Origin of the sequence: Marinomonas rhizomae (assembly GCF_003315485.1) — a bacterium.
Taxonomy (GTDB): Bacteria; Pseudomonadota; Gammaproteobacteria; order Pseudomonadales; family Marinomonadaceae; genus Marinomonas; species Marinomonas rhizomae.
In genome coordinates, this window is sequence record NZ_QNSE01000003.1 from 56441 (window position 1) to 112593 (window position 56153).

The following is a 56153-nucleotide window of genomic DNA, read 5'->3' on the forward strand; positions in this document are numbered from 1 at the left end:
TGTCATTAAGCCCGTAGTATCTTGTGAGCCAACAATGTTTACTCTTACGCGAACATCAGAACCAGCGTGTAATGCTTTTTTCGATTTCACACCTACTGCGTTTTTGTTGAAAATTTTCTCAACGGCAGTTAAACCTTGGTCATCATTAGATATTTCTTGTGCCGGAGCATAGACATTTGGTGTTGGGATACCCAAGGTTTCTGCGGCAAAAGTTTGTAGTTTCTTGCCAAATACAACAGCATAGGAGCTGCCGGCTTTCATAAACTCAACTTGTTGAGGGGTAAAAGCGGAAGAAACATCAACCAACTCTTTGTCACCGTTGTAAAGTTTCTTTTCTTTGGTGTTGATGGTTAAAACGGTGCCGGTTTTAACGGAGTAAGCTTGCTCAAGAACCGTGTCGCCATTAGCATCAAGAACAGGTTTGCCATTGGCATCTACTTTCTTAACCCAGTTCTTAAGATCTAAACCAATACCACCAGTAACGCCGACAGTCGTCATGAAAATAGGCGAGATACCGTTTGTACCTGCAACAACAGGAGCAAAGTTTACGAATGGAATGTATGGGCTTGCTTGTTGACCAGCCCAAAGCGCTACGTTGTTCACGCCAGACATACGTGAAGAGCCAACGCCCATAGTGCCTTTTTCAGCAATTAGCATAACTTTTGCTGTTGGGTGTTTGATTTGTAATTCTTTGATTTCTTGTTGAGCTTCAGGAGAAATCATGCACTTACCGTGAAGTTCACGGTCAGAGCGCGAGTGAGCTTGGTTACCCGGAGATAGTAAATCTGTTGAGATATCGCCTTCAGCTGCAATGTAAGTAACGACTTCAATTTTTTCGCTGATGTCAGGAAGTTTAGTGAAGAACTCTGCTTTGGCATAGCTTTCTAGAATCTCTTTAGCAATGCTATTGCCTGCTTTATAAGCTGATTCTAAGCGCTCCATATCTGCTTCGTACAAGAATACTTGAGTCTTTAATACTTCCGCTGCAGAGGTTGCAATAGCGGAGTCATCAGACAATGCAAGGTCAATCAACACTTCAACAGAAGGACCGCCTTTCATATGAGAAAGTAACTCTAGAGCAAATTCAGGAGTAATTTCTTTTACACTGGTTTCGCCTAAGATGATTTCTTTCAAGAACTTGGCTTTGACAACCGCAGCACTTGTTGTACCTGGCAAAGTGTTATAAATGAAAAAGGAAAGAGATTCTTTGCGGTGCTCATGGCCTTCATCTTTGATTTGATCAATGATTTCAGTTAGTAAGTCAGCGCCATCAATGGGTTTAGGATGCAATCCTTGGCCTTTACGATTCTCTATTTCTTGTAAATACTCTAAATATAAGCTCATTTGCACCTCTGAATAATAATTGACGAAAATGTTATGCCTAACAATATGCTTCCTGCACATTAATTTTCCTTAGACTCCATTTCCGATTTTATCGATTGTAATGTTAAAAAATGCAGGCTTACTTTCAAATGAAAACAAGCTATACAAATTCTTCTCATTTTTTGATGCACTCATTTTATAGAAAAAAACGACTCAAAACTTACTATGCACCATAACAATTTCGAATAGGTGACATTTAGCGGAATTATTCTGATTTAGCCAAGTCATTAGATTGCTGAATAATCCTTACGACCCTAAAGCCCCAGTTGCTGGCTTTTAAGTCAGGTTGAGCTCTATACCGAGTCGAGCTTCTACCTACTCTTGGGATATCAAACCAAGAACCACCTCGCAGCACTCTGTTGTCACATTGATTGGCCAGCCAAACTTGGTTTTTGGTGGGGGCTCCTTCATAAGTGTCGTGATAGCAATCTTCAACCCATTCTGCGACGTTGCCATGCATATCAAATAAGCCTAGTGGATTACTTGCTTGGCTGCCAATCGGTGCTGAAGATATACCATCCCATTGACTACCACAGCTATCGCAAACGCTGTAGCCTTGTTTCACGTTATCACCGTACCAAAAAGCGGTATCTGAATCCGCTCTGGCGGAATATTCCCATTCAATTTCTGTTGGTAAGCGATACTCTGCATTCGTTTCACTGGATATCCACGCTGTATAGGCTTTCGCATCATACCAACTAATATTGATAGCAGGGCGTTGTCCTCGGCCCCAGCCATTATCAGGTGGGAGCTCTCGATTAGTTGCCTTGGCGAATTTGTCATATTGATCAAATGTGATCTCATATTTACTGATATAAAAACCATTAGGGATATCAACTTCATGAGCAGGTTTCTCATTATCGTCACCTATGTGGCTTTGATCGCCCATAATAAATGTTGCCGGAGGAATTTTTTCTACTTTTGGCGCAGTACCACCAGATTTGAGCGACTCTTCTAAAACTTGCGGTAAAGTTTCAAACGGTGTCTCTTCTTCCGTTTCAGGCTGAATGGTTTCAGGGGCGGCAACCACCTTTTTGGGTGGGGGCGTTTCTGGCCATAATGCAATGGCAGCGATAAGCCCCGTGACGATAAAAGTACTTGCACCAATAGTGATGGGGGACAAAGAGCGAACATAGCGCTTAACAGCTCGTTTTGTAGCGGAATTTTCACCCGCTTCTGGCTTGTACAAGTTAGCTCGAATAATTCGTATTACTTCAGCTAAGGATTTCGGTCTATGACGTTCACTGTCACGACTCCATTTTAGTAAACGCCCCCATGTTGCATCGCTTAAATTAGGGTGAGTATCAGGTAAGCCGGTGGCGAAATCTTTATCAAGAATAGATTCTCCCAATAACGCTGCCATTAAAAGCCGCATAAAAGCAAAACTGTCTGAAGCTGGGCTGCGCTGTTGATCTTTTTTGAGATACTCAGGTGGGAACAAGCGAAGGTCCATTTCACTGCCTTCAATTCGCTTCATCCAGTTGTGAGCACCAAACCCTGTCATTAACCCTAATCCATTAACAACATGAATAGAACTCAAGTCCAAATGGCCATGAAAAAGACCATTACGATGAACTTGATCTAATGCTTTGGCTATATTGTCGAATAAACTAATGACAACATTAAGAGGGGCTCCGTCTGGATATTTACCTAAAAAGCTATAGAGGTTCTCGCCACCACAAACTGCAGAGCATGAAAATACCCATAAATTAGAATAAAAAGGCGGATAGTTTGGCGTAATCGCGGGGTGTTTTACGCTGGCATATTTCCTCGCATTTTGTAAGAAATCTTCGACCTTACCTTTGTTAGATTGGAAGAAGCGTAAGACAAAAGGGCGCCCACCTTGATCCGCAACCCAAGTGGTCTTATGGTCATCCATAGGGTAATTTAAAACATACGGATCTAGCTCTACGCCAACATGTTGGCCAATTTTCAGTTTTGTAGGGTCATAAAAATCATTCATTACGAATTTGATATCCAAATCAAGACGTTGCTGCCTAAGTGTTTAATACAGGGTATAATCACGTTTTTTAACACAAAAAGGTAGAGTAATGTTATCAGCGTACCCAGAGCTTGTAGAATTTCTTCCCTGTGAATCACCTGAGTCATGGGTAAATTGGGCTCTTGAGAATCAAACTCTGCTATTAAATGATCACGCTCACTGTGAAAAAAAAGCGGCCTCAACAGCAATGAGTCTAATGTATCGCTATGTTGATCGCGATAACTTACTGCATAAAATGTCTCGTTTAGCCCGTGAAGAATTATTACATTTTGAGCAGGTTCATAAAATTATGCGAAAACGCGATGTGGCCTATGATCATTTATCAGCTTCACGCTATGCAGATGGTCTACGTAAACACATTCGTACTCACGAGCCTGCGCGTTTGGTTGATACCATGATTATTGGCGCTTTTGTAGAGGCTCGCTCTTGTGAACGTTTTGCGGCCTTAGCTCCACATTTAGATGAAGAGTTGTCGAAGTTCTATATTTCATTACTAAAATCAGAAGCAAGACACTTTGAAGATTATTTAGCATTAGCAAAAGAGTATTCAAATGAACCGATCGATGATCGCGTGGCGTTTTTCCGAGATTTAGAAGAGAAGCTCATTACCGAGCCTGATACAGAATTTCGTATGCACAGTGGCCCACCTGGATTGTTATAAGTTACAAAACGCCACAATCTACTTATAAATCTACATGGTGACTTCTGAGTAGGGTGCTACACTCATATTATTGTCAGAGTTTCTGGAGACTATAATGGGCATACAAAAGAGTGAAACCCTACCAGATGTTACTTATTGGCTTGCATTGGAGATTGCGAAAGTAGATCCTGTGGTTGACTTAGATGTCATGTATAAAGGTTCTTTGGAGTTGGATTTTTTATACCAATTGCTGACTTGTAAAGTACAGCAACATTGGTGGCAAGCTTATGGAGTTCAGCTAAGTCCAGTGATTGTAAATAACGCTTTTTTTCGAGCTGTTGCAATGTTACATGATCGAAATATTGAATTCGGTCGCTCTCGTAATTCAGAAGAGACGATTTGGGTTAGAGAGCTTTTAAATCGTTAAATGAATATTTAAAAAATGCCAGCTTATGCTGGCATTTTTGTATAGTGCTTTTGAAAATCAACGTGCGCAAGGTCTAATAAAGTATTTCTTTATGAATTACTTCTAGTCCTAGCAGCCCTCTTTGCAGGAATTCCTCTACAGATGCTTTGTATTGAGTGTAAGTATTATGCTCAACCGTGGCGAGCCAAATAGATTTGTCCCAATCACCTAGTACGCAACGTAGATACCCATCAGTCTTATGAACGTTAGGTCGATGAGTATGGCCGTGAATCACGCTTTTGCAGTTATGTTGAGACAAAGAGTCTTCGACAGCAGATGGTGTAATATCCATGATTGCCATGGATTTTTCTGTTGCCATAGACTTACTGTCGTTGCGGAGTTGCGCGGCGAGTGCGATTCGCTGCTCAAGTGGCATCGCTAATATGTGTTCTTGCCATGCTTTAGAGCGTACCTTTTTTCTGAATGCTTGATATTCCGTATCTTCTAAGCAGTATTCGTCACCATGTGTTAGTAGCAGGGTGCTGTTTTCAAGAGGTAACTCAGTTTGCTCCTGAATAAGAGTAGCACCCACACGATTAACCCAATCGCTGCCAATCAAGAAATCTCGATTGCCATGTAAAAAGTACAAGGAGATCCCCGATTTAGAAAGATCCGTTAAAGCATTTTCTATTTCGGTATTCCAGTCTGCCTGGAAATCATCTCCGATCCAGGCTTCATAGAAGTCACCTAAAATGTAGAGTTCAGCCTTTTCGTCACGCGCAATGAGTGCTTTGCTCATTTTGACAAACGCTCGGATTAAATCCGAGCGTTTGTCACTTAGGTGTAGATCTGAAATGAAATATCGGATCATTAGCCTTCGCTTTTTACTAGTTCAGCGCTTTCAATAATAACATCTTCAGCAGGAACGTCTTGGTGCCCTGATTTCATTGTGGTTTTCACTTCTTTGATTTTGTTAACTACGTCCATACCAGCAGTTACCTTACCAAATACAGCGTAACCCCAACCGTCTGGTGTTTTACTGCGGTGATTTAGGAAGCTGTTATCTGCAACGTTGATAAAAAATTGTGCAGAAGCGGAGTGTGGGTCCATAGTGCGAGCCATCGCTAATGTGCCAATTTCATTTTTAAGGCCATTGTCTGCTTCGTTTTCGATCGCAGTGCGAGATTCTTTTTGGGTCATACCGGGCTCAAAACCACCACCTTGAACCATGAAGCCGTTAATTACGCGGTGGAAAATAACACCATTGTAAAAACCTGAAGTTACGTAATCTTCGAAGTTTTTCGCCGATTTTGGTGCTTTTTCATAATCTAGTTCAACGTGAATGTCACCGTGGTTTGTGTGCAAAATGATCATTTAAGATTCCTTATAAAATTAACGTGGTAATGTGAAAGAATAGTCATACTCAATCAATGTTGAGCATTTTATGTGTTTGTAAGCTAAGACGCCACCTTGGATGTGATAAACAGTAGTGCAAAGTGGCTTGTTGGGTATCTATCAATGGAATTTGATCCACGGTTAAGTGACTTTGATCCATAGGTTGTAAGTAAAAATGCGAAAAATCCAATTTTTCAAATAAAGCTGGTGAAATATGTGACTGCGGATAAATCAGCTTAAGTTCATCTCCTTGGGTTACAGTCAAAGGCGATGCTGTTTTTGGGCTCACACATATCCAGTCAATTCCTTGAGGAAGTGCCATTGTACCATTCGTTTCAATCGCAATGGTGTAGCCATGCAGTTTCATTTCAATAATGAGTTTTTCGTCTAGCTGAAGAGCCGGCTCGCCACCGGTAAAAACAACGTATTTATATTCTTGGCCGTCCGGCCAAAGGGCATCGATATGGGATCGTAGCTGTTCGGCGGTTTTGAATTTTCCGCCATTCTGCCCATCAGTTCCAATAAAATCAGTATCACAAAATTGGCACTCGGAGTTGGCGCGCGTTTTTTCTAAACCAGACCACAAATTACAGCCAGTAAAGCGACAAAATAGAGCCGGGCGTCCAGCGTGGGCACCTTCACCTTGTAATGAATAAAAGGCTTCTTTAATAGAATACATTTGGTTACACCTATTACATCTCGAAAAACAGTCGAGGTAAGGGTTATAACTTTAGTTGATAATTTAATGGCTACATTGGTCATTTGTGGAACAAAAGCCAATAAGCGCTAAAACAAACACACTAAAATCAGGAAAATTTATTTGTCCGATTCGTTGATTAAATTTCGTAATCAAGCGGATCTATTTTACCTTGCTCTTCAAACGCTTCTAAACGTTCACAACAGGCGCCACATTTGCCACAGGATTTTTCACGGCCATTGTAACAAGTCCATGTATTAGCGTAGTTAAGATTCATCTCCAAACCCGTTTTTAAAATTTCACCTTTTGATGAATATAAAAAGGGGGTGACAATTTCAACAGACTGATAGTTGGCAATCTTAGACACAGCATTCATGGCATCAACAAATTCTGGGCGGCAATCTGGGTAAATATGGTGATCGCCAGAGTGAGCTCCGTAATAGACTTTGCCAGCTTCTAACGAAACAGCATAAGCAATGGCCATAGAAAGCAAGACCATATTGCGATTTGGTACTACGGTCGACTTCATATTGTCGTCTTCGTAATGGCCTTCAGGGATTTCTGTGTCGCCAGTGAGCGATGAGTTCGCCATTAGGCTATTAATTGCCGTGATATCGACAACTTTATGGGAAACACCTAATTCACGACAGACTCGTGCTGCGACTTCTAATTCTTTGCTGTGCTTTTGTCCGTAGTTAAAGGATAAAGCATACACATCCAGTCCGTTTTGAATAGCGGTATTCAGAACGGTAAATGAATCCATTCCTCCAGAATACACAACGACGGCTTTTTCAGACATCTTTTGGCTCCTCAAATTAAGCCTTTATCTTACTGCAAATATAACAGTAATTAGGCGAGGGTTGATAAAACGCGCAGTATAACAGATAGGCTTTCGATCCAACTAGAAATCTAAGAGAAAACAGGGCTTGTAACGGCTGTAACTTTACGATATTTTTATTTGCGTAACTGGTTACCTATTTTTGGTTGGCTTTTTTATTGATACATTGTGTATGTTGGAAATCAAATGGAACAGTTCGGAGTACTGACACTTGGCAGTCGACTAAAACGGTTAAGCGATCATTTGTTCATTCAAGTGCAAGAAATTTATTCCCTGTGCGATATACCTATTTCAGCAACCTATTTCCCTATTCTTAGGTTGTTGCAAAAAACGGGAAGTTTATCTGTGATGGAAATTGCGGATCGTTTGCATCTCAGCCACCCAGCGGTGAGTAAGCAAACCACTAAAATGATCAAGGAGGGAGTATTAGAGAAAACAATGGATGAGCATGATCAGCGAAGATCTTTGTTGCGTCTTTCTACGTTCGGTTTAAGTGCTATGCATCGTGTGGAGCCAGTTTTACAAGAAATGAAAGTTGTCCTTGAAAAAATGACCACTTTTTCGAGTGAAAACTTTATGGAGGCTTTGTCTATTTTGGAATCAGAGGTTTTAAGTGGCAGTTTGGCGGATAAAGTGCTGGATCGTTTAGAGCCTATTGATATTGTCTTGCTAGAAACTCAACACGAAAAAGCCTTTTATGACCTCAATATGGCGTGGCTAGAGCGATATTTTCCAGGTCAGATCGCCGATAAAGATCGAGTTATATTGAGTCGCCCGCAACAAGAAATCCTTCTGCAAGGAGGTAGAGTCTGGGTGGCGATTCGTAAAACGAAAGCACTGGATTCCGTTATTGGAACGATTGCTTTTGCGCCTTTGGGGGGCGGTTCTTCGAATCCTAAAAAGGGTGAAGTGTTTAAACTGTCCGTTGCTGAGCATGCTCAAGGTAAAGGCGTGGCTCAAAACCTGCTGTCTACTGCTATTGATTTTGCATATCAACAAGGATTTTCGATGTTGTCGCTAGAAACCGCTTCTTGTTTGGAGGCAGCAAGACACCTTTATGATAAAAATGGTTTTGTTGAGAAGGTGTTTCCCGCTCCCTCTTTGTATGCAAGAGCGGATGTTTATATGGAAAAGTCATTAGTCTTGAAATCGAATCGAGATTCTTTATGAGCACAATGCAAGATATGCGTCGAGGAGCTGTCGCCTCCATACCCATGATAATAGGTGGAATACCATTTGGTTTACTGTTTGGTTCGTTGGCATCGAGTTATGGATTGAGTCCTTGGTTTGCTGTGGCTATGTCGGCTTTTGTGTTTGCGGGCTCTGCGCAATTTGTAGCACTCGGATTAATCGGATTGCATGCGCCGATTTGGGTGATTGTGTCGACCACTTTTATTGTGAACCTTCGTCATCTTTTATACGCTGCGGATCTGGTGAAGTTTGTGAAGCATTTACCCATGTCCATGCGTGTTATTATGGGCTTTGGTTTAATAGATGAAACCTATGCTGCGGTTCGCCCCATGTATGAAGTTGGTTCAGCAGATAAAAAAAATGGACACAAAGTTTACCTAGGCTCGTTTCTCTCGTTTTATGTTATGTGGAATGTAACCACTATTTTAGGTGTTTTGTCTGGAGAGTTGATTCCCGGCATGAGCGAGTGGGGGTTGGAGTTTGCAATGGTGGCGACTTTTATTGGCATCATTACACCATATTTAAAGCACAAGGCGTTTTGGTTATGCTTATTAAGCGCTGGCGCATCTTCGATTATTTTGGCAGGTTTACCAAATAACTTGGGCCTACTTGCGTCTGCAGTAATAGGTGTTGCAATGGGGTTTATTAGTGATCCTTCCTATAAAGTGACTTCAAAATTAGATGATAGTATACAAGAGGTGAACAAATGACTTTGTGGCAAGGGGCTCTCATTATTTCGGGGATGTTTGCTGTCACCTTTGGTGTGCGGTTTGCTCTGTTTGCTAGGGCGGATAAAGTGGTTATGCCCGCCTTTATTGAGAAAGCACTTAAATTTGTTCCTGTTGCTGTTCTCACCGCTATTATCACTCCGATGGTCTTGATGCCAAATCAACATATCGACTTTTCACTATCTAACCCTTGGTTGCTTGGTGCGCTTGTAGCATTCGGTGTGGGTATTTGGCGTCAACAGCAATTGCTAACGATTCTGGTGGGTGTTTTGGTTTTCTTTATAGCGAAATACGGACTTTCTTTATAAAAAAACGGGAAAAAGATAGAAAAGATTTTCTGCCCAATATCCCATGGAAACCTAAATACTATATACTTGTCGGTCAAAGTAACAATATTGTTAGATCAACACTTATCGGGACTTACATCAAACATGTCAGAAACGTCTAAACCAGGTAATTTCATTACCCAAATCATTGATAAAGATAACGAATCAGGTAAGCATGGCGGTAAGGTACTTACTCGTTTCCCGCCTGAACCAAATGGCTACTTACACATTGGTCATGCTAAATCCATTTGCCTTAACTTTGGCTTAGCGCAGCGTTACAACGGTCAATGTAATCTACGTTTCGATGACACTAACCCAGAGAAGGAAAGTGTTGAATACATTGAATCAATCAAAAAAGACGTAGAGTGGCTAGGCTTTGAATGGAAAGATGAGCCTAAGTTCGCTTCTGACTATTTTGATCAGTTGTTTGATTTTGCTGTGCAGCTTATTCAAGCCGAAAAGGCGTATGTTTGTGAGCTAAATGCAGAGCAAATGCGCGAGTATCGAGGCACGTTAAAAGAGCCTGGTAAGAACAGCCCATTCCGCGATCGTACCGTTGAAGAAAACATGACTGTTTTTATGGACATGAAAAACGGTAAATATAAAGACGGTGAAGTTGTTTTGCGTGCCAAAATTGATATGGCGAGTCCAAACATTAATTTGCGAGATCCGATTATTTATCGTGTTCGCCATGTGCACCATCATCAAACAGGCGATAAGTGGTGTGTCTATCCAATGTATGACTTCACACATTGCTTGTCTGATGCATTGGAAAATATTACTCACTCTGTATGTACATTAGAATTTCAAGATCATCGACCATTATATGATTGGGTATTAGATACATTAAAGACAGCGCACCCGCAGCAAATTGAATTTGCTCGTTTGAATTTAAACTACACAGTTACAAGTAAGCGTAAGCTAAAACAGTTAGTGGATGAACAACACGTCCATGGCTGGGATGATCCTCGTATGCCAACGATTTCTGGCTTGCGTCGTCGTGGTTATACATCATTGTCTATCCGTAACTTTTGTGAGCGTATTGGTGTCACCAAGTCTGACAGTGTTGTAGATGTCGGCATGCTTGAACATGCGATTCGTGAAGATTTGGATGCGAGCGCAAATCGTGCCATGGTGGTGTTAAACCCGATTAAGGTGACGCTAACCAATTACCCTGAAGGTAAAGAAGAAATCTTTACTCTTGGTAATCATCCGAAAAACGAAGACGCTGGCACACGTGAAGTGCCGTTTAGCAAAGAACTATACATAGATGCTGCGGATTTTGCTGAAGTGCCGCCTCGCAAGTGGAAGCGTTTAACCCTTGAAGGCGCAGTTCGTCTTCGTGGTGGTTATGTCATTACCTGTGATGAAGTAATTAAAAATGACGCTGGTGAAGTGGTCGAGTTACTTTGCCGTTACGATGAAAACACGCTTGGTGTAAACCCAGAGGGGTATAAACCGAAAGGCGTTATTCATTGGGTAAGTGCGAAACACGCGGTAGACGCAACAGTGAATCTTTATGATCGTTTGTTCGTAAACGAAGCACCTGATGCAAACTATGAAGACAAAACTTTCTTGGACTTTATTAACCCAGAGTCTTTGACTGTCTTAACCAATGCCAAAGTTGAGCCTTCCTTGGTGAAATCTGACAAAGGTCAGGGCTTTCAGTTTGAGCGTGAAGGCTACTTCTGCCGCGACTTAAAAGAAGACGGTATGGTATTTAACCGTACTGTGACACTACGTGATTCTTGGGCGAAAATCGAAGCGAAAGGAAATTAAGCGCATGTTGAAGGTTTACAACACCCTTACTGGGAAGAAAGAAATTTTCAAACCAATCGAAGATGGCAAAGTGGGTATGTATGTATGTGGTAACACAGTATACGACTTCTGCCACATTGGTCATGCACGCGCGATGATTTCCTTTGATATCATTTCTCGTTTTATTCGGCACCTAGGTTACGAGCTCAATTACGTTCGTAACATTACCGATGTTGATGACAAGATCATTAAACGTGCTGAAGAAAATAATGAATCAACTCAGTCTTTGACTGAGCGCATGATCGCAGCGCAACGCGAAGATGAATTGCGCCTTGGTAATAAAATGCCAGACCGTGAACCAAAAGCCACTGAGTTCATGCAAGAAATTATCGATATGGTGCAAGTTCTTATTGATAAAGGTTTTGCTTATCAAGGTGCTTCTGGTGACGTTTATTACCGAGCCACTAAATTCAAAGATTACGGTAAATTAAACAACCGTAAGCTTGAAGATATGCTGGCTGGTGCGCGCATTGATGTTGAGGTAGCAAAAGAGCATCCAGCGGATTTCGTTTTATGGAAACAGGCAAAAGCTGGTGAGGTTTCATGGGCTTCGCCTTGGGGTAATGGCCGACCTGGTTGGCATATTGAGTGTTCTGCTATGTCGACAAATTGCCTTGGCAGTCATTTTGATATCCATGGCGGTGGCCCTGATCTTAAATTTCCGCATCATGAAAATGAAATTGCTCAGTCTGAAGCTGCAACCGGCAAAGAGTATGTGAATTATTGGATGCACTGTGGTGCAGTTCGTGTTAACAACGAAAAAATGTCTAAATCTTTGGGAAATTTTTTCACGGTGCGCGACGTCTTGGCCAAGTTTAACCCTGAAGTGGTTCGCTATTTGATGGTTTCAAGTCAATATCGCAGTGCGATTGATTATTCTGATCAAAGCTTGTTAGAGGCTAAGGTTGCTCTAGAGCGCCTGTATACTGCTTTGCGTCAGCAGCCTGTTGCTGGGGTGTATGAGTCAACAGTTTTCACTGAGCGCTTTGAAGAGGCGATGAAGGATGATTTCAACACAGCTGTTGCTGTTTCGGTTTTGTTTGAGCTTGTGCGTGAGCTTAATAAGGCTAAAACAGAGGATGCTGATAAAGCATCACTGTTGGCTGCCGAGTTGCGTTCGTTAGCAGAGCTGCTTGGTTTGCTGTACCAAGACCCGGAGTATTTTTTGCAAAATAGTACTGTGTCTGAAGGCTTGGATGAAGTAGCAATACAAGTTTTGATCGATGAAAGGACACAAGCTCGTAAAGACAAAAACTTTTCTCGTAGCGATGAAATTCGTGATGAGCTGGCTAGTCAAGGAATTGAGCTTCTCGATAGTCGAGAAGGGACTACTTGGACTAGAAGCTAAACTGTTAGATCGTATGTGTAAAAAAGGCGATGTACTACATCGCCTTTTTTCTTGAGTGTTTAATGCGAGTTAATCGTTGTCTTTAATAACTTTAACGGCCAGTACGTCACATGGTGCGCCATGTAGAACACCATTTGCTGTTGAGCCAAGTAGCAGTGCAAGGCCGTGACGCCCATGGCTACCTACAACAATAAGATCGACTTGTTTTTCCTCGGCAATACGGTGTATTTCGCTTTCTATCCCGCCTTGTGATATGCAGCTTTCTTGAACTGGAACGTCCAATTGGGCTTCTAGGATAGCAATGCGTTCTTTAGCTGTTTCTTGTAATTGCGCTTGAATGTCCGTGATGTCGATTGGAACATCACCACCGTAGGCGTAATTGAGTGATTCAATAACATGAAGTATGGTAAGTTCCGCACCCGTTGCTTTGCATAGTGCGACGGCTTTGTTAGCGACTTTGATACTTTCATCGGTTAAGTCAACTGCGAGTAGAATTCTGCTATACATCATAGAACACCTCCAAATTTGGCTCATTTACTTATTTTAGTTTAAAACTAGAGAGACATTAAAATATGACTGCTCTTATCGTTATCTTTATTACATTATCTTTAATGGGGTCGGCATTATGGATTATGCCGCCTAAAAAAGAGCGCCAGCGCATGGATTTACGTATGCATGCTCGAAAACTCGGCCTTACTGTTCAGCTTACATCAATTGACCTCCCTGACAAGTGGGATAAATCAATGAATCGTCAAAAAACGGTTGCTTACTCTTTTTATCGCCCAAAACCGGTCACTTCCTTGCCAGATTGTATTTGGCTGCTACCTTATGAGGTGTGGAAATATAATGCCTTGATTGAAGGTTGGTGGTCTAGTGAATTATTAATCTTGCCCGAGGAGGCCAAAAAAATATTGGAAAAGCATGGCTCTTTATTGGTTGGGGTGAAAATTATGCCGGAGAGTGTGTCATTGTATTGGGATGAATCTGGTGATCGAATGTTGCTAGATGAATTATCAACATTCATAAAATTATTGGTAGCGGTAAAAAGCGTCGCTGTCTAATGTGACGCTTTTGAGTCTATGAGCTTTTACAGATCAGAGCTGGGCGCTTTTGGTAATTCTAAATTGTGAATGAGCTCGTTTAATGCCTCTTCTGGGTTTTCGCTGTCTTTCATGGCGTCGATTGTTGGTGAGAGTATTTCTTTCATCCGAGCGGTTATAAAGTTTTTAAGGGTGTTTTTTTCTGGACGTTCTGTGGCATCAGATTTAAGGTGTGACAAAATTACGCCGTAAAGAGTTTGAGCAACTCGCATGTCGCCACTGGCAAAGTTTTTGTTTGCTTGAACCATCTGACGATTCAGTTGAATCCATAAGTTAAGCCAACGTAGATACTCGTAACAAGCTTGATAATGCGTGTTGCTAATGCGCCCCTTACGGCGTAAGTACAGCAGCATTTTAGCAAGTTTAGTAAGGCGCTCTTTGTAGTTGCTTTTTTCTTGAAAGCTAAAAGCGTCCGGTTCTGGGTTGAATAAAATAGGGTCGTTGTCTCTACTTTCTTCAGCTGTTGCGATGCGAACTTCAATTTTTTCTGGGTCATCGGAATATTGCAGAAGCTCTCGAAGTGTGTCTAGATAGAAATCATAAAGCACATCGGTAGCAATAGTATCGGTATTAATGTCTTTTAGACCACGAATATGCTGTTCAACTCGGTCTGCTCGATTAGATAATTGCAATTGTTTTACGCGTCGCTCAGTAATTTCTTTTTCTTTTTGGTGGGCACGTGATCCAATGACCACAGATAAAAGTACAATGATGATTAAAAATGCAATTGTTAATATTTGGAGAGTAGCCATGATTGTCCTTAAGCAACGAATTCAGTATGTTAAATAAGAAATACTAAGTTCAGCAAGATTTAATGTGTGAAACAATACAGGGATCGCTTGTCATATAAAAGGTGTTTGCTTAATATCAGCGCCCCTAGAGATTAAACTTCGTGCAACGTGGATTTGCAGACCTACTTTATTAAAAGGCTTACACAGTTCAATGGGAAAATCACTGGTTATCGTGGAATCGCCAGCAAAGGCGAAAACCATCAACAAATACCTAGGCAACGACTTTATTGTCAAATCGAGTGTGGGACACATTCGTGACTTGCCATCAGGTAAAACTGCCACCTCTACGCCTCAAGAGCGTGCAAAGCAAGCTGCTTTGACGCGAAAAATGAGTCCGGAAGAAAAACTTGAGTACAAAAGTAGTAAGGCGCGTAAGCAGTTAATTTTTAGAATGGGGGTCGATCCAGAGAGTAACTGGAAAGCTCACTATGAAATTTTGCCCGGCAAGGAAAAAGTTGTCGATGAATTAAAACGTTTGGCGAAAAATGCTGACACTATCTATCTCGCAACCGATTTGGATAGAGAAGGAGAGGCAATAGCCTGGCATTTGCGTGAAGCAATTGGCGGAGATGATACTCGCTACAAACGGGTAGTCTTTAACGAGATTACAAAGAAGGCCATCCAAGCTGCATTTGAAACGCCGTCAGAATTAGATTTGGATCGTGTTAATGCTCAACAAGCCCGTCGCTTCTTAGATCGAGTCGTTGGTTTTATGGTATCGCCTTTGCTTTGGTCAAAAGTGGCGAGAGGCTTATCTGCAGGGCGAGTACAATCTGTTGCGGTGCGTTTGATTGTTGAGCGAGAAAAAGAAATTCGTGCTTTTATTCCTGATGAATTTTGGGAATTAGACGCTTTACTTGCTACACCTTCGAAAGACGTTATTAAGTTTGAAGCTGCAAAATATCAAGATAAAGAATACCGTCCTGTTAACCAGAAACAATCAGATGAGCATGTTGCTCGTTTAAACGATGCTAAATACTTAGTTAGTAGTCGTGAAGACAAGCCAACAAGCAGTAAGCCTTCTGCGCCGTTTATTACTTCTACGTTGCAGCAAGCGGCAAGCACACGTTTAGGGTATGGTGTTAAAAAGACCATGATGCTTGCTCAGCGCTTGTATGAAGGTGGTTACATCACTTATATGCGTACTGACTCTACTAATTTGAGCGTCGATGCGGTAGAGGCGTTGAGAGGTTATATTCTTTCTAACTTTGGTGAGGCTTATCTCCCTGCAGATCCAATTCGTTACAGCAGTAAAGAAGGTGCTCAAGAAGCGCATGAGGCTATTCGGCCCTCTGATGTAAATGTGCGAGTTGACGACCTACTTGGTATGGAAAAAGATGCTCATCGTTTGTATGACTTGATTCGTAGTCAATTTATGGCGTGTCAAATGACACCTGCAGAATACACTTCTACAACGATCACGGTGACGACAGGCGAATACGAATTTAAAGCCAAAGGTCGAATTCTACGTTTTGATGGTTACACACGTGCCATGCAAACAGTGGTGAAAAAAGGTGAGGATAACATCTTGCCCGATATAGAGCAGGGTGAATATTTAACACTTAAAGAATTGTTGCCAGAACAACATTTCACTAAACCAGTGGCGCGTTTTAGCGAAGCAAGCTTGGTTAAAGAGCTAGAGAAGCGAGGCATCGGTCGCCCTTCTACGTATGCTTCTATCATTTCTACGATTCAAGATCGTGGTTATGTTCGAGTGGAAAATCGTCGTTTCTACGCTGAAAAAATGGGCGATATCGTTACTGAAAGATTGGTTGATAGTTTTAATTCACTTATGAATTTCAGTTTTACTGCGCAAATGGAAGAGCAGTTAGATGACATTGCTGAAGGCCATAAAGATTGGATTAAAACGCTGAATGCATTTTATAAAGATTTTAGTTCTGTGCTTGCTAAAGCCGAATCGCCAGATGGCGGTATGATGCCAAATGAGCCAACGCCTACTGATATTGAATGTCCGACTTGTGCGCGACCAATGCAGATTCGCACAGCCAGTACTGGCGTGTTCATGTCTTGTTCTGGTTATGCTTTACCTCCAAAAGAGCGTTGTAAAGCGACCATTAACTTGACTCGTGGTGACGAAGCAATTGCAGTAGATGACGAGGAAGGCGAGTCCAAAGCGCTTATCAACAAACATCGCTGTAAAATCTGCGGATCGGCGATGGATAGCTATTTAATGGATGAGCATCGTAAGCTTCATGTTTGCGGTAATAACCCTTCTTGTTCTGGGTATGAAGTAGAAACCGGTGTTTTCAAAATCAAAGGCTATGACGGTCCTACGCTTGAATGTGACAAGTGCGGATCAGAAATGCAGCTTAAAACGGGACGCTTTGGTAAGTACTTCGGTTGCACTAATGAAGAGTGTAAAAATACACGTAAGTTGCTGAAAAGTGGTGAAGCGGCTCCTCCAAAGATGGACCCAGTGCCAATGCCTGATCTTGCTTGTCAAAAAGTAGAAGATCATTATGTGCTTCGTGATGGTGCGACAGGTCTATTTTTAGCAGCCAGTCAATTTCCACGTAAGCGTGAAACTCGCGCGCCATTAGTCAAGGAGTTGCTGCCATATATGGATCAAATTGATCCGAAATATCATTTTTTTGCTAAAGCGCCAGTAAAGGATTCCGAAGGTCGTCCATCCATTATTCGTTATAGTCGCAAGACAAAAGAGCAATATGTCATGACGGAGAATGAAGAGGGTAAACCAACTGGTTGGAAGGCATTTTTTGTCGGCTCTAAATGGGTGATTGAGGAAGGTAAAAAGAAATGAGTGGCGTTACTTTAGCCAGCTTAACCAATCAAAAACTGGATGCAGCAAGGCGCTTTATTCAACAGAGTCAGGATACTGATGAAGTATGGTTGAAAGTTGGGCTTGAGAGCTCAGCTATTTTCCAATTAAGAAGTGCACTGAATGGATTGTTGAGAGAAGTGGCATCAGCATATTCTTTAGCTGGGACGCTGGATGTTGCTCAATTATTCGCTGAGTCGGAAGGTAAGCAAATTGTTGTGCCTGCTTTGGCTGAATTGGCGGATTTATTGTCTCGCCCAGACTCTTGGTGTTTTCAGTTGAATCAAGCCTATTTAGTGCAATTTGAATGTCGTATGTCTATGTCATCAGGGGTTAAAAGTGATAGTCTGATTGGTCGTGGAAGTGATGCTGGTGCATCTGTGAGTTTCTATTTGGCTAAGTTGGTCGAATTGGTGTTACGTTTTAGAGAAGAGTCATCAGAGTATTGAATATGAAAGAGTCCTACCTAGAGATTGTTGAGCTGGATAACGGTGATATAGTGTTGCGTCCAGCCAGTGAAGATGGTGAGGAAACCGTTCCGTTGGCAACGTTACAGATCTCAGATAATACTAAATCTTATTTAAAAGACCGTTATTTTGAATTAGCAAAATGTATGTTTCATGCAGGCATTGATTTTGTTTATTCGGATGATTCTTTTTTTGACGATGACTCGGAATATCTTGATGATGAGAATTTTCGTCCTAAGATTTTGCACTAAATTATCTGTGATGCATCGCGAAGCAGTACATTACAGAGCAAAATAAAAAAGCGAAGCATAAGCTTCGCTTTTTTATTCATTGAGCGCGGAGGTGACTGTTGCTTTTCAAAGTCCCTGGCGAATCACGCCGACAGACAAACCTTCAATGGCGAACTCTTCGCTTTCAAGGTCGACAATGATGTCGTTGAATTCTTGGTTTTCAGGAATCAGTCGAACAATGCTCCCTTTTTGCTCGAAGCGTTTTACTGTCACTTCGTCGCCAATACGGGCAACGACAATTTGGCCGTTGCGTACAGTGGCTGTTTTGTGGACGGCTAATAAGTCACCTTCCATGATTCCGATGTCTTTCATGCTCGTGCCTGAGACAGACAAGAAATAATCGGCTTGTGGGGAGAACATACTTGCCGGGATGTTTACGTGAGAAGCAATGTTTTCCTGAGCTAAAATAGGGTAACCTGCTGCGACTTTGCCGATGACAGGTAAGCCAAGGTCGTCCATAGGTTCGTCATTTGATGCGCGGTCGACTAAGCGTATTCCTCTTGATGCACCCGATAACATCTCAATCGCGCCTTTTTTGCATAGGGCTTTGAGGTGTTCTTCGGCGGCGTTTGGAGACTTAAACCCAAGTCGGCGCGCTATTTCTGCTCTGGTCGGTGGAAAACCTGTTTCACTAATAAATTCGCGAATGGTTTCTAGTACGTCAGATTGTCTTTTGGTTAATTTAATCATAGGTTATCTGGTTGTTTATACAGTTACTGTTATTATATACAGCATTCCTAACTATACTCAATGATATAAATGCTTTCAGACGAACTAAAAACACAGATTCAACTTGCATACCGAGCATCTTTGGATGCGAAGTCCCATAAACCAAGGGCTGGACAGCGCCAGATGATTGGTGCGATCGCTCGAACCTTGGGTAACATTAAGCAAGGCTCGGAAGGCGAGCGCCTCGAGGAAAAACATGTTGCCGTGATTGAAGCGGGAACAGGTACGGGTAAAACCTTATCTTATTGCCTTGCAGCGATTCCTATCGCAAAAGCGCGAGGCCTCAAGCTAATTATTTCTACCGCAACGGTCGCGCTTCAAGAGCAGATCTTACATAAAGAGTTGCCTGATTTGCTTGATCATACCGAGCTGAATTTTAAGTACACTCTTGCGAAAGGGCGAGGACGTTATTTGTGCTTGAATAATCTTGAGGGTTTTCTGAGCTCAGAAGAGCAGTCAATGGATGATATGTTTGCTGGGCTTTTTGAGCAGCATCTTCATTCAGATGATGTAAATACGATTCTTTATCAAGAAATGGACGCAGCTTTGCAAAAAGGTGATTGGGACGGTGACAAAGATAATTGGGCCGGTATTGTTAGAGATCAAGATTGGCGACGTTTAACCACAGATCATCAGCAATGCACCAATCGTAATTGCGCGAATTATTCTGCCTGCCCGTTTTTTAAAGCACGTGCTGAAATCGAAGTGGCTGATGTGATCGTCGCGAATCACGATTTGGTGCTAGCAGATCTGTCGTTGGGCGGTGGGGCGATTCTTACGCCTCCAAAAGAAACCATTTATGTTTTTGATGAAGGTCATCATCTTCCGGACAAGGCGATCGGGCACTTTCGTCATGAAGTTCGTTTGCAGCAAAGTATTACTTGGTTGCGTCAATTGGAAAAAAATTTGGTCAACCTGAAGCAAGAGTTAACTGACGATGTCAGCCTAACGGGACAACTATTGCTAAAAATCCCTCAGCAAATACAAAGTATTGTGAATTTTATTCAATATGCACAGCAAGGTTTAGCGCCTTACATTCAGGGTTTGGGCTTGGATCAGGAAAATAATCAGCATCGTTTTGAGTTTGGCCAGATCCCAGACGAGTTGCGCCAATTGGCTTACAGCTTACAAACATCGTATCAAAAATTGTTTAACAATATTGAGAGCATTCAAGACGAATGCAAGAAGACGAAACAAAATGAAGGCATGGGTGTCACACCTGAGACGGCAGAAACTTGGCAGCCTATTTTAGGTGTCATCCTTGGTCGTTTAGAGCAATCAATCGGTCTCTGGCGCTTGTATTCAGCGGTGGATGATCAAAATTTCCCACCGAATGCTCGTTGGCTAGTTTTGTCTGGTCAAGGTATGGAACAAGATATCGAGTTGGGCGGCTCTCCAATTCTGGCGGCGAATACATTGCGCCAGCAATTGTGGGATAAATGTTTTGGCGCGGTAGTGACATCTGCAACGTTAACCGCACTGAATCAGTTTCATCGTTTCAATATGCGATCTGGCGTACCACGCGAGAGCGAATATTTGCGTGTTATTAGTCCATTTCATTTCCAGGAGAATGGACTTTTAGTTGTTCCTGATATGGAGAATGAGCCCAATAAGGTTGAGCAGCATACTGCTGAGATTGTTGCTTATTTAGATGGGCATGTGAATACGGAAAAGGGGAGCTTGGTATTGTTTTCTTCTCGTCGTCAGATGGAAGAGGTCGCACAGTCTGTGTCTGCAGAATTGCAAGAAATACTCTTAATGCAAGGCGAGCAATCTAAACGAGTTATTTTGGATTCGCATAAATCTCGTATTGATGACGGGAAAGGAAGTTTATTGCTAGGTTTAGCAAGCTTTGCTGAAGGGGTGGATTTGCCAGGCGACTATTTAACTTGTGTGTACATTGCTAAAATTCCTTTTGCTGTTCCTGATGATCCAGTGGAGGCGACGCTAGCTGAATGGATCCAAAAGCGTGGCGGTAATCCTTTTATGGAAATCACCATACCAGATGCTTCGTTGCGGTTGGTGCAGGCTACTGGGCGTCTTTTAAGAAGCGAAAAGGACTCTGGTGAAATACATATTTTGGACAAGCGCTTACGTACAAAACGGTATGGGGCGCAATTAATTAATAGTTTGCCACCTTATAAGTATCAGTAGTTTCGCAAGCAAGGGGTGATAAAGCGTTACCAATTAGGTACACTCCTTGCACAGATTATTAACCTCAAAACACAATAGAAGCGTATAGATTCCAATATGGAAAACCAAATTCAAGAAGCACCATCAGAAACCAAAGCAAAACCAAAACGTACACGTCGCCCAAATAAGCGCCCAAGAAATAGTGAAAGTGTTAAAGCGGATACGCAAGTCAGTAGTGAGTCAAAAACCGCTGGTAATGCAAAGTCTAAAATTTGGTCTATAGAAGACTTTCAGGTTGCTGAAGCTGAAGGAAAGATGCGCTTCCATGATTTGAACCTCCCTGATCGAGTCATAAAGTCTATTGCAGAAATGGGGTTTGAATATTGCAGTGAAATCCAAGCAGAAACCTTACCAATGACTTTGTTAGGTTATGACATCATTGGTCAGGCTCAAACGGGTACAGGTAAAACGGCGGCCTTCTTGATTGCGATGATCAGTGACTTTCTTGATTATCCTCTTGAAGAAAAGCGCGCGAATAATTTTGCACGTGGTCTGATTATCGCCCCAACTCGTGAATTGGCGATACAAATTGCTGATGAAGCGGTAAAACTTACCTCGAATTGCCATTTGAACGTGGTGACTTTGGTAGGCGGTTTGAGCTACGAAAAGCAAAAAATCGCATTAGAAACTGAAAATGTTGATATTTTGGTTGCTACGCCTGGGCGCCTGTTAGATTTTGCTCGTAGTCGCAAGGTGCAATTGGGTAAAGTAGAGTGCTTGGTGTTAGATGAAGCTGACCGTATGCTGTCTATGGGCTTTATCCCTGATGTCAAAAGCATTATTCGCATGACTCCACATAAAGAAACAAGACAGACTATGCTGTTTAGTGCGACTTTCCCGAAAGACATTCAAGCTCTCGCACAGCAGTGGACTTATTTTCCAAAAGAAGTATCTGTTGTTCCAAAAGAGGCGACAAATAAAAATATCGATCAGGTTATCTATACGGTTGAAGCCGATCAAAAATGGCCTGTATTACAGCAGTTGATCGAAAAGAATGGCGGCCAACGTACGATCATTTTTGCGAACCGTCGTGACGAAACTCGTGATTTGTATGAGCGCTTACGTAAAGCCAATATTAATTGTGCGATTTTGTCAGGTGAAGTGGCGCAGGACAAGCGCGTGAAAACATTGGCCAACTTTAAAAACGGCACTATTCAAGTACTTGTTGCTACGGATGTTGCTGGGCGCGGTATTCATGTAGATAACGTCGAGTTAGTGGTTAATTATTCATTACCGGAAGATCCAGAAGATTACGTACATCGCATTGGCCGTACCGGCCGAGGTGGTGAAACTGGAAAATCAGTTAGTTTTGCCAGTGAAGATGATGCCTTCATGATTCCTGAAATTGAAAAAGTCGTCGGTGAGAATATTCGCTGTGAATATATGGTTGATACCTCTCTATAAAGATCGCTTAATTTTTAAGTGAGACAAGATGAATTTAGAACACCATTTTGCAAGTTTGGGGGAGGCGTTTTCTTCGAAAACCCTTATCCAACCACTTCTTGAGCAGCGATTGGTTGAATTCAACCAGTCGCTCGCTACTTTTCTGTCTATTGATATTAAATCAGCTGAAACCAAACGCATTTTAAGCGGTGAGGAGGCTGTGCCATCTAGTCTAAGTATGGTTTACGCTGGCCATCAGTTTGGCGGCTTTTCGCCTCAATTAGGTGATGGGCGCGGTGTGCTCATTGGTGAGGTTCGCGGTCAAAATGGCTTTTTGTATGATCTGCATATGAAAGGTGCTGGGCCGACACCTTATTCACGACGTGGTGATGGTCGTGCAGTTTTGAGATCTTGTATTCGTGAATATTTGGCGAGTGAGGCGTTGACGTCTTTGTCTGTTCCTTCTTCTCGTGCTTTGGCACTTTATGATAGTCGAGAGGCAGTTTACCGAGAAGTGCCTGAGGCTGGAGCTATGTTGCTTAGGGTGGCAGAAGGGCATATTCGCTTTGGTCATTTCGAATATTTTTTTTACCAAGGCAAACAAACAGAGCTAAACCAGCTTATTGAGTATTGTCTTAAGCATTATTATCCAGACTGCTTGGCAACGGATTCGCCATTAGAAAACATGTTGATCGAAGTGGTTAAACGAACTGCTAGAATGGTCGCTAAATGGCAAGCAATCGGTTTTCAACATGGCGTCATGAACACAGATAACTTTTCTTTTACCGGTGAAACAATCGATTATGGTCCTTATGGTTTTATGGAGGATTATGAGCCTGATTGGGTTTGCAATCATTCTGATCATGAAGGTCGTTATGCTTTCTCACGCCAACCAGGTGTTGGCCTGTGGAATCTAAATTGTTTGATGCGGTGCTTTTCAAAGCATCTTGAGCGAGATCAACTCATTGCAATCTTGCAATGTTATGAGCCAGAACTGCAGGCTCACTATGATTCATTGATGATGAAGAAAATGGGATTAAGCTTAGTAGCGGATTTGCATGAGCTGTTACCCGCGCTATTTTCAATATTGGCGGCTGAAAAAATGGATTACACCGTCTTTTTCCGTTTATTAAGTCATATGGATCAAGGTGGTTCTTCACTTTTGCTTGACGAAATTATCGATCGAGAAAAGCTGTCTGCTTGGCTAAAGCGTTACGAGCTTGCGCGATTAAAAGGCGGTTTAGCATGGTCCGAAGTGAGTCGTTCCATGTTGGCTGTAAACCCGAAATTTATACTAAGAAACTATTTGGCTCATGATGCGATACTTGCCGCAGAGCAAGGAGATTACTTACCCTTTCGTCGCTTATTAAATGTGCTTACCTATCCATTCGATGAGCACCCTGAATCAGATATGCTTGCGCAAAGAGCACCGGAATGGGGTAAGTCATTAGAGGTTAGTTGTTCGTCTTAGTGTTGTTCGTTTTTATATGATTAGGCGATATTTTTAAAGAGAAAGAGTCATTATGAAGCATTCTGTGTGTGTATTAGGTGGCGGTAGTTTTGGTACCGCCTTGGCAAATATTATGGCTAAAAATGGTCATCAAGTTAGTCAGTGGATGCGCAATGAAGAGCAAGTCGAAGAGATAAATCTGACGGGGTTGAACAGTCGTTATTTACCCAATGCGCCCTTGCATCGAGAGCTATTGGCGACGAGTAATTTGGAGCAAGCAATCCGTGACAGTGATACTGTTTTTGTTTCTATTCCGTCTAAATCGTTTGAACAAGTGGTTCAACGTATTGGTCCCTTATTGACAGCAGATAAGATTTTAATTAGCACTACTAAGGGGTTTAATCCAAATCGATTTGAACTTATGAGTGATGTTTTGCGTCGAAACCCTGTTACGAAAAAAATTGGTGTGTTGAGTGGTCCAAATTTAGCAAAAGAAATAGCAGCTGGGCAAATGACTGGTTCGGTCATTGCCAGTGCGGATGATAAGGTTCGTCAGCGTGTTATTGAACTATTAAAGTCACCTACTTTTCGAGTGTATGAGAATACCGATAGTGCCGGAGTTGAGTTAGCAGGGGCGTTGAAAAACATTTATGCGATAGTATGTGGTCTTGCTAAAGCTTTAAATGTTGGCGAAAACACCATGTCGATGATTATGACTCGAAGTCTAGCTGAGATGAGTCGGTTTGCTGTGCACTTTGGCGCGAATCCAATGACGTTCCTAGGGCTGGCTGGAATGGGGGATTTAATTGCAACCTGTACTTCTCCCTTAAGCCGGAACTACCGTGTTGGTTTTGCTATCGGTTCAGGTCAAAATTTAGACGAGGCGATTGGAGGTGTAGGTGAAGTTGCTGAAGGGGTAAACACCTTGAAGATGGTTGTAGGTGAAGCTCATAAACACGGCTTATACATGCCTCTTGCTGAAGGTTTGTCTAAATTGTTGTTTGATGGCGCTAAACTGGAGTCATTGATTGGATCAATGATGACTGGTGAGCAAAAATGGGATGTCGAATTCGCGACAAATGAGGAGAAAAACAATGTCTAAGCCGGGCTATGCTGATCAGGGTTTTTGGTTTCGTGTGATTTTTATGCTGCTGTATTGGGTAGTATTGAATATTGCTATTACTATTTTTGGTGTGTTGCTTGTCTTAGTGAGCTTGCTCAAGTTGGGCTCGAAGCATGAGCCAGTGACTATTTCTTCTTGGCTAAAGAGTATGGCCGCTTTCATAGGGCAAATTTTTTCGTTTTTGTCTTTTCGGTCTGAAGAAAAGCCCTTTCCATTTCAGCCATGGCCTCAGGTAGATGTGGATGAAGAAGCTTAAGCGTCTTTATGTCTTGCGTCATGGGAATGCTCAGGCTTATGGCTACGATCAAGATGAGCGTCGGGAGTTAACAGAGCTTGGTGTAGCTGAAGTGAAAACGGTTGCCCGAGCTTTTCGCGCTAAAGGTGAAAGGCTCGATGCGGTTTTTGTTAGTCCTTATACGCGAGCACAGCAAACAGCTAAAATTTTCCTGGCTGATTTAGATGTATCTGTCACGGTTGAAAATAGTGCTCTAATCACGCCCTATGGTCGTGAAATGGATGTTGCTAATTGGCTTAGTGACCAGCCTTATGAATCTATTTTATTGGTCACTCATCAGCCGTTCGCACATCAGTTGGTGGACTTTTTGGTTGATGAGCCTTTGCCAGTTAGTTTTGCGATGACAACGGCTACGATTGCTGCGGTTGAGGGTGAGTTTTTTGCTGGAGCATGTTGTCAATTTCGTTGGTGTGTCTCGCCATCATAAATTATTTAATGGGTTGGTAAAAAGTAAGCATGGGAAATGAAATCGTTTATAAGCTAGCGCACACTGAAATAGCCGCGCTTCAATGGTTGCCTCAAAATACTTCTGCATTCAAAGTGCTGTCATTGCATGGCTGGCTTGATAATGCTGCCAGTTTCTCTAATTTATCTCCTCACTTATCTGATTTTTCTCATGTTGCGTTAGATCTTGCGGGGCATGGCCTGTCACTACATCGCCCTGCAGGTAGTTTCTATCATTTGTGGGATTATGTTCTTGATGTGGTGTCTATTTTAAATCAGTCTAAACAAAGTGTTTGGCTAATCGGCCATAGTATGGGAGGTGCTGTGGCTATGCTGGTCGCAGCGATTGCCCCAGATAAAGTTCGTGGGCTGATTGTGCTTGATAATATGGGGCCGTTGAGTGGGGCTACGGCTGATCGTGTCGTGACGCTGCAACGGGCTGTGAATAAAATGGCCAAATTTCGTTTAGGTCGAGATACAAGCTACCAGACAAAAGAAGATATGGTGTTGGCTCGAATGGATGGCTTTACTCAGCTGTCAAAATCAGCCTCGAAGCTGTTAGTGGAGCGCGGAGCAAAGCAAAAGGATGACGGTGTCTGGGGGTGGCGTCATGATGGGAAATTGACTTTTCCATCTCCTTTTCGAATGGATGAAGAAAGTGTCCAGGCTTTTATTCAGGAAATAAAATGTCCGACTTTAGCTTTGGTGGCTAAGGAGGGGATTTATAAAAATGATCATCTGTTAGTTGAGAAGCGTGCGGCTCAATTCCCATGGATAAAATTAAAATGGCTTGAGGGGAATCATCATTTTCACCTTGAACCAGATACTTGCTTTACGGTAGCGACTGAAATTCAGCGATTTATAGATCAAAACTAATGCGTTAACCCATCCTTACTTGGGATGAAAGGAAGGTTGTATGGTGAAATTTCGTGGTGCGTTGTGTCTGTTAGCGGCCTTTAGTAGTGTTTCTTTTGCTGGGGAGTTGGGGGTTGAGCCTTATCGTGATGCACAGTTGGTCAAAAGTAATTCACAAGCCGAGCGGCTTGTTGAAGTTCCTTTAAGTAAAATTCGTCGAGCTGGCAGCGGATGGGAGCCTGAATCGGTTATTCGTTTGAAGGGTGATTACTTCTCATCATTATATAAAATTAATCGTAATGCGCTTTTATCTGATGTTTACAGTCATTATCGTTCGCAAATGTTGAGCGACGGTCGCAGCATCTTGTTTGAATGTGAAAGTAGGAGCTGTGGCAGTAGTAATGCTTGGGCGAATAACTTCTTTGGTGATTACCTTTTATATGGTTCCGATCAAAGCCAATCTCTCCTTGTGGTTAAAAATAATAAGCAAGAGATCTATCAGATTTTATACCTTAATCGACGAGGTGCAGGTGATGTAATGGTTCGCTTAGATGAGGTTAAATCGGTCGAATCAAACGATACGGAGTTCGAAATTGTAGCGCAAATGGATGTTGAGGATATTCCTAGGATACGTCGGTTTGTTAATGACCTACCGGCAGGTCAAAACGTCGTTGGTTTTGTGACCAGTCAAAAGAGTGGCACGATAAGCGCTGTTGAGTCTGGTGATAGGCTCATTTCTACGTTATCGGCAGGTCTTGGTGATCGGCTAAAGAGTAAGGTGAGGTTTATTAATTTAGCCGATTTGGGGCGTGAATCACTTGGTGTTAATAGTATATCTTTTGTTTATGTACGTCCTTAGGCGGTAACGGTGAATACGAAAAAAACAGTTGCTCTGGTTTTAGGTAGTGGTGCGGCGCGTGGTAACGCACATATTGGTGTAATTCAAGCTTTTGAAGAGCGTGGATATGATATCGTCAGTATTTCTGGATGCTCGATCGGGGCTATTGTTGGCGGTGTTTATGCAGCGGGTAAATTGTCGGAATATCGTGAATGGGCAGAGTCTTTAGATCGAATGAATGTTGTTCGATTATTGGATATGTCCATATTGAACGGCGGTTACGTGAAAGGTGATCGTTTTTTCGAAAAAATTCAAGATTTAATAGGGCAGCCAGCCATTGAGTCTTTGCCTATTGCTTACACATCCGTAGCAGTTGATTTGTTGAATCAGAAGGAATTTTGGTTTCAGCGTGGTGATTTGATAAATGCGATGCGTGCATCTTCTGCGATACCTTCTTTGATATTGCCTGTGACTCTTAACGGTCAAATGTATGTAGATGGCGGAGTGTTGAATCCTTTGCCAATTATTCCTTCGGTGCCTGCTGGTGCGGATTATATTGTCGCAGTGGATCTCAATGGACCCGCTGAACAAGTTATAAATGAAGTTTCTGAGGGGGAAGAGGAAGGGCCTGCTTGGTGGATGAGCACAAAAGGTTTTTTTGGAAAAAATAAAGAAGATGGGGTGGATGATAAGGCCAAATATTCTCCAGAAAGCTGGGGCCGTTTGCAAACAATTAATATGATGTTCGAGACGATGCAAGAATCATTGACTCAATATAAGTTAGCTGGATATCCACCGGATTTACTTATTTCTATACCTAAGGATATTTCTGGATTCTACGAGTTCTGGCGAGCCAAAGAGTTGGTTCAGTTTGGTTATGAAACCGCTTTAAAAGCGATTGATGGTCTTGAGTCGCCAAAATCAAATTATTTTTCTTTTCCGAAAGGTTATTAATTATAGTTTTTAGTCTATAGGGCTGACTCCTATTTTTCTCAGCAAATGAGATAGAGATATAAGTGGTAAGCCGATTAGGCTATTAGGGTCATTGCCTTCCATTTTTTCAAAAAGGCAAATCCCTAACCCTTCACATTTAAAGCTTCCAGCGCAATCAAGAGGCTGCTCGATTGAAACATACTTAGTGATTTCTTTTATTGTGAGTTGTCGAAAATGAACGTGGTATTCGTTCAATGTGTACTGATAAGTCTGTTCTTTTTGGCTAAATACGCAAAGGCCAGTTAAAAAGCTCACTTTTTTTCCACTAAAGCTGGCGAGCTGTTTTATGGCGTTTTCTTCCGTATGAGGCTTGCCTAAAATTTTGTCGTTGAGTACAGCAACTTGATCGGAGGTTATAATTATCCCATCGGATTCTTGGTTGCTCTTCTGGCGTTCAAGACCAACTGCATGAGCTTTGGCTATACTAAGGCGTTTAACCAAATCGACAGCAGACTCTTGAGGGAGTGGTGTTTCATCAATATTGGGTGAATGGCATTCAAAAGGGATTTTTAGGCGTTCTAAGAGTGCTTTTCGGTAAGGAGATGATGAGCCTAGAATAAGTGTTTTTAACATTGTATTTTTATCATTTTATTGGGTTGAAAGAAGATTTTACTTTTTTTTGCGTCGAATGACTTAAAAAAGTGAAAAAAAGTGCTTTAAGAGCAGTTAGACTTTGACAAAAAGGGCCCTTAGCCATATTATCCACCGCCATGTTGAATGATACGTTACCTAAATATTTTGACCCCCGAAAATACGCTAGCCATGAGCAAGCGCTTGAAGGGTACATGCCTCTTAATCAATTTAAGGAGCTTTGTGCTATATTAGCCTCTGATGAGGGTAATGCTTTTATTCATCTAGACTTTAGAGTTGATGAGGATAGGCGCTATATTGCTACTGGTTCAGTGAAGGCTCAAGTACAGGTTGTTTGTCAACGTTGTATGGGAGCTGTTTCACATGATCTGGCGTTAGATTTGTCGCTTGGGTTCGTTTATGACGAAGATCATGCAAAGAATCTACCGAACAATTACGATCCTGTTGTCATGACCGATGGTGAAGTAATTTTGGCAGATATGGTTGAGCAAGAAATTATACTTGCCCTTCCAATCGTCGCCTATCACGAAGAAAGTGGTTGCAACCCAACAGCTGTAAAGTATGCCTCGTCTACCGATGACGCACCGGATGACGAAAAACCGAATCCATTTAGTATATTGGCCCAATTAAAGGCCAAGTAAAGTTAGGAGCTCCAAAAATGGCAGTACAAAAAAGTAAAGTAACTCGTTCACGTCGCGGCCAGCGCCGTTCACACGATGCTTTGACAGGTCCAACGCTTTCTGTAGAAAAGACAACGGGTGAACTTCATCGTCGTCACCACATTTCTGCAGATGGTTTTTACCGTGGTCGTCAAGTTATCACCCCTAAAGGTGAGTAACTAAGATACCCATGATCAGGGTAGCTTTAGATGCTATGGGCGGGGACTTAGGTCCCCGCATTGCTTTTGACGGAGCAGTGGAGATTCTTTCTCGCCATCAAGATGTCGTCATTACCATTTATTATTCCCCCAACTCCGGTCTGGTACTTCCTGCGCCCCATGAACGTTTATCTCTGATTGCTTGCTCTGATGTTATCGATGGAGATGAAGAGATAGTGTTGTCTTTGTTTCGTCGTCGAAACAGTACGCTTTATCAATCTTTGAATTCATTGGCTCAACGGTCGTCAGATGTTGTTGTGACTTTAGGTAATACTGGCGCTATGGTTGCACTAGCGCGTCATATATTGGGCGTGTTGCGTCCTAAGTTGTATCCTGCATTAATTAGAGAGCTATACTCTAATCCATTGCGTTGCTTGGTAGATTTAGGGGCTAACGTTCATTGTCCGCCATCAATGCTGGTAGGCTTTGCCGAATTAGGGGCTGCTTATATAGAGGCGTTAAGTGACGAAGAGCCAAGGGTTGGATTACTCAATGTTGGTGTAGAAAGCTCGAAGGGAAGTGCGGTTATTCGAGAAACAGATCGGCTTCTAGCTGCGAATGAGTGGCCTGATTATTTTGGCTACGCTGAAGGTACCGAGTTATTTGATGGTGATAAAAATGTCATTGTGTGCGATGGCATGGTGGGGAATGCTGTATTAAAAGCATCGGAAGGGCTTTTGTCTTTTATGATGAATAAATTTAAAGGGATGGACGAGGCATCATCCTTGTTTGAGACTTTTTACCAAACTGAGCGTAGGCATGGGGCTTGTTTAGTCGGCGTTCGTGGCAATTTGGTAAAGGGTCATGGTCGTTCGGATTTGTCTGCTATGATCGGTGCGATTGAGTATGGAGTTGATATTGCGCGAGCAGATTTATATTCTGCGATTGAAGCGCGTCTTTGTAGTTAGGCTTTATAGCTAGGAGATTAAATGAGCACTAAATTAGCTTTTGTTTTTCCGGGTCAGGGTTCTCAGCAGTTAGGGATGTTGGCAGATTTGGCGGAGAAGCACGATATAATAGAGCAAACATTTACCGAAGCATCTGATGTTCTTGGTTATGACTTATGGGATCTTGTGCAAAATGATGCTGAGAGATTAAGTCAAACTGACAAAACTCAGCCAGCTTTGTTAACCGCTAGTGTTGCTTTATGGCGCCTTTGGGAGCAGCAGGGTGGTGATAAGCCGGCGTATGTCACAGGTCATAGTCTTGGTGAGTACTCTGCTTTAGTTTGTGCTGGTGTGATTGCTTTTGCCGATGCGGTAGAGCTTGTTAAGTTGCGTGGTGAATATATGCAGCAAGCAGTTCCTGCAGGTGAGGGGGCAATGGCAGCTATTATCGGTCTCGATGATGATAAAGTAGTTGCTGCTTGTGAAGCGGTTTCAGGCGTTGTGAGTGCGGTTAATTTTAATTCGCCTGGCCAAGTTGTTATTGCGGGTCATGTGGCAGCGGTAGAAGCTGCGATGCTGAATGCAAAAGAAGCGGGTGCTAAGCGTGCTTTACCTTTGCCGGTCAGTGTTCCATCGCATTGTGAGCTTATGATTCCAGCTGGCGCTAAACTGGCTGAAAAACTGGAAACCATTGTATTTAACTCGCCTTCTTGTACTTTGGTGCAAAATGTTACTGCCCAAGCGGTTTCGGACCCTTCTGTGATTAAAGCGAACTTGGTATCCCAGTTAAGTGAGCCAGTTTTGTGGACTCAATCTGTTATGTTGCTTTCTGAGTTAGGTGTAACATCAACGATAGAGTGTGGTCCAGGTAAGGTTTTAAGTGGGCTTAATAAGCGAATCGTCAAAGGTATGGCGTCTTCTTCTATCGGAGATTTGTCTGGATTTGAATCGGCCTTGTCTGTTTAATTTTGTTATTTATTCAATATAAGCAGCTTGATATACACTTTTTAAAATAGATTATTGGAGATAAGCATGAGCCTTGAAGGAAAAATTGCTTTAGTAACCGGAGCTACTCGTGGCATAGGTAAAGCGATTGCTCTTGCTCTTATTGAGCAAGGTGCGACTGTTATTGGTACGGCAACGAGTGAGTCTGGTGCGCAAAGTATTAGTGAATACTTGGGTGCTAATGGCAAAGGTTGGGTGCTTGATGTATCGTCAAGTGAATCTGTCGATGCTGTAATTAAGGAAATTACGGCAGAATTCGGAGCCCCAACAGTTCTTATTAATAATGCTGGCATCACTCGTGATAATTTGATGATGCGAATGAAGGAAGATGAGTGGGATCAAGTTGTTAATACCAACTTAACGTCTGTTTTTCGTGTTACAAAAGCTTGCTTACGTGGCATGACTAAAGCAAAATTTGGTCGTGTCATTAGTATTAGCTCTGTTGTTGGCTCTATGGGTAATGGCGGACAAACAAACTATTCTGCAGCAAAGGCCGGGCTAGAAGGTTTTAGTCGCTCTTTAGCAGCAGAGATTGCGTCTCGTGGTATCACTGTAAATTGTGTTGCTCCAGGATTCATTGAAACAGATATGACTAAAGTGTTGCCTGAAGAGCACAAGGCCAAATTGGTCGAAAAAGTACCTTCATCACGCCTTGGTCAACCAGAAGAAATTGCGGCAGCTGTTGCATTTTTGGCGTCAAATGGCGCTGCTTATATCACCGGTGAGACATTACATGTCAATGGCGGTATGTATATGTCGTAATTTGAGTTGAATTTTATATTTAATTCAACGAAAATACGTCTCCGGTTCATGTCGAGAATCACACCTTTTCGGTGATCGAATTTTTATAATATGCTCACACTGAGCTGTTAATGAGTAGAGTAGGAACTTCTAATGAGTAGCATTGAAGAACGCGTTAAGAAAATCGTTTGTGAACAACTAGGCGTTAAAGAGGAAGATGTTGTTGCTTCAGCATCTTTTGTTGATGACCTAGGTGCAGATTCCCTAGATACAGTTGAGCTAGTAATGGCTCTTGAAGAGGAATTTGATACTGAAATTCCTGATGAAGAAGCTGAAAAAATCACTACCGTACAAGCAGCGAACGACTATATCAACGCTAACTTGTAAGATATTGGTGAACTGAGTTTTCCGAAAAGCCGCTTGTATTCGTTACAGCGGCTTTTCTTATTAATAGCTTTTAAAGAAATAAGAGCGAATTGCTGGAGAAATCTTATGTCTCGTCGTCGGGTTGTAGTCACAGGAATGGGAATGGTGACACCCCTTGGCAATAATGTGAAAGATACGTGGGATAATATCCTGGAAGGCAAAAGTGGTGTATCGGAGATCACTTCTTTTGACGCTAGCCAGTTTTCCACCCGTTTTGCTGCGCAAGTAAATGGCTTTGACGCTACTCAATATATGAGCGTCAAAGAAGCACGCAAAATGGATCTTTTCATTCAATATGGTATCGCTGCTGCTGTGCAAGCGTTAGATGATGCTAATCTTAATGCTGACACAGCCGATTTAACTCGTGTTGGTTGTGCAATAGGTTCAGGAATTGGTGGTTTGCCAATGATTGAAAAAAACCTAGAGCTATTGAATGAATCAGGTCCAAAACGTATTTCTCCTTTTTTTGTTCCAGGCGCGATTATTAATATGATTTCAGGTCATGTTGCGATTCGTTTTGGTTTTAAAGGTCCCAATATTTCGATTGTTACTGCCTGTACTACTGGTACGCATAATATTGGTATGGCTGGGCGAATGATTGCTTATGGGGATGCTGATGTAATGATCGCTGGCGGTGCTGAAATGGCGATTACGCCGTTGGGGATAGGTGGTTTTGGAGCGGCTAGAGCGTTATCTACTCGTAATGATGATCACAAAACAGCCAGTCGTCCATGGGATAAAGACCGTGATGGCTTTGTTATGGGGGATGGCTCTGGTATTTTGATATTAGAAGAATATGAGCATGCGGTCGCTCGTGGCGCAAAGATTTATGCAGAACTTGCAGGTTTTGGTATGAGTGATGATGCCTATCATATGACGGCTCCACCAGAAAGTGGCGAAGGTGCCGCGTCAGCCATGAGGGCGGCTTTGAAAGATGCTCATCTTACGCCTTTAGATATTGATTATATTAACGCTCATGGCACATCAACACCAGCAGGCGACTTGGCAGAGACTCAAGCAGTAAAATCGCTTATGGGTGAAGATGCATCAGATGTTGCTATTAGTTCGACTAAGTCGATGATTGGGCACTTACTTGGTGCTTCTGGTGCGGTTGAGTCAATTTTTTCGATACTTGCGATTCGAGATCAGGTTGCTCCACCAACGATTAATTTAGATGAAGCTGGCGAGGGGTGTGATTTGAATTATGTTCCTGTGACGCCACAAAAGCGTAAAATTGACGTTGTCTTAAATAACTCTTTTGGTTTTGGTGGTACGAACGGAACATTAGTATTTAAGAAGATATCTTAAATACTAATATGGACGGACAACCATCCGTCCATATTAGTTAGTTTTATTAATGTACTTGAGTTGGTGTGCCGCGCAATGCACTGATTTCTTTTGATATATCGTAGCTTTTATTCTGGTTATCTAGTTCATATAAATGGTCTTCCAGCTGCTGATAAAGAGCAATTTCCTCATCACCTAGAAAGTGCAGGCACTCTCCACCAACAAACCATAATAGCTCTCTCTTTATTAGAGGGACTAGATTTGCGTAGCATCGTATGAAGCGTGATAATACTTCTTGGGCATCAAAAGTGTAATCATGGGTATTTTCCTGAATTTTATTTGTCAGGTTGTCCCACTTTTCTAAGAAGTCTAATTCTTCTTCTGCCAACTCTGGCTGATTAAAAGGTGCGTGTTCTGCGATTCGCTGACGTAAATCGGAAAAAGCGTCAAGTATATATTGTGTGCGTGATTCCACGTAAAACCCTATTCAAGTAAGTAACTAATTAGTCGGCAACTGCCGTACGAGAACTTCAATTATGACATATGCAATCGAAATTAGTGACCTTAAAAAACGTTATGATAGTGGCTTTGAAGCGTTAAAGGGTATCGATTTAAAGGTTGAAAAAGGAGATTTCTTTGCGTTACTTGGCCCAAATGGAGCGGGTAAGTCTACAACAATTGGTATTTTATGCTCGTTAGTCAATAAAACAGCGGGCCATGTTTCAATTTTTGGTACAGATATTGATAAGGATTTCGCTAAGGCTAAAAAATATCTTGGTGTCGTCCCTCAAGAGTTCAACTTTAACGTTTTTGAGACTGTCTTTAATGTGGTGGTTACTCAAGCGGGTTTTTATGGAATTAGTCTTTCTGTTGCCGAAGAGCGTGCGGAAAAGTATTTAAAGCAACTCGACCTCTGGGATAAAAGAAACGATCAATCACGTATGTTATCTGGTGGTATGAAGCGCCGTCTAATGATAGCGAGAGCTCTGATTCATGAGCCTGAAGTGCTGATTTTGGATGAGCCAACCGCTGGTGTCGATATTGAACTTCGTCGCTCTATGTGGGAGTTCATTAAAAAACTTAATGAGCAGGGCACAACCATTATTTTGACCACGCATTATTTGGAAGAGGCCGAGCAGTTGTGTCGCAATATTGCCATTATTAGTGCGGGTGAGATTGTTGAAAATACCAGTGTGAAAGCATTATTGAAAACGTTAAATCAAGAAACCTTTATCTTAGATTTAGATACTAGTCTGCCTAATAACTGGGCTTTACCTGGCTTTAGTGTGTCAATCAGTAAAGATGCAAGTACGATCGAAGTGGAAGTGATTAAAGGGCAATCTATTAATGCCATTTTTAAAGCGCTTGATGAAATCTCAGTCAATGTGGTCAGTATGCGTAACAAGTCTAATCGACTCGAAGAGCTCTTCGTTAAATTAATTAAAGGCTAAATAGATGAAAAATTCGGAAATTTGGGTCGCGTTTTATACAATTTTAGTAAGAGAAATTCGTCGATTTACTCGCATTTGGCCACAAACCTTATTGCCACCAGCTATTACAATGACACTGTATTTTGCAATTTTCGGTAATCTAATTGGCGATCGAATTGGTGAAATGGGTGGTTTTAGTTATATGCAATACATTGTGCCGGGATTAATCATGATGTCTGTTATCACTAACTCCTATTCGAATGTTTCATCGTCTTTCTTCTCTGCAAAGTTTCAGCATAGTGTGCAAGAGCTGTTGGTTTCGCCTACTCCAAACTGGGTGATTTTAATGGGTTATACGCTTGGCGGTGTGGCGCGTGGTTTGTGTGTTGGCTTGATTGTTACCGTACTCTCGCTGTTTTTTACTCATTTGGCATTAGAAAGCTTATTTCTAACGATTTTGGTGATGTGTTTGACGGCCATTATGTTCTCTCTTGGCGGTTTTGTTAATGCAATATACGCTAGAAGTTTTGATGACGTATCCATTGTTCCAACTTTTATTTTAACGCCGCTCACCTATCTAGGTGGTGTGTTTTATTCTATCGATTTGTTGCCAGATTTCTGGCAATCCGTTTCGTTATTAAACCCTGTGCTCTATATGGTTAACGCGTTTCGTTACGGAATTCTGGGAGTTTCTGATATCAACGTATATTGGGCACTGGTTATTGTTTGTGTATTTATTGTTGTGTTGTTTGGATTTGGTCTACGTTTGCTCAATCAGGGCAAAGGCATTAGAAGTTGAGGTAGTGAGATATGGGCTTTTTACCCTTAGGTCAGCAAACAGAATATGTTTCTGAGTACGATGCAGGGTTGCTTTACCCCATTGCAAGAGTTGATAAATGGACTGAAATGGCTATCGAGTCTGAACGTCTGCCGTTTTTTGGTGAAGATGTTTGGAATGCCTACGAATTGTCATGGTTAAATTTGAAAGGAAAGCCAATCGTTGCTTTGGCTGAATTTCGTTTGCCTTGTGATTCACCCAATATCATTGAGTCAAAATCTTTTAAATTGTATTTAAATTCATTAAATCAAATGCGTTATGGCTCGGCTGAGGAAGTGCAAGTCATACTTGAAAAAGATCTTTCAAGTGCCGCTGGTGCTGACGTGACGGTTATTATTCGCGATGTAGATTCAATGGCGTCTTTGGTTGTGCTAACGCCTGATTATTGCATTGATGATTTGGATGTCGATGTCTCGGAATACCACCCTAATGCAGATTTGTTAGAGACGGGCGAATTAATGGGGGTGGTGGAAGAGCGATTGGTGAGCCATCTTTTAAAATCAAATTGTCCTGTGACCAATCAGCCAGACTGGGGTTCGGTTTTTATCGATTATAAGGGCCCTAAGATTCACCACGAAAGCTTGTTGAAGTATGTGATTTCATTCCGTGAGCATACTGATTTTCATGAGCAATGCGTTGAACGGATTTTCATTGATATTATGCGTCAATGTAAGCCGGAGAGTTTGACTGTCTATGCACGCTATGTGAGACGTGGCGGATTGGATATTAACCCTTATCGTTCAACTGCGCCATTGGTGTTGGGGAACGATCGTCTAACCCGACAGTAAAGTTTGGTATTTATCACATTGGAAGCACTGAAATAAAAAAACCGCATAATGTTAAATTGTGCGGTTTTTTATTGTTCAAACTGGCGCTACATTAAGCTAAGTTGTTTTTTGACACTTGGTAGTGCTGGTTCCCCATCGTAAGTCTTTACACCTTGTAGCCATTTATCTAATACTTCTGGGTGAGCTTTAATCCAGCTTGCTGCTGCTTGTTCTGGTTTTTTACTGGAAGCAATTATTTCATTTTCCATTTTAAGACCAAACTCTAGGTTGCTCAGTAGTTTACCCACATTCGGACATTCTTTTGCATAGCCTTGACGAGTTAGCGTCCTAATTGTGGCACCACCATAATTAGGGCCAAAATATTTATCGCCTCCGGTTAAGTATTTTAAATCGAAATTGACGTTCATTGGGTGAGGTTCCCAGGCAAGAAATACGATGAAATTATCGCGTTTAACAGTTCTTGCCACTTGTGACAGCATGGCTTGTTCACCAGATTCGACAACTTTCCAGTCTTTGAGGCCAAAGTCATTAGTATCGATCATGTTTTGAAGTTTTTGGTTTGCTGGTGCTCCAGCGTCAATGCCGTAGATTCGCTGGCGAAAGTCTGTGCTGAATTTAGCTAGATCGGAAAAATCTTTAACGCCAGCGTCAAAAACATATTTGGGCACGGCTAGAGTGAACTTTACGCCTTCTAGATTGGTTCGAATAACATCAATATTGTCTTTGTATTTATCTATAAAGGCGGATTGAGCTGGCATCCAATTACCCATAAATACATCAATCTCACCATTCTTCAAACTCTCAAAACCTACTGGAACGCCAAGAAGGTAAACTTGTGTTTCGTACCCCATTGCTTTTAGTAGTGTTGTCGCCACGCCATTTGTTGCGCCTATATCAGTCCAGCCTGGATCGCTGAAGGTGATTTTTTTACATTGCTCAGATTCAGCAGATAGGGCGACACTACTTCCAATAAGTAGACTCGCTAAACTAAGGGTTTTTAATCCCGCGCTAAAAGAAAGTGCTTTCATTTTCGTGCTCCTATTTGTGATGCTTTTCTTGTGTGTTGATTATACTTTTGGAAAGCGTGATCGGCTTTCTAAATCGTCAAGATCGATGTGATTTCTCATATACATTTCACTGCTTTCAAAGATTGGTTGATGATCCCAGGTGGTTTTTTTGCCTTTGTTCATAGCTTTTACTATCAAGCGACGACGACGCTGGCTAATAAGTGCATCTTGAGTAAGCTTTGTAGAGTCCCAGCGTTCAAGAGCCTCCTTTTTAAATGCGTGCAATAAATCAGCGTAGTCTGGGTTGTTCGCAAGATTTACCAATTCATCGGGGTCATTCTCAAGATCAAATAATTGCTCTGGATCTATATGGCAATAGACATATTTGTACTGGGCTCTACGTATCATAAATAAGGGGGCGATAGCACCTTCGCCGAAATACTCGCCAATCACTTCATCATGTCCTCCTGGCTGCCCTGTAATATGAGGCATTAGGCTTTTGCCCTGAATCGGCATAGCAAAAGACGTTTCTGTCTTATTGGTTACCATTTCAAGAAAAGTTGGCAATAGATCCATAGTGGAAATGGACTCTTTAACACGCTTGGCTGAAAAACGCTTAGGAGCATGAACTATCATTGGAACGCGAGCAGACCCTTCAAAGAAAGACATTTTGTACCAAAGGTTTCTTTCACCTAGCATATCGCCATGATCACCAGAGAAAACAATAATAGTATCGTCGGCCAATCCGGTTTCCTCTAAGGCTTTTAAGAGTAAACCTATTTTATCATCTACATAGCTGATTGCACCGTAATAGGCGCGACGAGCATTGCGGATTTGCTCTTCGCTTAACTCCTGATCGTAGTAGGCATAGACGTCTTGTAGGCGAGCAGAGTGTGGGTCTTGATCCTCCTTATTAATTGAAATTCTTGGCATGTCAATTTCGTCATGGGTATATCTATCCCAATACTCTTGCGGTATCGCATAAGGGTCGTGTGGGTGTGTCATAGAAACAGTTAAGCAGAAGGGTCTATCTTGTTCACGTCGCACATAATCATACAGATAGCGCTGTGCATGAAAAACCACTTCGTCATCAAAGTCTAATTGATTGCTACGTACACAAGGGCCAGCTTGAGTAACAGAAGACATATTATGATACCAAGTAGGGCGAGTTTTAAGATCGTCCCAGTTTGGGAACCAGCCATAATCTGCAGGGTATATATCTGTAGTGAGACGTTCTTCGAAACCATGTAATTGATCTGGTCCACAAAAGTGCATTTTACCGGATAGTGCCGTCTTGTAGTTCTGCGCGCGAAGATAATGAGCGAAGGTCGGTATGTCAGCTGAAAGGTCGGCTGCGTTATCATAGGCGCCGATTTTACTTGGCAACTGGCCCGTCATAAGAACGTATCTAGAAGGTGCGCAAAGTGGACTATTGCAATAAGCAGAATCAAAGACAACGCCTTCTTCTGCAAGTTTACTCAGGTGGGGGGTCTTTACAATTGCATGGCCATAAATAGGAAGAGCAGACGCAGCCAGCTGGTCAGCCATAATAAAAAGAATATTAGGTTGCTTTTTTGACATGATTTTTCCTAATGGATAATTGATTAAAAAATGAGATTGGGTGAGTAGAAATCACCTTTCTTCTCTTAGATTGCGCTATGTAAAAGATGCTGTAAACTGACTAAATTCTTATGTATGGGATAAGTTGAACTTATGTTAATGAGCTCGGAGTTACCACCACTGCAAACACTTGTTGTTTTTGAAGCATCAGCAAGGCTATTGAGTTTTACTGCGGCAGCACGAGAGTTGGGGACGACGCAACCTGCGGTAAGTCAGCAGATAAGGGCTTTAGAGGCTGCGCTTGGTACGCTATTATTTGAACGCATTTATCGTGGTGTGGTCTTGACCAATGCAGGACATATTTTGTTAAAAACGACGCAGTCGAGTTTGCAAGACTTGCGAGATGTGATGCAAAAGATAAAACAAAAACCAAAATCTCAGCGTATTACTGTTGCGACGGATTTTGCTTTTGCCGCTTTTTGGCTGATGCCTCGCTTACCAGAGTTTCGTCGTCTACATAAAGACATTGATATTCGTATTCAAACATCTCAATCTGAAGTGGATTTGGCTTCTACCGAAGCTGATGTGGCGATATTATTTGGTGAGGGGGTATATCAAGGCTATTTGACAGAAAAACTATTGCCAGAGGTGGTCTATCCTGTGTGTAGTCCAAAATTACTGGAGGAGCTTTCTGGTTTTACAAATTTGATGAATTTAGTCAAAGCGCCGTTGTTGAAACTGAATGCTGATATGGGGCAGAAATGGATGGATTGGGAGTTGTTATTTCAGCTTAATGGTTCCCAGTGGCAGCCATCAGAGTCTGTAATGGAGTTTGATAACTATACATTGTTGGTACAGGCTGCCATTTCCGGTCAGGGCATTGGTCTTGGGTGGTCGCCCTTAGTGGATGACTTTATAAAAAGTGGTGTCTTGATTGCGCTACCGAATTTTACGGTACAATCTGACAATGGTTATTATATTGTTCTGTCAAAACAACAAACTCCAACGGCACCAGTTACTACTTTTCTGAACTGGTTAAAATCTTAGCTTTTGCTGTAAAGCCTATAAATACAGCCACCATAGCAAGCCGATAGTACAAAGTGATGTAGGTATAGAAATAAGAATCATAAGTGCAATTTCATCAACTGGCCCCTTAAATTTGCTTGCTAGCATATAGCTAATAACGGCAACAGGCATGGTGCTAAGAACTATTAATACAGAGCTTTCTAGCGGGCTAAGAGGAAAGAGTTTTACTACTAAGCATGCGCTTATAGCCCCTACGAAAGGACGGAATAACGATAATGAAGTAGCACGGCCGATCTTATTGCTTTCTTTTACGGATAAGCTGCTAATAGATTTGCCAAGTAACATTAGCATGATAGGTAATGTTATATTGCTGAGCATATTCAACGTATTCATCAAAGGCGTGGGTAAGCTAATGTCAAAGCTTAAGAAAAGGGCTCCGATGACTAAGGCAATAACAGGACCATTTTTTAGTAACTGCCTAGGCTGGTAGGTTCCTGACATAAAACCAACGCCTAAGGTAAAGTGACTGATCTGCACGACAGATGAAATTACCACCGCGATAGCCATACCTTCTGTACCAAATAATGCGTAGGCAACAGGAATGCCAAGATTACCCGTATTAGGGTTAACCAAAGGGGGTAGATAAAAACGAGTAGGTAGATTGACTACTTTCAGAAAAGTAAATGAAATCAGCGCTACCAAGGTCAATACTAGAGCTGTCGCAGCGATAATTTTGAGCATGCTGAACACTTGCATCTGCATCGATAAGACAGCATAGAGTAACAAGGCAGGCAGGCCCAGATTTGAGACTAAAGCGCTTAACGATGGGCTTTCTAAATAATCTGTTTTTTTACCAAGAAAGAAGCCCAAGCAAATCAGTAGTAAAATAGGGGCGAGCGAGTTAGTTAATGCCGAAAGCATAGAGTTCCCTTGTGAGACGTTGTTATCTATGAAAATTTATCGGCTCCCATACTAAATGCTTCCATAAGATAGTGCACCAAGGCTTTTACCCTAAGGCTGATGTTTCTTGATTGAGGATACAGTAAAGTGACATCAGAATTAGATAATTGCCAGTCTGGTAGTAGCCTTATCAATCGCCCCGATTGAATGTCATCTTCCACATAGTAAGCCGGTTGCCGAGAGATTCCCATCCCGTCGACAGTCGCTCTTTTAACTACGTGTCCATTTGAGCATTTGAGCGTTCCATGTATGGGGAGTTCGTACTTGCCCTCAACATTAATATGAGTGAAAGACCATTTTTTCACTGATCCATTAATTAAAGAGTGTTCTAGCAAGTCTTTTGGGCTATTTAGTTTAGCAGCCACCTTGATATAAGCTGGGCTTGCAACAAGGTAGTTTCTATAGCTAGTCAGCTTTCTGCCAATTAAATTTGAGTTACTCAGCATACCCATTCTGACCACTAGGTCGTATTGCGATTCGATTAGATTTTCTCTCGTGCTTGAAAAGCTCAGTTCTATTTCTATCTGGGGATTGTCCTTCATAAATTGGATTAACAGCGGTGCCAGAATCTCTTCACCAAATAGACCTCCTACTGAGTTGATTCTAATTTGACCTCTAATGCTTGAATGAGCATTCTGTGCAGATAACATCGCATGCTCTAATTGATCGACTCCTTGGCGTGAGAGTTGGTAAAAGGTTTCTCCCGCAGGAGACAGAGAAAGTGAGCGAGTGGATCGATATAGCAGTTGAACGCCCATTTCTTTTTCTAAACGGCTGATAATTTGAGACATTCTAGCGCGAGAAATATTTAGTTCTTCTGCGGCTTTCGAGAAGCTGTGGTTTTCAACTACGGCTAAAAATTCCTTTATGCCTTCTGGAAAATGAGCGCTCATATTGTTAAGCCTTAATAAATAATCATTTCAATAAAACGATAATTATAAACAGTTTAAAGGCTCGTATAGTAGTGCCATTCAGCGTTAATGGATTTATAGGAGTCGTTATGAAAACTAGAACTTTAGGAAAGACTGGATTTGAAGTGTCAGAAATTGGTTTAGGCTGTTGGCAGCTTGGTAATGACTTTGGCCCTGTGGAAGATAAGGAAGCAATGTCGATACTACAAACAGCAGTAGCAGAAGGTATTCAATTCTTTGATACTGCGGATGTTTATGGTGGTGGTTTAAGTGAAGAAAGGATAGGGCAATGGCGCAAGACCTTAACTAAACCGCCTATTATCGCCACGAAAGTGGGTCGTCACAGTGAGCTTTATCCTAGTGGTTATAGTAAATCCGCTGTTAAAAAGAGTTTACAGGCTTCTGCTCAGCGTTTGGGGGTTGAGTCTATTGACCTTGCTCAATTGCATTGTGTTCCTCGCGAGGTGCTGTTTGCAGGTGATTTATTGGCTTGGATGGAAGATCTACAAAAAGAAGGGGTTATTAAGCACTTTGGTGCAAGTGTTGAAATGCTGGATGAAGCTATGTTTTGTTGTAGTCATCCAGAGTTGGCTAGCTTGCAAATATTGTTTAATGTATTTCGCCAAGATGCGACGGAATCATTATTGCCGTTAGCGGAAAACAATGATGTGGGTATTATTGTTCGCTTACCATTGGCAAGCGGATTATTGTCCGGGAAAATGGAGCGTGATCGTATTTTTAGTGAGCACGATCATCGATCATATAACAAGGATGGTGACGCTTTTCATGTTGGTGAAACCTTTAATGGCATACCCTTCAATACCGGGGTGGCGCTGGTTGATGAGCTAAAAGAAAAACTGCCAAAAGGGCAGGATATACTGGATGTATCTTTGCGTTGGATTCTCGATCAGCCACAAGTTTCAAGTATTATTGCTGGTGCTAGCCGTTCTTCTCAAGTGGTGCGTAATGCGGCTGCATCCTCTTTGCCGCCCTTGGATAAAGATCTTCATGCATTACTGTCTGAGTACTACCGTGAAAAGGTAAAAAAGCATATTCGCGGTGGTATTTAAATAACAAAGGGAATAGTGGCGTGAAATTGGTCGCGCCACTATGTATTATTTATTTCAAAATTTGCTCAGCATGTACCTTGGTCTTAACCTTGCTGATGATGTCTGAAATAATGCCATTTTCATCAATGATAAAGGTTGTTCTTACCGTCCCCATTGATTCTCGTCCCATGAATTTCTTTAGCTGCCAAGTGCTATAAAGCTCGTGAACTTCTTTTTCTACGTCTGCAATAAGTGGAAAGGGAAGGTCATACTTTTCAATGAAGTTTTGATGTTTTTTCTCAGTGTCAGTACTAATGCCGATAACAACAAAACCCTGATCTAATAATGCTTGGTAATTGTCTCGTAAGTCACAGGCTTGGGCAGTACAGCCAGGCGTGTTATCCCTTGGGTAAAAGTATAAGACGACTTTTTTGCCTTTAAATTGGCTGAGTGTAATAGTGTCGCCGTTCTGATCTTTAGCGCTAAAGTCCGGTGCTGTTTGTCCGATTTCAATTGTCATAAGGTATCTCTACTGTTCAACGAAATATTTATAGAAAAATAGTTTGCCTATTTATAAGTATTTGTATAGCAGAAGATAGCTTAACAAGACCTCCATGAAAAATCCTCCTGAATACTGTTTCTTGTGAATTTACTCCGGCTTTACGTCTGTCAATTATTGTTAAACCTGAGTCTGGACGTTACTATAGGCGCGCTTATAATTTTATCGGAGACTCGAAATGATCACAGGTAGTTTAGTTGCGCTTATCACTCCTATGTCACCAGATGGCGCTGTAGATACCAAAAAATTAGATGATCTAATAGAGTTTCATATTAATGAGGGGACGCACGGAATTGTAGCCGTAGGCACCACTGGTGAATCTTCCACTCTGACACCTGTTGAACATGCAAATGTAATTCGTCAGGTTGTTAGTACTGTTAATGGTCGAGTTCCTGTTATTGCCGGCACGGGTGCCAACGCAACCCATGAAGCCATTGATCTTACTAAAAGCGCAAAAGACGCTGGCGCAGATGCCTGTTTACTTGTTACTCCTTATTACAACAAGCCCACTCAAGAAGGGTTGTATCAGCACTTTAAAGCAATCGCTGAGGCGGTTGATATTCCTCAAATTCTATACAATGTACCAGGCAGAACAGCATGTGATATGCAAAATGAAACGGTTGTTCGCTTATCCTCAGTGAGAAATATTGTAGGAATAAAAGATGCGACAGGTGATCTTGAGCGTGGTGAGGCCTTAATTAAAGCTTTACCTGATACTTTTGCTGTTTACTCTGGTGACGACCCGACGGCCGTTGCTTTGATGCTTTTGGGCGGTAAAGGCAATATTTCTGTGTCTGCTAATGTTGCTGCAAAAGCCGTTGCACAAGCTGCTGAATCAGCTCTGGCTGGAAAAGCAGAGCAAGCACATTCTATTGATACAACTATTTCATCTCTGCATAAAAATTTATTTTTAGAATCTAATCCTATCCCTATCAAATGGGCTTGTAGTCAATTAGGGCTGTGTGAAGAAGGAATTAGATTGCCTTTAACCCCTCTTTCTGAGCATTATCATTCGGCTGTTCGACAAGCCATGATTGAAGCTGGAGTTTTATTAGTATGAACAAATTTACCTTACATTTGATGGGCGCTAGCTCAATGGCGTTATTGTTATCTGGTTGCAGTATGTTTCTTACTGATCACTCTGATGATTACCAAAAAGAAAAACCTGTTGTTTCGGCTTTGGAAATGCCTGCAGGGTCGGCCGCATCAAGTGATGCTCTGGTTATCCCTAATGAAAATAACATAGCCAATTTAGAGGGGATTACTCCATATACTACGCCTCGAGCTCCGTTTGTATTCTATCCGATGGTTGCTATTGGTGTTGAAGAACAAGACAATGCGATGGCGTTAACTGTTCCAGCTAACCTTACACAATCTAAGCGTATTGTGGTGGACTTTTTAACGGCACTTCATGGTGATGGTACCTCCATTGCATCACAAACAGATGATCTTATTATAAGTGTGCCATTTGATTTTCATCCGCAAGGCTGGTGGGCGTCATTATGGAGTGATATTACTCGTATACACCCTGCACAAACCGCTTTTTCTTTTCACTTTACTGAATTGGAGGGAAAAACGTTGGTTGCCGTTCAGTTTCGTGATGAGCAAGAAGGTGCTGAGCCAGGTAACTGGATGAGCCCGGTACAAAATAATGATGCCTATTCTGTGGCTGTTCGCTTGTGGGGAACGATGGGGCGTCAATTGGATCAGTCTTCAGCTTACCTATCTAACCGCGGTGATGCTTCTTCTTTTCCTATTTGGGTCGATCATCACGGTCTTTTCGCCATTCATCTTGGTGAAAATGTGTCACAAGCAAACCTTGATGCTAAATTAAGCTCGGCAGGTATTTATATTATGCCAGGAGAAGCTAAGCTATTGGCACCGGTACCACCAGAAGACGTTGCGCGTATTGGTGATGTTATCGATTTAACTTTACCATTGGTGGATAAAGAACAGACTAAATCACTCAAAACTATTCGTCGAGACTTAGATGACGTTAGTTGGGAGCAGCGTGAATACCCTTACAAAATAAGTCATCAAAAGGCGGGTGACTTTTTGGTTATTGATGTGTCTTCTATGGAGTCACCTGAAGTGGTTTCATATCACTTAGTACAACGTTTTGTAAATTAAATAAGATTAACCCCTCATAAAAGAAAATCGGAGACCCTCCAATGGAAAAACGACAAGAGCTATATGCAGGTAAGGCAAAATCTGTATTTCGTACAGATGATCCTGACAAAATGGTTCTAGTATTTCGTGATGATACCTCTGCATTTGACGGTAAAAGAATTGAGCTGCTTGACCGTAAAGGTATGGTGAATAATAAGTTCAATGCTTTTATTATGACGAAACTGCAAGAAGCTGGTATCCCTACGCATTTTGAAAAGCTTTTAAGTGATACCGAATCACTTGTTAAGTGCCTTGATATGATGCCTGTTGAGTGTGTTGTTCGAAACGTTGCTGCTGGTAGCCTTTGTCGACGTCTAGGGGTGGAAGAGGGGGTAACTCTTAATCCACCAACGTTTGAATTGTTCTTAAAGAACGATGCGTTAGGTGACCCAATGATCAACGAATCTCATGTTGAGTCTTTCGGTTGGGCTAATACCTCGGACTTAGCTAAAGCAAAAGAGCTTACGTTCAAAGTGAATGATGTATTAAAAACGATTTTTGCAGAAGGCGGCATGATTCTAGTTGATTACAAATTGGAATTTGGCCTATATAAGGGTGAGGTTTTATTGGGCGATGAATTTTCGCCCGATGGCTGCCGTTTATGGGATGCCAAAACCAAAGAAAAATTAGATAAAGATCGTTTCCGTCAAGGCTTGGGTGGCGTAATCGAAGCTTACGAAGATGTAGGTCGTCGTATAGGTATCGATTTCGACGCATAAGCGGATTGGTAACTTAGCCCATAATAGAGGGGCCTTGCTCCTCTATTATTACCATGTAAGCTTGTCATACAAGGACATACATTGATTAACTTCCTACCTTTTGCCATCGGTTTGCGTTATGCGCGAGCAAAACGCTCCAATCATTTTATTTCTTTTATTAGCTTTTCTTCTATTGCAGGTCTTGCACTTGGCGTAATGGTTCTAATTACCGTTTTGTCTGTAATGAATGGTTTTGATCGCGAATTGCGTCAACGAATTTTAGGGATGGTCCCTCATGCTACTTTATGGGGTGATCCAGTCTTGAGTGATTGGCGTGACACTGCAAAATTGGTGGCTAAAATGCCTGATGTGGTGGGTGTTGCACCTCATATTCAAGCACAAGTTATGTTCCAAGCCGGCGAAAGTGTCCATGGTGCGATTTTAAATGGAATCAATCCAGACATGGAAAAAAAGGTCTCTATTATTGGCGACAATATGGCTTCAGGCTCTCTAAATGCGCTCAATGATACGAGTTTTGGAATTGTTTTAGGTGCTCAGCTAGCGAAAATGTTGAGAGTCGATATTGGCGATAAAGTAACGGCTATATTGCCCAAAGCCAATGTGTCGATTGCAGGTGTTGCACCTGTTCTAAAGCGATTCACTGTAGTGGGGACTTTTGAGGTTGGAGCTGAACTAGATAGTAGTCTTGCCTATATCAATATCAAAGACGCTGCTAAATTAAAGCGCTACAAGCCGGACGATGTAGAAGCGCTGCGAATTTCGTTTGATGATTTATTTGTGGCTCCTTCTCGTATCTGGGATATTGCTCGTGCTGTACCTGGACAAAACAGAGTGAGTGATTGGACTCGCACTCATGGCAGTCTTTTTCAAGCAATAAAAATGGAAAAAACTATGATTGGATTGCTGCTGTTGTTAATTGTCGCTGTGGCTGCTTTTAACATTGTTTCCACTCTCGTTATGGTGGTTACCGATAAACGGAATGACATCGCCATCTTAAGAACAATGGGTTTAACATCAAGTCAGGTGATGTGGATTTTTGTTGTACAGGGTATGTTTATTGGTATGCTCGGGACATTCATTGGTGTGGTGTTAGGTGTCACTTTAGCGCTTAATGTGAGTGACATTATTGCGGCCTTACAGAGCTTATTAAATGTACAGTTTTTAAGTGCAGATGTTTATTTTATTAACTATTTGCCTTCTGAGCTTCAATGGACTGATGTGGAGTTAATTGTTATCTCTGCTTTTATTATGACGGTCGCAGCAACTATTTACCCTGCTTGGCGGGCGTCAAAAGTAGAGCCTGCGGAGGCATTGCGTTATGAATAATAGTGTTGTTTTAGAGTGTCACCAGCTTTCAAAGCAGTATCTGGATGGTAAACAAACTGTTGACGTTTTTCAGTCGATTGATCTAACGCTTCATAAAGGACAGGCTTGTGCCATTGTTGGTTCATCCGGCTCAGGTAAAACAACCTTGTTAAACTTATTGGCTGGCCTAGATTTAGCTACGACTGGTGAGGTGAGTTTAGCAGGGGTGTCTTGGTCAAGTATGAAAGACTCAAAGCGAGCCAAGATGCGTAATAAAGAAATGGGATTTGTGTACCAATTTCATCATTTGCTACCTGAATTTACGGCGTTAGAAAATGTATTAATGCCAATGTGGATTGCTGGCATGGATAAAAAAGCCGCCAAACAGTGCGGAGAAGAGCTGTTATCGCAAGTTGGTCTAAAGGATCGCTTTAACCATAAGCCATCGCAATTATCGGGTGGCGAGCGACAGCGTGTGGCCATTGCTCGAGCTCTGTCGAATAGACCGGCTTGTGTATTAATGGATGAGCCAACTGGTAACCTGGATGAAACAACATCTTTAGAGATCCAAAATCTAATTAATACGCTTAAAAGCACGTATGATATGGCATTTCTTGTTGTCACCCATGATGAAAAAATGCTGGGCTGGATGGATTCTGCTTATCGTTTATCACAAGGAGCTTTGCAGCCGTTAAAGTAGCGTTGCAGAGTTTCTAGGTTGTGAAAAAACCAAGGCTCAAAAGAGTTTTGGTTTTTTTATATTTATTAGGGACTTATTTAGTGTTTCTTAGTTTGCGCTCTTTCCAGCGCTTAATAACATGAAATCGCCATAAAATACTAATAGTGGCATAGCTAATGGCACCTACAACTAAACCTGATACAACGGAACCCACATAAAGTGGCATCCAAATATGCTCCATTTTATCCCAGATCCATTCAACAGAAAGTTGAAAGTTCTTCTCGTTTTGGGATCCTAAAATTAACATACCAACCTTGTAGTTGAAGTAAAAAACGAATGGCATAGTTAACGGGTTAGTAATCCATACAAGCGCAATTGACAGTGGAATATTGGCTTTTAGTGGAATGGCAAAGAGTGCCGATGCTAGCATTTGAAATGGCATCGGGATGAATGCCCAAAATAAACCATTAAAGAAAGCTCTAGCTACAGACTTGCGGTTGAGGTGCCATAGGTTCGCTTCGTATATCTGAGATCCTAATAAGCCTAAAGCTCTGCTCTGCTTTAACTTTTCTGGATTTGGTATGAATTTTTTAAGATAATTCTTCGGCATAATGAGGTAAAAAATAATTTAGCAATTTAAGACAAGGAGGTCTTATGTTACTAAGTAGTTTGTCCATATTGATGGGCGCCATATTGGTGCCGAGCGATTATTTGTGGGTGTATTCTACTCATATCATTCTAACGTGTCTCTACCTAATATGCTCAAAGCGTTTAATTGTTCTGTTTTTAACACTTCTCTCGCTTATTTTTGTCATCAATAGTGAGTTTTTACCGACGTCGCCCTTGCCGCTACAGACCGGGTATTTAGTGTGGGTTGATTTTGAAAAACGACTGTTAATTTATGAAAAAAATGAACAATCAAAGAATCACTCTTTGCCTGAAGGTTTAGTTAGTATTGTCTATGTCAGTAATACGGGGCAAAGAAAGACCATTGATAACTTTTTCCTCACCGTATGTGACGACTCCATAAGCTATTCTGCTAGGTTGCACTCTGTACAGCGAGGTGAAATAACAAGCATCTTATTGCCAGATAAACAGGGTCCTTGGTGGTTAAAACAGCTTTATATAAAAAAGCATGCCGCACAGCTGAACATTAGATTCCTCAACGAAGGCTTACATGGCATCGGTGAAAATCACTTTTCGCTCAGAGATCAGCTGTTCAATAAACTTGATGAAGTATTTGGCTCCTTCCATTCTTGGCGTTTTTCTAAGGCTTTGTTACTAGGCCAGGATGATTTATGGAGTGAACGAGATACTTGGATCATCCGTACTCTTGGCTTAGCTCATTTGTTTGTTGTTTCAGGGTTGCATACTGGTTTTATGTTTGCGATAGGGTGTTTGTTGAGCAAAGCTGTGTGGCAGTTGTTGCCTAATAAAATCATACTGTCAGGCCTAACACGTTGGCAATGTGATGTGTTTGTTATTATGCCCTTATTATTTATGTACGCCTATATAACAAACTGGGGAGAGCCTGTGGTGAGGGCATCCATTATGCTGAGCGTTTACTTGTGCGCTCGTATGTTGGCAATAAAAGCCTCTCCTTATGGCATTATCACTCTTGCTTTGTGGCTGGTACTTTTGGCTAACCCTAGAGCAGTACTTAGTCCTGGGTTGTGGTTGTCCTTTAGCATGGTGTATTTACTCATTGGCTACTGTCAAACATCCACTAAACTGCCACGGCTTTTTATGGTGCAAATCATGTTGAGCACAGCATCTATGGTGTTAATACTTGGCTGGCAAGAAGCTATTTCAAGTGCCTCCATTTTAGTGAATGTTGTGCTCATTCCGTTTGCTGCATTCTTATGGTTTCCAATTGCATTGCTGTCTTGCGCGGAGGCACTACTTATTGGGTCTGCATACAGCTATCAATTATTAGATGCGGTGCTTTACTATATAATTATGTCTGTTGAGTGGACCGCTTTTCAAATACCCTTGCTGTTTTTTGAATCCTTTACGTCTAGCCTTCCTCGCTGGATAATGCTGCTGTTGATTGGCTATTGGGTGTTTCAGAGCCCACTCAAAAGAGGTGTTTTCAGTGCGATTGGTATTTGGTGTGTGCTGTTTTTGCCTATGCTGGTTGGAACATCAAGTGCAGATGTAATGCTGATGAATAGAAGCAATAAACTTATTATCTCGGATCGAAGTAAGATTTTAATAGATGAATCATGGGCAGGAGCAGATTTTTCTCGATTGATGTTTGGCTCCTACTTGGACGTGGATCGGCAGCACGCCTATATGTTAGCGCCCCACGATATAAAAGATCTTACGGCGCAAAGTCTTTTAGACCACGATATTAAGTGGATTATGTTAAAGCGAGAAGTGCCACTACAAACAACGACGATGCTTGAGGCACTGAATGTAGATTGGTTAGTTATTCCTAATGGTGAATCACTGGCTTTTCATTTTCAAAACAATCATGTTTTGCTGCGCCACTCGTCCTGTATATATTCATTTTTTCTCTTAAAATCTGACACTTGCAAACGTGTAGAAAAGTTAGAGAGTGTGTTAAATTACCTGCAAACTTAAATTGGAGAGCGAAGTGTTAGCCTTTATTCAAACTGGTGGTTTTTTCATGTGGCCGTTAATGGCGTGTTCCATCCTTACGCTGGCTATTATTATTGAGCGTTTTTGGACGCTTCGCAAAGCGGCAGTGGCGCCAAAAGGTCTATTATCCGATGTTATGATGAGATTGCGCGATGACAGAATGACTATTGAATACATTCGCTCAATGCAGGCTAAAACAGGGCTGGCTTCTATTTTTGCGGCAGGACTATTAAATTCCAAGCACGGTCGGAGCACAATGAAAGAGAGCGTCCAAGAAGCGGCGAGCCATGTCATTCATGAATTAGAACGTTTCATGAACACGCTTGGAACTATCGCAGCGATTTCACCATTGCTTGGTTTGCTTGGTACTGTAGTGGGTATGATAAAAGTGTTTTCTGTACTGATGGAAAGCGGGGCTGGCAATACCTCTTTGCTTGCTGGCGGTATTTCTGAAGCCTTGCTTACCACCGCAGCAGGCCTTGGCGTCGCCATTCCGGCCTTGATTTTCCACCGTTTCTTTAGCCGTAAAATTGATGAATTGGTTGTTACTATGGAGCAGCAATCTACTAAGCTAATTGATTCATTACACGGCGATCGTGATAAGACAGGAGTGGCACAGTGAAGTTTCGCCGTCAGAAAATAGATGACGTGCAGATCAATCTAACGCCGCTGATCGACGTCGTCTTCTTGTTGCTCATTTTTTTCATGGTTAGCACAACGTTTAATCAGAGTACTGAGTTGACGATTGATTTGCCAACCGCTACGTCAAATGCCCCAAGCTCAGATCGCTCTAAAAATGTTGAGCTAATTATTACGGCAGATGGTCAGTATGTTATCAATGGCCAGACGCTGATTAATGAGAAAGTGAGCACCTTGGTTCAAGGTTTAAAAGAAGTGACCGATGGGGATTACACCCGACCGCTTATTATTACTGCTGATGCAAAAGCTTCTTACGATATGGTGTTAAGGGTCTATGACGCGGCTGCAAGTCTTGGCATTACTAAACTTGCTCATACTGCACAGAAAGAGCCAGTCCAGTGAGTATAGAGTCATTATTTACAAGGTCATGGTATGGTGATTTCGGTTGGACAAATGTCTTTCGCCCCTTACACCCTTTGATAAAAAAAGCGGTGCTGGCTAAAAGAAGCAAGTTTTTAGCGTCCCCCGAATTGTCATACAAAGCTCCAGTTCCCGTAATTATTGTGGGAAATATTAGCGTTGGTGGAACAGGAAAGTCACCAATGGTTATTGCTCTATGTAAATTGTTAACGGCAAATGGCTATCGCCCTGGGATAGTTTCACGTGGTCATGGCGCAAAAATTGAAACGCCAACGCACGTAACTCCAAATAGCTTACCAAAGGATGTGGGTGATGAGCCTGTGATGCTAGCTCGTCGATCGGCTTGCCCAATGGTAGTTTTTCCTAAAAGAGATGAGGCGGTAAAGTTTCTACTTAGCACAACCGATGTCAATGTTGTATTGAGTGATGATGGTATGCAGCATTATCAGCTTAATAGAGACATCGAGATTGCCATGCTGGATGCAAATCGTGGTGTGGGTAATGGGCATTTGTTACCTGTCGGTCCACTGAGAGAGCCCCTTGAGCGATTGGCTGAAGTGGACTTTGTTGTGAGTATTTCTGAAAAAATGACCGACTCACTTGGAGCTTTAAATTTACCAATAACACTTGCTCCGCTCGTGCCCACTGAGCTCTTTTCACTCGATGGTGGAACGGCTCTCAGTTGCCAATATGCTTTTTCCAATGAGTCACACTGGCATATTATGGCGGGAATTGGTAACCCCGAACGTTTTGTTGCCACGCTAGAGCAATTAGGGTTGCAACAAAAAAATACGACTCAGCACTGGTTTGCGGATCACCATGCGTTTGAAGCAAAGGATGTGCCGTCAAATGGTGCTGTGGTGATGACAGAGAAAGATGCCGTAAAATGTCAGTCCCTTCAATTATCAAATTCAAATGTTTGGTATTTAGCCGTGTCTGTCGAACTGCCTGAAAGCTTTCAGCAAGCATTGTTAGAAAAACTTAATCTTATAAAAATGGATCATTACCATGAATAAAACCTTACTTGATATCCTTGTTTGTCCTGTAACTAAAGCTTCTTTAACGTTAAATAAAGATGGAACTGAATTGATTAGCAAAGTAGGCGGCATGGCGTATCCAGTTCGCGACGGCATCCCGGTTCTATTAGAAACAGAAGCACGAACTTTAACGGCTGACGAACGCTTAGAGTCTGGTTCTGCAAAATGAAATCTTATAGCGTGCTGACGGTATGCTTAGGTAACATTTGTCGATCACCGGCAGCACAAGGTATTTTAGAAAGTATTGCAGCCAAGCAAGGTGTTTTTTTAGAACTTGATTCTGCTGGAACTGCGGCTGATCACGTCGGTAATTCACCTGATGCACGATCGATTAAAGCTCTGCATCAAGTCGGCATTGATATAAGTCGTCAAAAAGCTCGTCAAGTTACTAAAGATGACTTCAATCAGTTTGATTGGATTCTTGCTATGGACCGAGAAAACCTCTTCAACCTCAAAAAAATTCAACCCGAAAACAGCAAGGCGACACTAGTTATGTTTGGTGAATTTGATTACCAAGTTACATTTGGTGAAGTGGCGGACCCTTATTATGGCGGTGAGAAAGGATTTGCTGAAATGAGAACACACCTTACAGAGGTTGCTGAAGCATTCGTTTATCACTTGCATTCCAATAGAGAAGTTTAAGCCAGACAATGAAAATGCGATTTAATACCGAAGATGCTTTTGTACAGCGAATTGAAGGTGCTATTGAAAAAAATGTTTCCCTAGCCACTTACAATACCTTTCGTTTTGATTACTGTGCCGAATATTTTGCTATAGCAGATACTTTAGATTCTTTAAAAGCGTTATTGGCTTGGGCAAAGCGTTTTCAACAAACAGTTACCATGATTGGCGGCGGTAGTAACCTGCTTATTTCGGCCGATATCTCTGGTCTTGTTATTATCAATCGATTAGCTGGTATTGGCGCAAGGGAGCACTCAGGCAACCTTGTAAGTTTGACGGTTGCTGCAGGTGAAAACTGGCATCAGGTAGTTGAATATGCTGTGACCCAAGGTTGGTATGGTATTGAAAATCTTGCCTTAATTCCGGGCACAGCAGGTGCGGCACCGGTTCAAAATATTGGTGCTTATGGTGTTGAAATACAAAATACTTTAGCTCGAGTTCAAGTTATTAATAAAAACACTAGCGACGTGTATTGGATAAACGCCAAAGACTGCGGCTTCGGTTATCGAGATAGCTATTTTAAAGGCCAATGGAAGGATAGGTTGCTCATCACCTCGATTGAGTTGTCACTGAAAAAACAATCTGAACTATTATTGAGCTATGGCGGTTTGTCTGAACGAATTGAAGGAAAGCCAACCCTTCAAGCTGTGTTTGATACCGTATGTCGTGTTAGAAGTGACAAACTACCAGATCCGGTCGTGTTAGCAAACTCCGGCAGTTTCTTCAAAAATCCCATAGTGAGTCAGGTTCAACATAAAAAGCTGAAAGAGCGCTTTCCTAGTTTGGTATCTTTCCCAGTTGAAGAAGGCTTTAAGTTGGCAGCTGGCTGGTTAATCGACCAAGCTGGATGGAAAGGTAAGCAATACAAGGGCGTTGGAGTGTATGAAAAGCAAGCGTTGGTGTTAGTAAATTATTTAGAAACGAATGCAGCACCTTTGTTGGAACTAGAAACTCAAATTAAACAATCTATTTTAGATCAATATGGTGTCCAACTGGAGCGTGAACCTGTTCAATTGCCTCTTAATGTGGGGGGCCAGCATTGAAAGTCGGTGTAATGGACTCGGGAGCAGGGGGGGTGACCATTTTGAATGCTATATATCAAAAGCACCCTTACCTTGATTTGGTGTATTTGGCTGATGATGCTTTTGCGCCGTATGGCAATAAAAGTGTTGAACAATTACAAGAACGGCTGATTAAGGTTGGACGTTTTTTTGAAAATGAAAAGGTTGGTGCCATTGTCGTGGCTTGCAACACCGCCACTGTCGCAGCGATCGATGTGCTTCGAGCCAGTACTTCGCTGCCCGTTATTGGTGTTGAGCCTGCTGTAAAACCCGCTTTTCGACTTAGTAAAAAGCGCCGAGTGGCCGTGTTAGCAACACCCGTAACAGCAGATAGTACTAGACTTAACCAATTGATAGATTTGTGGAAGGCTGAC

62 protein-coding genes (2 of these 62 running past the window's edge) are annotated in these 56153 nt (G+C 42.0%); 45 read left to right on the forward strand and 17 right to left on the reverse strand.

Features of this window, described 5'->3' with window-relative positions; translation table 11 throughout:
• Positions 1–1344 carry the beginning of a bifunctional aconitate hydratase 2/2-methylisocitrate dehydratase gene (locus DFP80_RS03860; protein ID WP_113915505.1) on the reverse strand. Its footprint begins 1458 nt before the window's first position, so 1344 of the gene's 2802 nt are visible here — the first part of the coding sequence; the start codon lies at positions 1342–1344; the stop codon falls past the left edge of the window.
• Between the two features lie 244 nt (positions 1345–1588).
• Positions 1589–3346, reverse strand: a complete 1758-nt coding sequence (locus DFP80_RS03865; protein ID WP_113915506.1) for a formylglycine-generating enzyme family protein — start codon at positions 3344–3346, stop codon at positions 1589–1591.
• Between the two features lie 88 nt (positions 3347–3434).
• Between DFP80_RS03865 and DFP80_RS03870 the strand changes: the two genes are divergently transcribed.
• Positions 3435–4046, forward strand: a complete 612-nt coding sequence (locus DFP80_RS03870; RefSeq protein WP_113915507.1) for a MiaE family protein — start codon at positions 3435–3437, stop codon at positions 4044–4046.
• Between the two features lie 94 nt (positions 4047–4140).
• Entirely contained in the window at positions 4141–4452 is a 312-nt protein-coding gene (locus DFP80_RS03875) for a hypothetical protein (RefSeq protein WP_113915508.1), read from the forward strand.
• A gap of 73 nt (positions 4453–4525) precedes the next feature.
• On the opposite strand, the gene DFP80_RS03880 is transcribed toward DFP80_RS03875, so the two are convergent.
• The 4 genes from DFP80_RS03880 to queC form a co-directional block, all read right to left on the reverse strand.
• Positions 4526–5302 (reverse strand): UDP-2,3-diacylglucosamine diphosphatase, encoded by a 777-nt coding sequence (locus tag DFP80_RS03880; protein ID WP_113915509.1) that lies wholly within the window; start codon positions 5300–5302, stop codon positions 4526–4528.
• Complete coding sequence (locus DFP80_RS03885; protein ID WP_113915510.1) at positions 5302–5805, reverse strand: peptidylprolyl isomerase; 504 nt, start codon at positions 5803–5805, stop codon at positions 5302–5304. Before DFP80_RS03885 ends, DFP80_RS03880 begins: the two co-directional genes overlap by 1 nt.
• 49 nt (positions 5806–5854) lie before the next feature.
• Positions 5855–6505, reverse strand: a complete 651-nt coding sequence (gene queE, locus DFP80_RS03890) for a 7-carboxy-7-deazaguanine synthase (RefSeq protein WP_113915511.1) — start codon at positions 6503–6505, stop codon at positions 5855–5857.
• Between the two features lie 157 nt (positions 6506–6662).
• A complete protein-coding gene (queC, locus tag DFP80_RS03895) occupies positions 6663–7322 on the reverse strand; it encodes a 7-cyano-7-deazaguanine synthase QueC (RefSeq protein ID WP_113915512.1) in 660 nt (219 codons plus the stop codon).
• A 225-nt stretch (positions 7323–7547) separates the two neighbouring features.
• Here queC and DFP80_RS03900 point away from each other — a divergent pair, with 225 nt between their 5' ends.
• The 5 genes from DFP80_RS03900 (at position 7548) to cysS (ending at position 12772) form a co-directional block, all read left to right on the forward strand.
• Complete coding sequence (locus DFP80_RS03900) at positions 7548–8531, forward strand: bifunctional helix-turn-helix transcriptional regulator/GNAT family N-acetyltransferase (RefSeq protein ID WP_113915513.1); 984 nt, start codon at positions 7548–7550, stop codon at positions 8529–8531.
• A complete protein-coding gene (locus DFP80_RS03905) occupies positions 8528–9262 on the forward strand; it encodes an AzlC family ABC transporter permease (protein ID WP_113915514.1) in 735 nt (244 codons plus the stop codon). Before DFP80_RS03900 ends, DFP80_RS03905 begins: the two co-directional genes overlap by 4 nt.
• Complete coding sequence (locus DFP80_RS03910; RefSeq protein WP_113915515.1) at positions 9259–9588, forward strand: AzlD domain-containing protein; 330 nt, start codon at positions 9259–9261, stop codon at positions 9586–9588. The genes DFP80_RS03905 and DFP80_RS03910 overlap by 4 nt, the downstream gene beginning before the upstream one ends.
• 123 nt (positions 9589–9711) lie before the next feature.
• A complete protein-coding gene (locus DFP80_RS03915) occupies positions 9712–11385 on the forward strand; it encodes a glutamine--tRNA ligase/YqeY domain fusion protein (RefSeq protein WP_113915516.1) in 1674 nt (557 codons plus the stop codon).
• Between the two features lie 4 nt (positions 11386–11389).
• Positions 11390–12772, forward strand: a complete 1383-nt coding sequence (cysS, locus tag DFP80_RS03920; protein WP_113915517.1) for a cysteine--tRNA ligase — start codon at positions 11390–11392, stop codon at positions 12770–12772.
• 69 nt (positions 12773–12841) lie between these two features.
• On the opposite strand, the gene DFP80_RS03925 is transcribed toward cysS, so the two are convergent.
• Positions 12842–13282: a universal stress protein gene (locus DFP80_RS03925; RefSeq protein WP_113915518.1), complete on the reverse strand. Its 441-nt coding sequence runs from the start codon at positions 13280–13282 to the stop codon at positions 12842–12844.
• A gap of 62 nt (positions 13283–13344) precedes the next feature.
• Here DFP80_RS03925 and DFP80_RS03930 point away from each other — a divergent pair, with 62 nt between their 5' ends.
• Positions 13345–13833 (forward strand): hypothetical protein, encoded by a 489-nt coding sequence (locus tag DFP80_RS03930; RefSeq protein WP_113915519.1) that lies wholly within the window; start codon positions 13345–13347, stop codon positions 13831–13833.
• A 26-nt stretch (positions 13834–13859) separates the two neighbouring features.
• On the opposite strand, the gene DFP80_RS03935 is transcribed toward DFP80_RS03930, so the two are convergent.
• Complete coding sequence (locus DFP80_RS03935; RefSeq protein WP_113915520.1) at positions 13860–14624, reverse strand: DNA topoisomerase I; 765 nt, start codon at positions 14622–14624, stop codon at positions 13860–13862.
• Between the two features lie 190 nt (positions 14625–14814).
• Between DFP80_RS03935 and topA the strand changes: the two genes are divergently transcribed.
• The 3 genes from topA to DFP80_RS03950 are packed head-to-tail and all read left to right on the forward strand — an operon-like array spanning position 14815 to position 18181.
• Entirely contained in the window at positions 14815–17445 is a 2631-nt protein-coding gene (topA, locus tag DFP80_RS03940; protein WP_113915521.1) for a type I DNA topoisomerase, read from the forward strand.
• Positions 17442–17912 (forward strand): DUF6586 family protein, encoded by a 471-nt coding sequence (locus DFP80_RS03945; protein WP_113915522.1) that lies wholly within the window; start codon positions 17442–17444, stop codon positions 17910–17912. The genes topA and DFP80_RS03945 overlap by 4 nt, the downstream gene beginning before the upstream one ends.
• A gap of 2 nt (positions 17913–17914) precedes the next feature.
• On the forward strand, positions 17915–18181 hold the full coding sequence (locus DFP80_RS03950) for a hypothetical protein (RefSeq protein ID WP_113915523.1): 267 nt from the start codon (positions 17915–17917) through the stop codon (positions 18179–18181).
• A gap of 105 nt (positions 18182–18286) precedes the next feature.
• Here the strand turns inward: DFP80_RS03950 and lexA are convergent, their stop codons facing one another.
• Positions 18287–18910, reverse strand: coding sequence for a transcriptional repressor LexA (gene lexA, locus DFP80_RS03955; RefSeq protein ID WP_113915524.1), 624 nt, complete (start codon positions 18908–18910; stop codon positions 18287–18289).
• A 69-nt stretch (positions 18911–18979) separates the two neighbouring features.
• On the opposite strand from lexA, the gene dinG reads away from it, so the two are divergent.
• From dinG to DFP80_RS04000, 9 genes are all read left to right on the forward strand, one after another.
• Positions 18980–21103: an ATP-dependent DNA helicase DinG gene (gene dinG / locus DFP80_RS03960; RefSeq protein WP_113915525.1), complete on the forward strand. Its 2124-nt coding sequence runs from the start codon at positions 18980–18982 to the stop codon at positions 21101–21103.
• 96 nt (positions 21104–21199) lie between these two features.
• The gene (locus DFP80_RS03965; protein ID WP_113915526.1) at positions 21200–22546 is read left to right on the forward strand and encodes a DEAD/DEAH box helicase; all 1347 of its coding nucleotides are present in this window, start codon (positions 21200–21202) and stop codon (positions 22544–22546) included.
• Positions 22547–22574: 28 nt separating this feature from the next.
• Positions 22575–23996 carry a protein adenylyltransferase SelO gene (locus DFP80_RS03970; protein WP_113915527.1) on the forward strand — a complete coding sequence of 474 codons (1422 nt, stop codon included), beginning with the start codon at positions 22575–22577 and terminating at the stop codon, positions 23994–23996.
• Positions 23997–24048: 52 nt separating this feature from the next.
• A complete protein-coding gene (locus tag DFP80_RS03975; RefSeq protein ID WP_373962363.1) occupies positions 24049–25077 on the forward strand; it encodes an NAD(P)H-dependent glycerol-3-phosphate dehydrogenase in 1029 nt (342 codons plus the stop codon).
• Positions 25070–25354 (forward strand): DUF4389 domain-containing protein, encoded by a 285-nt coding sequence (locus tag DFP80_RS03980; protein ID WP_113915529.1) that lies wholly within the window; start codon positions 25070–25072, stop codon positions 25352–25354. The genes DFP80_RS03975 and DFP80_RS03980 overlap by 8 nt, the downstream gene beginning before the upstream one ends.
• The gene (sixA, locus tag DFP80_RS03985) at positions 25341–25820 is read left to right on the forward strand and encodes a phosphohistidine phosphatase SixA (protein WP_113915530.1); all 480 of its coding nucleotides are present in this window, start codon (positions 25341–25343) and stop codon (positions 25818–25820) included. Before DFP80_RS03980 ends, sixA begins: the two co-directional genes overlap by 14 nt.
• Before the next feature lie 29 nt (positions 25821–25849).
• On the forward strand, positions 25850–26713 hold the full coding sequence (locus DFP80_RS03990) for an alpha/beta fold hydrolase (RefSeq protein ID WP_113915531.1): 864 nt from the start codon (positions 25850–25852) through the stop codon (positions 26711–26713).
• A gap of 40 nt (positions 26714–26753) precedes the next feature.
• Entirely contained in the window at positions 26754–27551 is a 798-nt protein-coding gene (locus tag DFP80_RS03995; RefSeq protein WP_113915532.1) for a DUF4892 domain-containing protein, read from the forward strand.
• 9 nt (positions 27552–27560) lie between these two features.
• A complete protein-coding gene (locus DFP80_RS04000) occupies positions 27561–28484 on the forward strand; it encodes a patatin-like phospholipase family protein (RefSeq protein ID WP_113915533.1) in 924 nt (307 codons plus the stop codon).
• Between the two features lie 9 nt (positions 28485–28493).
• Here the strand turns inward: DFP80_RS04000 and DFP80_RS04005 are convergent, their stop codons facing one another.
• The gene (locus tag DFP80_RS04005; protein WP_113915534.1) at positions 28494–29096 is read right to left on the reverse strand and encodes a Maf family protein; all 603 of its coding nucleotides are present in this window, start codon (positions 29094–29096) and stop codon (positions 28494–28496) included.
• A gap of 212 nt (positions 29097–29308) precedes the next feature.
• Here DFP80_RS04005 and DFP80_RS04010 point away from each other — a divergent pair, with 212 nt between their 5' ends.
• The 7 genes from DFP80_RS04010 (at position 29309) to fabF (ending at position 34358) form a co-directional block, all read left to right on the forward strand.
• Positions 29309–29755 (forward strand): YceD family protein, encoded by a 447-nt coding sequence (locus tag DFP80_RS04010; protein ID WP_241560195.1) that lies wholly within the window; start codon positions 29309–29311, stop codon positions 29753–29755.
• Between the two features lie 17 nt (positions 29756–29772).
• Entirely contained in the window at positions 29773–29952 is a 180-nt protein-coding gene (gene rpmF / locus DFP80_RS04015; protein ID WP_072839128.1) for a 50S ribosomal protein L32, read from the forward strand.
• A gap of 11 nt (positions 29953–29963) precedes the next feature.
• Complete coding sequence (locus DFP80_RS04020) at positions 29964–30899, forward strand: fatty acid synthesis protein (RefSeq protein ID WP_113915536.1); 936 nt, start codon at positions 29964–29966, stop codon at positions 30897–30899.
• Positions 30900–30920: 21 nt separating this feature from the next.
• Complete coding sequence (gene fabD / locus DFP80_RS04025; RefSeq protein WP_113915537.1) at positions 30921–31844, forward strand: ACP S-malonyltransferase; 924 nt, start codon at positions 30921–30923, stop codon at positions 31842–31844.
• A 66-nt stretch (positions 31845–31910) separates the two neighbouring features.
• Positions 31911–32645, forward strand: coding sequence for a 3-oxoacyl-ACP reductase FabG (gene fabG, locus DFP80_RS04030; protein ID WP_113915538.1), 735 nt, complete (start codon positions 31911–31913; stop codon positions 32643–32645).
• A 132-nt stretch (positions 32646–32777) separates the two neighbouring features.
• Positions 32778–33011, forward strand: a complete 234-nt coding sequence (gene acpP / locus DFP80_RS04035) for an acyl carrier protein (RefSeq protein ID WP_012069834.1) — start codon at positions 32778–32780, stop codon at positions 33009–33011.
• A gap of 105 nt (positions 33012–33116) precedes the next feature.
• Positions 33117–34358, forward strand: a complete 1242-nt coding sequence (gene fabF, locus DFP80_RS04040) for a beta-ketoacyl-ACP synthase II (RefSeq protein ID WP_113915539.1) — start codon at positions 33117–33119, stop codon at positions 34356–34358.
• 46 nt (positions 34359–34404) lie between these two features.
• Here fabF and DFP80_RS04045 read toward each other — a convergent pair whose 3' ends face one another.
• A complete protein-coding gene (locus DFP80_RS04045) occupies positions 34405–34812 on the reverse strand; it encodes a PA2817 family protein (RefSeq protein WP_113915540.1) in 408 nt (135 codons plus the stop codon).
• A gap of 61 nt (positions 34813–34873) precedes the next feature.
• On the opposite strand from DFP80_RS04045, the gene DFP80_RS04050 reads away from it, so the two are divergent.
• The 3 genes from DFP80_RS04050 to queF are packed head-to-tail and all read left to right on the forward strand — an operon-like array spanning position 34874 to position 37393.
• Positions 34874–35788 carry an ABC transporter ATP-binding protein gene (locus tag DFP80_RS04050; protein ID WP_113915541.1) on the forward strand — a complete coding sequence of 305 codons (915 nt, stop codon included), beginning with the start codon at positions 34874–34876 and terminating at the stop codon, positions 35786–35788.
• Positions 35789–35792: 4 nt separating this feature from the next.
• On the forward strand, positions 35793–36566 hold the full coding sequence (locus tag DFP80_RS04055) for an ABC transporter permease (protein WP_113915542.1): 774 nt from the start codon (positions 35793–35795) through the stop codon (positions 36564–36566).
• An 11-nt stretch (positions 36567–36577) separates the two neighbouring features.
• A complete protein-coding gene (queF, locus tag DFP80_RS04060) occupies positions 36578–37393 on the forward strand; it encodes an NADPH-dependent 7-cyano-7-deazaguanine reductase QueF (protein WP_113915543.1) in 816 nt (271 codons plus the stop codon).
• An 86-nt stretch (positions 37394–37479) separates the two neighbouring features.
• Here queF and choX read toward each other — a convergent pair whose 3' ends face one another.
• Together choX and betC are read right to left on the reverse strand one after the other, a co-directional pair.
• A complete protein-coding gene (gene choX, locus DFP80_RS04065) occupies positions 37480–38421 on the reverse strand; it encodes a choline ABC transporter substrate-binding protein (RefSeq protein WP_113915544.1) in 942 nt (313 codons plus the stop codon).
• Positions 38422–38460: 39 nt separating this feature from the next.
• Complete coding sequence (gene betC / locus DFP80_RS04070; protein ID WP_113915545.1) at positions 38461–39981, reverse strand: choline-sulfatase; 1521 nt, start codon at positions 39979–39981, stop codon at positions 38461–38463.
• 132 nt (positions 39982–40113) lie between these two features.
• Here betC and DFP80_RS04075 point away from each other — a divergent pair, with 132 nt between their 5' ends.
• On the forward strand, positions 40114–41007 hold the full coding sequence (locus DFP80_RS04075; RefSeq protein ID WP_113915546.1) for a choline sulfate utilization transcriptional regulator: 894 nt from the start codon (positions 40114–40116) through the stop codon (positions 41005–41007).
• A 15-nt stretch (positions 41008–41022) separates the two neighbouring features.
• Here DFP80_RS04075 and DFP80_RS04080 read toward each other — a convergent pair whose 3' ends face one another.
• Positions 41023–41907: an AEC family transporter gene (locus DFP80_RS04080; protein ID WP_113915547.1), complete on the reverse strand. Its 885-nt coding sequence runs from the start codon at positions 41905–41907 to the stop codon at positions 41023–41025.
• Between the two features lie 26 nt (positions 41908–41933).
• Positions 41934–42839: a LysR family transcriptional regulator gene (locus DFP80_RS04085; RefSeq protein WP_113915548.1), complete on the reverse strand. Its 906-nt coding sequence runs from the start codon at positions 42837–42839 to the stop codon at positions 41934–41936.
• A 107-nt stretch (positions 42840–42946) separates the two neighbouring features.
• On the opposite strand from DFP80_RS04085, the gene DFP80_RS04090 reads away from it, so the two are divergent.
• Positions 42947–43927, forward strand: coding sequence for an aldo/keto reductase (locus tag DFP80_RS04090; RefSeq protein WP_113915549.1), 981 nt, complete (start codon positions 42947–42949; stop codon positions 43925–43927).
• 49 nt (positions 43928–43976) lie between these two features.
• On the opposite strand, the gene bcp is transcribed toward DFP80_RS04090, so the two are convergent.
• Positions 43977–44426 (reverse strand): thioredoxin-dependent thiol peroxidase, encoded by a 450-nt coding sequence (gene bcp / locus DFP80_RS04095; protein WP_113915550.1) that lies wholly within the window; start codon positions 44424–44426, stop codon positions 43977–43979.
• Between the two features lie 217 nt (positions 44427–44643).
• On the opposite strand from bcp, the gene dapA reads away from it, so the two are divergent.
• The 5 genes from dapA (at position 44644) to DFP80_RS04120 (ending at position 49358) form a co-directional block, all read left to right on the forward strand.
• A complete protein-coding gene (gene dapA, locus DFP80_RS04100) occupies positions 44644–45525 on the forward strand; it encodes a 4-hydroxy-tetrahydrodipicolinate synthase (RefSeq protein ID WP_113915551.1) in 882 nt (293 codons plus the stop codon).
• Entirely contained in the window at positions 45522–46595 is a 1074-nt protein-coding gene (locus DFP80_RS04105; protein WP_113915552.1) for a hypothetical protein, read from the forward strand. The genes dapA and DFP80_RS04105 overlap by 4 nt, the downstream gene beginning before the upstream one ends.
• A gap of 41 nt (positions 46596–46636) precedes the next feature.
• Positions 46637–47353 carry a phosphoribosylaminoimidazolesuccinocarboxamide synthase gene (gene purC / locus DFP80_RS04110; protein WP_113915553.1) on the forward strand — a complete coding sequence of 239 codons (717 nt, stop codon included), beginning with the start codon at positions 46637–46639 and terminating at the stop codon, positions 47351–47353.
• 81 nt (positions 47354–47434) lie between these two features.
• Entirely contained in the window at positions 47435–48679 is a 1245-nt protein-coding gene (locus tag DFP80_RS04115; RefSeq protein WP_113915554.1) for a lipoprotein-releasing ABC transporter permease subunit, read from the forward strand.
• A complete protein-coding gene (locus DFP80_RS04120) occupies positions 48672–49358 on the forward strand; it encodes an ABC transporter ATP-binding protein (protein ID WP_113915555.1) in 687 nt (228 codons plus the stop codon). The genes DFP80_RS04115 and DFP80_RS04120 overlap by 8 nt, the downstream gene beginning before the upstream one ends.
• 73 nt (positions 49359–49431) lie before the next feature.
• Here DFP80_RS04120 and DFP80_RS04125 read toward each other — a convergent pair whose 3' ends face one another.
• Entirely contained in the window at positions 49432–49947 is a 516-nt protein-coding gene (locus DFP80_RS04125; protein ID WP_113915556.1) for a DUF2062 domain-containing protein, read from the reverse strand.
• Between the two features lie 44 nt (positions 49948–49991).
• Here DFP80_RS04125 and DFP80_RS04130 point away from each other — a divergent pair, with 44 nt between their 5' ends.
• The 8 genes in view from DFP80_RS04130 to murI are tightly spaced (at most 13 nt apart) and all read left to right on the forward strand, a layout consistent with a single transcriptional unit that may run on beyond the window.
• The gene (locus DFP80_RS04130) at positions 49992–51923 is read left to right on the forward strand and encodes a ComEC/Rec2 family competence protein (protein ID WP_113915557.1); all 1932 of its coding nucleotides are present in this window, start codon (positions 49992–49994) and stop codon (positions 51921–51923) included.
• 13 nt (positions 51924–51936) lie between these two features.
• The gene (locus DFP80_RS04135) at positions 51937–52563 is read left to right on the forward strand and encodes a MotA/TolQ/ExbB proton channel family protein (protein ID WP_113915558.1); all 627 of its coding nucleotides are present in this window, start codon (positions 51937–51939) and stop codon (positions 52561–52563) included.
• The gene (locus tag DFP80_RS04140) at positions 52560–52982 is read left to right on the forward strand and encodes an ExbD/TolR family protein (protein WP_113915559.1); all 423 of its coding nucleotides are present in this window, start codon (positions 52560–52562) and stop codon (positions 52980–52982) included. The genes DFP80_RS04135 and DFP80_RS04140 overlap by 4 nt, the downstream gene beginning before the upstream one ends.
• The gene (gene lpxK, locus DFP80_RS04145) at positions 52979–54016 is read left to right on the forward strand and encodes a tetraacyldisaccharide 4'-kinase (protein ID WP_113915560.1); all 1038 of its coding nucleotides are present in this window, start codon (positions 52979–52981) and stop codon (positions 54014–54016) included. The genes DFP80_RS04140 and lpxK overlap by 4 nt, the downstream gene beginning before the upstream one ends.
• Entirely contained in the window at positions 54009–54206 is a 198-nt protein-coding gene (locus DFP80_RS04150) for a Trm112 family protein (protein WP_113915561.1), read from the forward strand. The genes lpxK and DFP80_RS04150 overlap by 8 nt, the downstream gene beginning before the upstream one ends.
• Entirely contained in the window at positions 54203–54679 is a 477-nt protein-coding gene (locus DFP80_RS04155; protein ID WP_113915562.1) for a low molecular weight protein-tyrosine-phosphatase, read from the forward strand. The genes DFP80_RS04150 and DFP80_RS04155 overlap by 4 nt, the downstream gene beginning before the upstream one ends.
• Before the next feature lie 8 nt (positions 54680–54687).
• Positions 54688–55761 (forward strand): UDP-N-acetylmuramate dehydrogenase, encoded by a 1074-nt coding sequence (murB, locus tag DFP80_RS04160; RefSeq protein WP_113915563.1) that lies wholly within the window; start codon positions 54688–54690, stop codon positions 55759–55761.
• Positions 55758–56153, forward strand: the 5' portion of a protein-coding gene (gene murI, locus DFP80_RS04165; RefSeq protein ID WP_113915564.1) for a glutamate racemase. Its footprint extends 417 nt past the window's final position; 396 of the gene's 813 nt are visible here — the first part of the coding sequence; its start codon is at positions 55758–55760; the stop codon falls past the right edge of the window. The genes murB and murI overlap by 4 nt, the downstream gene beginning before the upstream one ends.

Excerpts from the sequence above, each read along its gene's own strand:
- betC (WP_113915545.1), bottom strand. The coding sequence starts at position 39,981 with ATGTCAAAAAAGCAACCTAATATTCTTTTTATTATGGCTGACCAGCTG.
- sixA (WP_113915530.1), top strand. The coding sequence starts at position 25,341 with ATGAAGAAGCTTAAGCGTCTTTATGTCTTGCGTCATGGGAATGCTCAG.
- lexA (WP_113915524.1), bottom strand. The coding sequence starts at position 18,910 with ATGATTAAATTAACCAAAAGACAATCTGACGTACTAGAAACCATTCGC.
- acpP (WP_012069834.1), top strand. The coding sequence starts at position 32,778 with ATGAGTAGCATTGAAGAACGCGTTAAGAAAATCGTTTGTGAACAACTA.
- DFP80_RS03875 (WP_113915508.1), top strand. The coding sequence starts at position 4,141 with ATGGGCATACAAAAGAGTGAAACCCTACCAGATGTTACTTATTGGCTT.
- DFP80_RS03905 (WP_113915514.1), top strand. The coding sequence starts at position 8,528 with ATGAGCACAATGCAAGATATGCGTCGAGGAGCTGTCGCCTCCATACCC.
- DFP80_RS03935 (WP_113915520.1), bottom strand. The coding sequence starts at position 14,624 with ATGGCTACTCTCCAAATATTAACAATTGCATTTTTAATCATCATTGTA.
- DFP80_RS03945 (WP_113915522.1), top strand. The coding sequence starts at position 17,442 with ATGAGTGGCGTTACTTTAGCCAGCTTAACCAATCAAAAACTGGATGCA.
- fabD (WP_113915537.1), top strand. The coding sequence starts at position 30,921 with ATGAGCACTAAATTAGCTTTTGTTTTTCCGGGTCAGGGTTCTCAGCAG.
- murB (WP_113915563.1), top strand. The coding sequence starts at position 54,688 with ATGAAAATGCGATTTAATACCGAAGATGCTTTTGTACAGCGAATTGAA.
- DFP80_RS04150 (WP_113915561.1), top strand. The coding sequence starts at position 54,009 with ATGAATAAAACCTTACTTGATATCCTTGTTTGTCCTGTAACTAAAGCT.
- queF (WP_113915543.1), top strand. The coding sequence starts at position 36,578 with ATGGGCTTTTTACCCTTAGGTCAGCAAACAGAATATGTTTCTGAGTAC.
- DFP80_RS04005 (WP_113915534.1), bottom strand. The coding sequence starts at position 29,096 with ATGTTAAAAACACTTATTCTAGGCTCATCATCTCCTTACCGAAAAGCA.
- purC (WP_113915553.1), top strand. The coding sequence starts at position 46,637 with ATGGAAAAACGACAAGAGCTATATGCAGGTAAGGCAAAATCTGTATTT.
- DFP80_RS03930 (WP_113915519.1), top strand. The coding sequence starts at position 13,345 with ATGACTGCTCTTATCGTTATCTTTATTACATTATCTTTAATGGGGTCG.
- DFP80_RS03925 (WP_113915518.1), bottom strand. The coding sequence starts at position 13,282 with ATGATGTATAGCAGAATTCTACTCGCAGTTGACTTAACCGATGAAAGT.
- DFP80_RS04125 (WP_113915556.1), bottom strand. The coding sequence starts at position 49,947 with ATGCCGAAGAATTATCTTAAAAAATTCATACCAAATCCAGAAAAGTTA.
- DFP80_RS04020 (WP_113915536.1), top strand. The coding sequence starts at position 29,964 with ATGATCAGGGTAGCTTTAGATGCTATGGGCGGGGACTTAGGTCCCCGC.
- dinG (WP_113915525.1), top strand. The coding sequence starts at position 18,980 with ATGCTTTCAGACGAACTAAAAACACAGATTCAACTTGCATACCGAGCA.
- DFP80_RS03910 (WP_113915515.1), top strand. The coding sequence starts at position 9,259 with ATGACTTTGTGGCAAGGGGCTCTCATTATTTCGGGGATGTTTGCTGTC.
- DFP80_RS03885 (WP_113915510.1), bottom strand. The coding sequence starts at position 5,805 with ATGATCATTTTGCACACAAACCACGGTGACATTCACGTTGAACTAGAT.
- DFP80_RS03965 (WP_113915526.1), top strand. The coding sequence starts at position 21,200 with ATGGAAAACCAAATTCAAGAAGCACCATCAGAAACCAAAGCAAAACCA.
- DFP80_RS04075 (WP_113915546.1), top strand. The coding sequence starts at position 40,114 with ATGTTAATGAGCTCGGAGTTACCACCACTGCAAACACTTGTTGTTTTT.
- choX (WP_113915544.1), bottom strand. The coding sequence starts at position 38,421 with ATGAAAGCACTTTCTTTTAGCGCGGGATTAAAAACCCTTAGTTTAGCG.
- fabG (WP_113915538.1), top strand. The coding sequence starts at position 31,911 with ATGAGCCTTGAAGGAAAAATTGCTTTAGTAACCGGAGCTACTCGTGGC.
- DFP80_RS03990 (WP_113915531.1), top strand. The coding sequence starts at position 25,850 with ATGGGAAATGAAATCGTTTATAAGCTAGCGCACACTGAAATAGCCGCG.
- DFP80_RS04080 (WP_113915547.1), bottom strand. The coding sequence starts at position 41,907 with ATGCTTTCGGCATTAACTAACTCGCTCGCCCCTATTTTACTACTGATT.
- topA (WP_113915521.1), top strand. The coding sequence starts at position 14,815 with ATGGGAAAATCACTGGTTATCGTGGAATCGCCAGCAAAGGCGAAAACC.
- DFP80_RS03870 (WP_113915507.1), top strand. The coding sequence starts at position 3,435 with ATGTTATCAGCGTACCCAGAGCTTGTAGAATTTCTTCCCTGTGAATCA.
- DFP80_RS04010 (WP_241560195.1), top strand. The coding sequence starts at position 29,309 with ATGCCTCTTAATCAATTTAAGGAGCTTTGTGCTATATTAGCCTCTGAT.
- DFP80_RS04105 (WP_113915552.1), top strand. The coding sequence starts at position 45,522 with ATGAACAAATTTACCTTACATTTGATGGGCGCTAGCTCAATGGCGTTA.
- DFP80_RS04085 (WP_113915548.1), bottom strand. The coding sequence starts at position 42,839 with ATGAGCGCTCATTTTCCAGAAGGCATAAAGGAATTTTTAGCCGTAGTT.
- DFP80_RS04130 (WP_113915557.1), top strand. The coding sequence starts at position 49,992 with ATGTTACTAAGTAGTTTGTCCATATTGATGGGCGCCATATTGGTGCCG.
- DFP80_RS03880 (WP_113915509.1), bottom strand. The coding sequence starts at position 5,302 with ATGATCCGATATTTCATTTCAGATCTACACCTAAGTGACAAACGCTCG.
- DFP80_RS03975 (WP_373962363.1), top strand. The coding sequence starts at position 24,049 with ATGAAGCATTCTGTGTGTGTATTAGGTGGCGGTAGTTTTGGTACCGCC.
- DFP80_RS04155 (WP_113915562.1), top strand. The coding sequence starts at position 54,203 with ATGAAATCTTATAGCGTGCTGACGGTATGCTTAGGTAACATTTGTCGA.
- DFP80_RS03980 (WP_113915529.1), top strand. The coding sequence starts at position 25,070 with ATGTCTAAGCCGGGCTATGCTGATCAGGGTTTTTGGTTTCGTGTGATT.
- DFP80_RS04090 (WP_113915549.1), top strand. The coding sequence starts at position 42,947 with ATGAAAACTAGAACTTTAGGAAAGACTGGATTTGAAGTGTCAGAAATT.
- DFP80_RS03970 (WP_113915527.1), top strand. The coding sequence starts at position 22,575 with ATGAATTTAGAACACCATTTTGCAAGTTTGGGGGAGGCGTTTTCTTCG.
- DFP80_RS03995 (WP_113915532.1), top strand. The coding sequence starts at position 26,754 with ATGGTGAAATTTCGTGGTGCGTTGTGTCTGTTAGCGGCCTTTAGTAGT.
- DFP80_RS03950 (WP_113915523.1), top strand. The coding sequence starts at position 17,915 with ATGAAAGAGTCCTACCTAGAGATTGTTGAGCTGGATAACGGTGATATA.
- DFP80_RS03900 (WP_113915513.1), top strand. The coding sequence starts at position 7,548 with ATGGAACAGTTCGGAGTACTGACACTTGGCAGTCGACTAAAACGGTTA.
- bcp (WP_113915550.1), bottom strand. The coding sequence starts at position 44,426 with ATGACAATTGAAATCGGACAAACAGCACCGGACTTTAGCGCTAAAGAT.
- DFP80_RS04055 (WP_113915542.1), top strand. The coding sequence starts at position 35,793 with ATGAAAAATTCGGAAATTTGGGTCGCGTTTTATACAATTTTAGTAAGA.
- DFP80_RS03915 (WP_113915516.1), top strand. The coding sequence starts at position 9,712 with ATGTCAGAAACGTCTAAACCAGGTAATTTCATTACCCAAATCATTGAT.
- DFP80_RS04050 (WP_113915541.1), top strand. The coding sequence starts at position 34,874 with ATGACATATGCAATCGAAATTAGTGACCTTAAAAAACGTTATGATAGT.
- queC (WP_113915512.1), bottom strand. The coding sequence starts at position 7,322 with ATGTCTGAAAAAGCCGTCGTTGTGTATTCTGGAGGAATGGATTCATTT.
- fabF (WP_113915539.1), top strand. The coding sequence starts at position 33,117 with ATGTCTCGTCGTCGGGTTGTAGTCACAGGAATGGGAATGGTGACACCC.
- DFP80_RS04120 (WP_113915555.1), top strand. The coding sequence starts at position 48,672 with ATGAATAATAGTGTTGTTTTAGAGTGTCACCAGCTTTCAAAGCAGTAT.
- rpmF (WP_072839128.1), top strand. The coding sequence starts at position 29,773 with ATGGCAGTACAAAAAAGTAAAGTAACTCGTTCACGTCGCGGCCAGCGC.
- dapA (WP_113915551.1), top strand. The coding sequence starts at position 44,644 with ATGATCACAGGTAGTTTAGTTGCGCTTATCACTCCTATGTCACCAGAT.
- DFP80_RS03865 (WP_113915506.1), bottom strand. The coding sequence starts at position 3,346 with ATGAATGATTTTTATGACCCTACAAAACTGAAAATTGGCCAACATGTT.
- queE (WP_113915511.1), bottom strand. The coding sequence starts at position 6,505 with ATGTATTCTATTAAAGAAGCCTTTTATTCATTACAAGGTGAAGGTGCC.
- cysS (WP_113915517.1), top strand. The coding sequence starts at position 11,390 with ATGTTGAAGGTTTACAACACCCTTACTGGGAAGAAAGAAATTTTCAAA.